39 protein-coding genes (1 of these 39 cut by a window edge) are annotated in these 45,744 nt (G+C 64.0%); 20 read left to right on the forward strand and 19 right to left on the reverse strand.

The window, feature by feature from the left end; all coding sequences use genetic code 11:
- A protein-coding gene (gene glgB / locus IEX64_RS13785) for a 1,4-alpha-glucan branching protein GlgB (protein ID WP_188820264.1) crosses the window boundary here: on the reverse strand, positions 1–1,562 show its 5' portion. Its footprint begins 604 nt before the window's first position; 1,562 of the gene's 2,166 nt are visible here — the first part of the coding sequence; the start codon lies at positions 1,560–1,562; its stop codon lies beyond the left edge, outside the window.
- The gene (locus tag IEX64_RS13790) at positions 1,559–3,988 is read right to left on the reverse strand and encodes a glycogen/starch/alpha-glucan phosphorylase (protein ID WP_188820266.1); all 2,430 of its coding nucleotides are present in this window, start codon (positions 3,986–3,988) and stop codon (positions 1,559–1,561) included. The genes glgB and IEX64_RS13790 overlap by 4 nt, the downstream gene beginning before the upstream one ends.
- Before the next feature lie 298 nt (positions 3,989–4,286).
- On the opposite strand from IEX64_RS13790, the gene IEX64_RS13795 reads away from it, so the two are divergent.
- From IEX64_RS13795 to IEX64_RS13810, 4 genes are all read left to right on the forward strand, one after another.
- Positions 4,287–5,021, forward strand: coding sequence for an enoyl-CoA hydratase/isomerase family protein (locus IEX64_RS13795; protein ID WP_188820268.1), 735 nt, complete (start codon positions 4,287–4,289; stop codon positions 5,019–5,021).
- Between the two features lie 11 nt (positions 5,022–5,032).
- Positions 5,033–5,458, forward strand: a complete 426-nt coding sequence (locus IEX64_RS13800; RefSeq protein ID WP_188820270.1) for a nuclear transport factor 2 family protein — start codon at positions 5,033–5,035, stop codon at positions 5,456–5,458.
- Between the two features lie 103 nt (positions 5,459–5,561).
- Positions 5,562–6,839: a cation:proton antiporter gene (locus tag IEX64_RS13805; protein ID WP_188820272.1), complete on the forward strand. Its 1,278-nt coding sequence runs from the start codon at positions 5,562–5,564 to the stop codon at positions 6,837–6,839.
- Positions 6,836–8,641 (forward strand): DUF389 domain-containing protein, encoded by a 1,806-nt coding sequence (locus tag IEX64_RS13810; RefSeq protein ID WP_229710345.1) that lies wholly within the window; start codon positions 6,836–6,838, stop codon positions 8,639–8,641. Before IEX64_RS13805 ends, IEX64_RS13810 begins: the two co-directional genes overlap by 4 nt.
- 65 nt (positions 8,642–8,706) lie before the next feature.
- Here IEX64_RS13810 and IEX64_RS13815 read toward each other — a convergent pair whose 3' ends face one another.
- Positions 8,707–9,429, reverse strand: a complete 723-nt coding sequence (locus IEX64_RS13815; protein ID WP_188820274.1) for a 4-carboxy-4-hydroxy-2-oxoadipate aldolase/oxaloacetate decarboxylase — start codon at positions 9,427–9,429, stop codon at positions 8,707–8,709.
- Positions 9,426–10,382 (reverse strand): hydroxyacid dehydrogenase, encoded by a 957-nt coding sequence (locus IEX64_RS13820; protein ID WP_188820275.1) that lies wholly within the window; start codon positions 10,380–10,382, stop codon positions 9,426–9,428. Before IEX64_RS13820 ends, IEX64_RS13815 begins: the two co-directional genes overlap by 4 nt.
- A gap of 167 nt (positions 10,383–10,549) precedes the next feature.
- Here IEX64_RS13820 and IEX64_RS13825 point away from each other — a divergent pair, with 167 nt between their 5' ends.
- Positions 10,550–11,473, forward strand: coding sequence for an SMP-30/gluconolactonase/LRE family protein (locus IEX64_RS13825; protein WP_188820277.1), 924 nt, complete (start codon positions 10,550–10,552; stop codon positions 11,471–11,473).
- Here the strand turns inward: IEX64_RS13825 and IEX64_RS13830 are convergent.
- The 3 genes from IEX64_RS13830 to IEX64_RS13840 form a co-directional block, all read right to left on the reverse strand.
- Positions 11,470–11,889, reverse strand: a complete 420-nt coding sequence (locus tag IEX64_RS13830) for a GlcG/HbpS family heme-binding protein (protein ID WP_188820279.1) — start codon at positions 11,887–11,889, stop codon at positions 11,470–11,472. The genes IEX64_RS13825 and IEX64_RS13830 overlap by 4 nt on opposite strands.
- A 103-nt stretch (positions 11,890–11,992) precedes the next feature.
- Positions 11,993–12,712 carry a GntR family transcriptional regulator gene (locus tag IEX64_RS13835; protein WP_188820281.1) on the reverse strand — a complete coding sequence of 240 codons (720 nt, stop codon included), beginning with the start codon at positions 12,710–12,712 and terminating at the stop codon, positions 11,993–11,995.
- 75 nt (positions 12,713–12,787) lie between these two features.
- Positions 12,788–14,143 (reverse strand): GntP family permease, encoded by a 1,356-nt coding sequence (locus IEX64_RS13840; protein ID WP_188820283.1) that lies wholly within the window; start codon positions 14,141–14,143, stop codon positions 12,788–12,790.
- Between the two features lie 177 nt (positions 14,144–14,320).
- On the opposite strand from IEX64_RS13840, the gene IEX64_RS13845 reads away from it, so the two are divergent.
- A complete protein-coding gene (locus IEX64_RS13845; protein WP_188820285.1) occupies positions 14,321–15,622 on the forward strand; it encodes a cyclic di-GMP phosphodiesterase in 1,302 nt (433 codons plus the stop codon).
- Between the two features lie 13 nt (positions 15,623–15,635).
- Here the strand turns inward: IEX64_RS13845 and IEX64_RS13850 are convergent, their stop codons facing one another.
- Together IEX64_RS13850 and IEX64_RS13855 are read right to left on the reverse strand one after the other, a co-directional pair.
- Positions 15,636–17,420, reverse strand: a complete 1,785-nt coding sequence (locus IEX64_RS13850) for an SLC13 family permease (protein ID WP_188820287.1) — start codon at positions 17,418–17,420, stop codon at positions 15,636–15,638.
- Positions 17,421–17,433: 13 nt separating this feature from the next.
- Entirely contained in the window at positions 17,434–18,999 is a 1,566-nt protein-coding gene (locus IEX64_RS13855; RefSeq protein ID WP_188820289.1) for a carbon-nitrogen hydrolase family protein, read from the reverse strand.
- A gap of 191 nt (positions 19,000–19,190) precedes the next feature.
- Here IEX64_RS13855 and IEX64_RS13860 point away from each other — a divergent pair, with 191 nt between their 5' ends.
- The gene (locus tag IEX64_RS13860) at positions 19,191–19,463 is read left to right on the forward strand and encodes a hypothetical protein (RefSeq protein WP_188820291.1); all 273 of its coding nucleotides are present in this window, start codon (positions 19,191–19,193) and stop codon (positions 19,461–19,463) included.
- Here IEX64_RS13860 and queF read toward each other — a convergent pair.
- Complete coding sequence (queF, locus tag IEX64_RS13865) at positions 19,460–19,918, reverse strand: preQ(1) synthase (protein WP_188820293.1); 459 nt, start codon at positions 19,916–19,918, stop codon at positions 19,460–19,462. The two genes, IEX64_RS13860 and queF, sit on opposite strands and share 4 nt — an antisense overlap.
- Before the next feature lie 832 nt (positions 19,919–20,750).
- Here queF and IEX64_RS13870 point away from each other — a divergent pair.
- Genes IEX64_RS13870 through IEX64_RS13880 form a run of 3 tightly spaced genes read left to right on the forward strand, consistent with a single transcriptional unit; the run spans position 20,751 to position 23,612 of the window.
- Positions 20,751–21,293, forward strand: a complete 543-nt coding sequence (locus IEX64_RS13870) for a hypothetical protein (protein ID WP_188820295.1) — start codon at positions 20,751–20,753, stop codon at positions 21,291–21,293.
- Between the two features lie 28 nt (positions 21,294–21,321).
- Positions 21,322–22,536: a cystathionine beta-lyase gene (gene metC / locus IEX64_RS13875; RefSeq protein ID WP_188820297.1), complete on the forward strand. Its 1,215-nt coding sequence runs from the start codon at positions 21,322–21,324 to the stop codon at positions 22,534–22,536.
- Entirely contained in the window at positions 22,533–23,612 is a 1,080-nt protein-coding gene (locus tag IEX64_RS13880; protein WP_188820299.1) for a mechanosensitive ion channel family protein, read from the forward strand. The genes metC and IEX64_RS13880 overlap by 4 nt, the downstream gene beginning before the upstream one ends.
- A gap of 7 nt (positions 23,613–23,619) precedes the next feature.
- On the opposite strand, the gene IEX64_RS13885 is transcribed toward IEX64_RS13880, so the two are convergent.
- Both IEX64_RS13885 and IEX64_RS13890 read right to left on the reverse strand, forming a co-directional pair.
- Positions 23,620–24,504, reverse strand: a complete 885-nt coding sequence (locus tag IEX64_RS13885; protein WP_229710347.1) for a sensor domain-containing diguanylate cyclase — start codon at positions 24,502–24,504, stop codon at positions 23,620–23,622.
- Between the two features lie 310 nt (positions 24,505–24,814).
- Positions 24,815–25,495, reverse strand: a complete 681-nt coding sequence (locus IEX64_RS13890; RefSeq protein WP_188820304.1) for a helix-turn-helix domain-containing protein — start codon at positions 25,493–25,495, stop codon at positions 24,815–24,817.
- Positions 25,496–25,651: 156 nt separating this feature from the next.
- Between IEX64_RS13890 and cobA the strand changes: the two genes are divergently transcribed.
- From cobA to IEX64_RS13915, 5 genes are read left to right on the forward strand one after another with little or no spacing between them, the layout of a single operon-like run.
- Positions 25,652–26,467 (forward strand): uroporphyrinogen-III C-methyltransferase, encoded by an 816-nt coding sequence (cobA, locus tag IEX64_RS13895; RefSeq protein ID WP_373290154.1) that lies wholly within the window; start codon positions 25,652–25,654, stop codon positions 26,465–26,467.
- The gene (locus IEX64_RS13900) at positions 26,464–26,760 is read left to right on the forward strand and encodes a DUF2849 domain-containing protein (RefSeq protein WP_188820306.1); all 297 of its coding nucleotides are present in this window, start codon (positions 26,464–26,466) and stop codon (positions 26,758–26,760) included. Before cobA ends, IEX64_RS13900 begins: the two co-directional genes overlap by 4 nt.
- Positions 26,760–28,394 carry a nitrite/sulfite reductase gene (locus IEX64_RS13905; RefSeq protein WP_188820308.1) on the forward strand — a complete coding sequence of 545 codons (1,635 nt, stop codon included), beginning with the start codon at positions 26,760–26,762 and terminating at the stop codon, positions 28,392–28,394. The genes IEX64_RS13900 and IEX64_RS13905 overlap by 1 nt, the downstream gene beginning before the upstream one ends.
- A complete protein-coding gene (locus tag IEX64_RS13910; RefSeq protein WP_188820310.1) occupies positions 28,387–28,824 on the forward strand; it encodes a DUF934 domain-containing protein in 438 nt (145 codons plus the stop codon). The genes IEX64_RS13905 and IEX64_RS13910 overlap by 8 nt, the downstream gene beginning before the upstream one ends.
- Before the next feature lie 16 nt (positions 28,825–28,840).
- Positions 28,841–29,647: a phosphoadenylyl-sulfate reductase gene (locus tag IEX64_RS13915; RefSeq protein WP_188820312.1), complete on the forward strand. Its 807-nt coding sequence runs from the start codon at positions 28,841–28,843 to the stop codon at positions 29,645–29,647.
- A gap of 48 nt (positions 29,648–29,695) precedes the next feature.
- Here the strand turns inward: IEX64_RS13915 and putA are convergent, their stop codons facing one another.
- Positions 29,696–33,292 (reverse strand): trifunctional transcriptional regulator/proline dehydrogenase/L-glutamate gamma-semialdehyde dehydrogenase, encoded by a 3,597-nt coding sequence (gene putA / locus IEX64_RS13920; RefSeq protein ID WP_188820313.1) that lies wholly within the window; start codon positions 33,290–33,292, stop codon positions 29,696–29,698.
- 99 nt (positions 33,293–33,391) lie between these two features.
- Here putA and IEX64_RS13925 point away from each other — a divergent pair, with 99 nt between their 5' ends.
- Both IEX64_RS13925 and IEX64_RS13930 read left to right on the forward strand, forming a co-directional pair.
- Positions 33,392–33,862, forward strand: a complete 471-nt coding sequence (locus tag IEX64_RS13925) for an Lrp/AsnC family transcriptional regulator (RefSeq protein ID WP_188820315.1) — start codon at positions 33,392–33,394, stop codon at positions 33,860–33,862.
- Positions 33,863–34,022: 160 nt separating this feature from the next.
- The gene (locus tag IEX64_RS13930; protein ID WP_188820317.1) at positions 34,023–34,892 is read left to right on the forward strand and encodes an SDR family NAD(P)-dependent oxidoreductase; all 870 of its coding nucleotides are present in this window, start codon (positions 34,023–34,025) and stop codon (positions 34,890–34,892) included.
- 113 nt (positions 34,893–35,005) lie between these two features.
- On the opposite strand, the gene IEX64_RS13935 is transcribed toward IEX64_RS13930, so the two are convergent.
- From IEX64_RS13935 to IEX64_RS13950, 4 genes are read right to left on the reverse strand one after another with little or no spacing between them, the layout of a single operon-like run.
- A complete protein-coding gene (locus IEX64_RS13935; protein ID WP_188820320.1) occupies positions 35,006–37,750 on the reverse strand; it encodes a xanthine dehydrogenase family protein molybdopterin-binding subunit in 2,745 nt (914 codons plus the stop codon).
- Positions 37,747–38,220 (reverse strand): (2Fe-2S)-binding protein, encoded by a 474-nt coding sequence (locus IEX64_RS13940; RefSeq protein WP_188820322.1) that lies wholly within the window; start codon positions 38,218–38,220, stop codon positions 37,747–37,749. Before IEX64_RS13940 ends, IEX64_RS13935 begins: the two co-directional genes overlap by 4 nt.
- Entirely contained in the window at positions 38,217–39,086 is an 870-nt protein-coding gene (locus IEX64_RS13945) for an FAD binding domain-containing protein (protein ID WP_188820324.1), read from the reverse strand. Before IEX64_RS13945 ends, IEX64_RS13940 begins: the two co-directional genes overlap by 4 nt.
- Positions 39,083–39,799, reverse strand: coding sequence for an SRPBCC family protein (locus IEX64_RS13950; protein ID WP_188820326.1), 717 nt, complete (start codon positions 39,797–39,799; stop codon positions 39,083–39,085). The genes IEX64_RS13945 and IEX64_RS13950 overlap by 4 nt, the downstream gene beginning before the upstream one ends.
- 234 nt (positions 39,800–40,033) lie before the next feature.
- On the opposite strand from IEX64_RS13950, the gene IEX64_RS13955 reads away from it, so the two are divergent.
- The 3 genes from IEX64_RS13955 to IEX64_RS13965 all read left to right on the forward strand — a co-directional run bounded on the left by IEX64_RS13955 (position 40,034) and on the right by IEX64_RS13965 (position 42,433).
- Complete coding sequence (locus IEX64_RS13955) at positions 40,034–40,933, forward strand: SMP-30/gluconolactonase/LRE family protein (RefSeq protein ID WP_188820328.1); 900 nt, start codon at positions 40,034–40,036, stop codon at positions 40,931–40,933.
- Positions 40,934–41,039: 106 nt separating this feature from the next.
- Positions 41,040–41,861, forward strand: coding sequence for an SDR family NAD(P)-dependent oxidoreductase (locus IEX64_RS13960; RefSeq protein ID WP_188820330.1), 822 nt, complete (start codon positions 41,040–41,042; stop codon positions 41,859–41,861).
- A 2-nt stretch (positions 41,862–41,863) separates the two neighbouring features.
- Complete coding sequence (locus tag IEX64_RS13965) at positions 41,864–42,433, forward strand: nuclear transport factor 2 family protein (RefSeq protein ID WP_229710354.1); 570 nt, start codon at positions 41,864–41,866, stop codon at positions 42,431–42,433.
- A 50-nt stretch (positions 42,434–42,483) separates the two neighbouring features.
- Here IEX64_RS13965 and IEX64_RS13970 read toward each other — a convergent pair whose 3' ends face one another.
- Both IEX64_RS13970 and IEX64_RS13975 read right to left on the reverse strand, forming a co-directional pair.
- Complete coding sequence (locus tag IEX64_RS13970; protein ID WP_188820334.1) at positions 42,484–42,855, reverse strand: EthD domain-containing protein; 372 nt, start codon at positions 42,853–42,855, stop codon at positions 42,484–42,486.
- Between the two features lie 328 nt (positions 42,856–43,183).
- Complete coding sequence (locus IEX64_RS13975) at positions 43,184–44,875, reverse strand: flotillin family protein (RefSeq protein WP_188820388.1); 1,692 nt, start codon at positions 44,873–44,875, stop codon at positions 43,184–43,186.
- Positions 44,876–45,744: the final 869 nt, after the last annotated feature.

Here is a 45,744-nt window from a genome sequence, read left to right on the forward strand (position 1 = left end):
TTCTCGGAAAAAGCGTACACCAGCCCGAAGGTGATGTCCTCGTGATGGTGGCGCCGGTGCACCGGATCGCGGCTCATGTAACGCAGCGTGTCGTTCATGAAGCCCATGTTCCACTTGAACCCGAAGCCCAGCGCGGAACGCCCGCCGCGGTCGTCCGCCGGCTGGGTCACGCCGGGCCAGGATGTCGACTCTTCGGCGAATGTCATGAACCCCGGATGCTCGCCGTAAACCGCGCGGTTGGTGGCGCGCAGGAAGTCTACCGCTTCCCAGTTTTCGCGTCCGCCCTGATCGTTGGGCAGCCACTCGCCTTCCTTGCGCGAGTAGTCGCGGTAGAGCATCGAGGCGACCGCATCCACGCGCAGTCCGTCGACATGGTAGCGCTCGGCCCAGAACAAGGCGTTGTTGACGAGGAAGCTCTGTACCTCGCGCCGTCCGAAGTTGTAGATCAGCGTGTTCCAGTCCGGGTGAAATCCCAGCTTCGGGTCCTCATGCTCATAGAGCGCGGTCCCGTCGAAGCGGACGAGGCCGTGCTCGTCAGTGGGGAAGTGCGCCGGCACCCAGTCGAGGATCACGCCGATGCCGGCCTGGTGAGCCCCGTCCACGAAGCGGGCGAACCCCGCCGGTTCGCCAAAGCGCGAGGTCGGCGCGTAAAGACCGGTCGTCTGGTACCCCCACGAGGGATCGTAGGGATGCTCGCTGATCGGCATGAACTCGATATGGGTAAAGCCCATCTCGACGACATAGGGGATCAGGCGTTCAGCCAGTTCGTCCCAGTTGAGGAACCAGTTCCAGCGGTCACGCTGCCAGGATCCGGCATGAACCTCGTAGATCGAGATCGGCACCTTGCGCGCATCGATCGAGGCCCAATGGGCGCGATGATCCTCATCCCCCCAGTCGAGCTTGGCAGGGACGGCCGTCATCGATGCCGTGTTGGGGCGAATCTCCGACATGAAGGCGAAAGGATCGGCCTTGAGCGGCAAAGTCTGCCCGTCCGCGCCGACGATATGGTACTTGTACGCCCGATAGTCGCCGATGTCGGGAATGAAGATCTCCCACACGCCGATATCGGTCCGGTTGCGCATGATGTGCCGCCGGGGATCCCAGTCGTTGAAATCGCCGACCACACTCACGCGCCGCGCATTGGGTGCCCAGACGGCGAAGTGCACGCCCTTGCAGCCCTCATGCTCGATAAGGTGCGCGCCCAGCTTGTCGAACAGCCGCAAGTGCGTGCCCTGCGCGATCAGAAAATCGTCGACCGGGCCGAGCACGGGCCCGAAGGTATAGGGATCGGTGACCAGCCAGTCGTGCCCGCGCGCGCGGCAGCGGTAGCGGATCGGCTGCGGATCGGCGAGAAGCCCCCCCTCGAACAGGCACCGGTCGTCGACCTTGCCCAGCGAGCCGAGCCTGCGCCCATCGAGACTGAAAGCCTCCGCCTCTTCGGCGCCGGGCAGGACCACCCGGGCAAACGTGCCGGCAGGTCCGGCATGCACCCCCAGAAGCGCAAACGGGTCTGCGTGGGTCCCTTCCAGCAGGGACTCGATGGCACTAACCGATGGCTTCACAAGACCTTCCAGATGTCCCTCGCGTATTCGGAAATTGTACGGTCGGACGAAAACCATCCGACATTGGCAATATTGTGAATGGCTGCCTTGCGCCATCCCGCCTTGTCTTCCCAGCGAGCGTCGACCGAACGCTGCGCGGCAGCGTAGCCATCAAAATCGGCAGCGCACATGAACCAGTCATGGTCGTAGATGCCGCCGATCAGCCCGGCGTACCGGTTGCGATCATCCGGAGAGAACACTCCCGACGCGATGGCTGAAAGCGCCTGCGCCAGTTCACGCGACCCTTCGATGATCTCACGCGGGTTATAACCGTTTGCCCGCTTCTGCGCGACCTCCTCGGCAGTCAGTCCGAAGATCACGATATTCTCGTCGCCGACATGATCCTTGATCTCGACGTTGGCGCCGTCGAGCGTGCCGATCGTCAGGGCCCCGTTGAGCGCAAACTTCATGTTGCCTGTACCCGAAGCTTCCATGCCCGCAGTCGAAATCTGCTCCGACAGGTCTGCCGCCGGGATGATCCTCTCGGCGTAGCTGACATTGTAGTTGGGCACGAAAACAACCTTGAGCAGCCCACCAACCGAAGGATCGCTGTTCACCCTTCTGGCAATGTCGTTTGCCAGTTTGATGACGAGTTTGGCGTTGTGATAGCTCGACGCCGCCTTGCCGCCGAAGATCTTTACGCGCGGCACCCAGTCCCGCTCGGGATGGCTGCGGATCTGATCGTAGAGCGCCACCGTCTCGATCAGGTTGAGAAGCTGGCGCTTGTATTCATGAATGCGCTTGATCTGGACGTCGAACAGCGCATCGGGATCGAGCCGGATACCCATGGTCTTCTTGATGTAGTCCGCCAGCGCCAGCTTGTTCGAGCGCTTCACCTCGTGAATGCGCTCGCCCAGAGTGGAATCGTTGGCGAGCGCATTGAGATCGGAGAGCTTCGCGGCGTCGTCGAGAAAGTCGTCGCCGATCGCATCGCGAATGACCTTGGTCAGCCCCGGATTGCACTGCTGCAGCCAGCGGCGCGGCGTGACCCCGTTGGTCTTGTTGTTGATCCGCGTCGGATAGAGGCTGTGCAGGTCGGCAAAGACCGTTTCCTTCATCAGCTCGGTATGAAGAGCGGCTACGCCATTGACCGAATGGGCGCCGACGAAGGCCAGGTTCGCCATGCGAACCCGCCGCTCACCGCCCTCATCGATCAGCGAGATCGCGGCAATCTGCTCGTCGCTGCAGCCGGCCTTGCGCGCTTCGCGCAGGATGCGGCTGTTGATCGCATAAATGATCTGCATGTGGCGCGGCAGCAGGCGCTCGAACAGCGGCAGCGGCCACGTTTCCAGCGCCTCGGGCAGCAGCGTGTGGTTGGTGTAGCTGATCGTCTGCTTGCAGATCTCCCAAGCCTCGTTGAACTCCAGCCCGTGGATGTCCACGAAGATGCGCATGAGCTCTGCAACCGCCACCGAAGGGTGGGTGTCGTTGAGCTGGATGGCGGCCTTTTCGGGCAGCGTGCGAATATCGCCTTCGTACTGGACGTGGCGCCGCACGATGTCCTGGATGGAAGCCGAGGTGAAGAAATACTCCTGCCGCAAACGCAGTTCCTGCCCCGAAGGACTGGAGTCCGCCGGGTAGAGCACACGCACCAGGCTGTCCGCCCGGACCTGCTCTTCCAGGGCGCCGATATGATCGCCGGCGTTGAAGGCGTCGAGACGGATCGGATCGAGCGCGCTCGCGGTCCAGAGCCGCAGCGTGTTGACCCGCTTTCCGCGCCAGCCGACGACCGGCGTATCGACCGCCGTCGCCTCGATCTCTTCCGCGGGGCTCCAGATCACCCCGTCCCCTTCGGCCTCGACCTCGCCGCCGAAACCGATGCGGTACGAGCTTTCGAGGCGTTCGAATTCCCAGGGATTGCCGTGGGCGAGCCAGGTTTCGGGCAGTTCGACCTGCCAGCCATCATCGATGCGCTGGCGGAACATGCCGTTCACGTAACGGATGCCATAGCCGTAAGCCGGGATGTCGAGCGTCGCGAGGCTTTCCATGAAGCAGGCCGCCAGACGCCCGAGACCGCCGTTGCCGAGCGCGGCGTCGGGCTCCAGTTCCTCGAGCGCCGACAATTCCAGACCGTGCGCAGCCAGCGCCTTTTCCATCTGCGACGTCATGCCGATGTTGGAGAGTGCATCGCGCAGCAACCGCCCGATCAGGAACTCCATCGACAGGTAATAGACGCGCTTGCCGCCCTCGTCGTAGGTCCGGCGGGTGGAGGAGATCCAGCGATCGATGATCTCGTCTCGCAGCGCGTAGATCGATGCCGTATACCAGTCGTGCTGCTTGGCCGCGCGTTCATCCTTACCGACACGGTGGCGCAGCACCTTGACGATATGCTTGTCGAATTCCGAAGGTTCGGCACGCTTTGGCACGGAGACGGGATCGCTTGCCACTAGAGCACTCCTAGTATGACCGGCGCGGCACCTGACTGGCCCCGAGCGCGCGGCACCGGTTACGCGTACACGGGGACGCCCCCCACCTTTCCCAATCTTCTGGGTATTATGGCTAGCACAGGCCAAGAAAGCGACAAGAGTCATTGTGCAGTGCCGCATTTTTTTCTTGGGTATTTCTTTAGCAGTCAAAACATGGCCGGCGTGCGCGGATTCTGCGCACGTAGTGGTCCCCTGCGGGGACTTGCGATGCGCGCTCATCCCGGTAAGCCGGGCGCAAGAGGACGGGAGAGGATGCAAGATGACCACACGCATTGTGCGCGAGGACAAGAACGGCCTGTGCACGCTGACGCTGAATCGGCCCGACAAGCTCAATGCCCTCGACACCGAAACTTTCGAGGAACTCGATGCGCATTGCGCCGTGCTGGAAAGCCAGACCGACAGCATCGGCTGCGTCGTCCTGAAGGGGAGCGGCAGGGCATTCTGCGCGGGCGCGGATATCGGAGGAATAGGCAAGGGGTTCACCGACAGCCGCTTCAAACCCGGCGTCATCGCCCGCCTTGCAATGCTGCCGCAGCCGGTGATCGCGGCCATCCACGGTGTCTGCTTCACCGGTGGACTCGAACTGGCTCTGGCAGCGGACGTGATCATCGCCGCGCGCTCTGCGCGGTTTGCCGACACGCATGGCAAGTGGGGCCTCGTCGGTGCCTGGGGCATGACCCAGCGCCTGCCCCGTCGCATCGGCGCCAGCCAGGCCAAGCGCATGATGTTCTCCGCGCAGCCCATCGACGCGGAGGAAGCGCACCGGCTGGGGCTTGTCGACATTCTGGCGGAAGATGATGCGCTCGAGGCAACTGTCGGCGGGTTCGCCGGTCAGGTGGTCGAGAACTCGTGGCACACCAACGTCGAAACCAAGAAGCTGCTCGTCGCCACCGACGGCATGACGCTTGAGGAAGGGCTAGCGTGGGAGTTCGACAACTATCCGGGCTTCGCGCCCGATCATGCCCAGCGGTTGGCCCGGTTTACGAAGAAATAAGGGGGGAAGCCATGACACAGACCAACAAGGACGTCGTTCTCGCCTTCATATCGGCGATGGATCGCGGCGATGCGGAAGCCGGCGCACGGTGTCTCGATCCGCAAGCCGTCACCATCGCCAAGGGCTTCGGCAAACTCTCCGGCGAGCGCCGCTACGACACCATTGTCGGAACACTTGGCGCTTTTCGTGACCTGATGCCCGAAGGCATGAACCCGACGATCCACTCGGTCACGGCGGAAGCCGACCGCGTCGCGGTGGAATTCGAAGGCAATGCCACGCTGGTGAACGGGACGCCCTACTGCAACCAGTATTGCATGGTCTTCACCCTGCGCGACGGGCGCATCGTTCACGTCAACGAATACTATTGCACGATCCTCGCCGATGAAGCCATCGGTCCACTGCTGGAAGCGAGGGCAGAAGCATTGCCCTGGAGCTAGGCAGAGGAACAAATTTGCCCCGTCATCAAAGCGCGGGCTGGGATGACCGACGCGCTCTAACTACAGCTAGGAAACACGCGCAGGTCACGCTAAGCAAATCTGCATGCATGACCTGACAGCGTTCGACGCAGCCGCCATTCTCATCGTGCTCGCTGCCGCACTGGGCTATTTCAACTACCGTGTGCTCGGCCTGCCTTCGACGGTCGGGCTGACGGTGATGGGCACCCTCGCCTCGCTGATGGTCGTAGCCTACGACAAGCTGGTCCCGTCGAGCACGCTGGCCGATCAGCTCGGCACTTTTCTCGCCGATATCGATTTTTCGACCACGCTGATGGAGGGCATGCTCTCGTTCCTGCTCTTTGCCGGGGCCATGCACGTAAACTGGACCCACATGCGCAAGGGGCGCTGGCCGATCCTGATTTTCAGTACGATCGGCGTACTGCTCTCGACCGCCATCGTCGGGTTCGCCTTTCAGTTCCTGACCCTCGCGCTGGGCATTGAAATACCGCTGATCTGGTGCCTCGTGTTCGGTGCGCTGATCAGCCCCACCGATCCGGTTTCGGTGATGGCGGTGATGAAGCGCGCCGCGATGCCCGATACGCTGCAGGCAACCGTTGCCGGCGAAAGCCTGTTCAACGACGGGATCGGCGTTGTCGTCTTCACCATCCTCATCGCCATCGCCACCGGGACCGAGGCGTTCACCTGGGGCTTTGCCATCAGCCACTTCATGCAGGAAGCGCTGGGCGGCGCCGCGCTGGGGCTGACCGTGGGCTGGATCGGCTACCTGGCGATGAAGTCGATCGACGAATACGTGATCGAAGTCATGATCAGTCTTGCCGTGGTCATGGGCGGGTACAGCCTTGCCATGGGACTCCACGTCAGCGGCCCGGTGGCGATGGCCGTGGCGGGGCTGATCATCGGCAACGCGGGCATGGCCAATGCCATGAGCGAAGTGACGCGCGACCACGTCGTGAAGTTCTGGACGCTGATCGACGAAGTCCTCAATGCCGTCCTGTTCCTGCTGATCGGCCTCGAAGTCATCGCGCTCGACTTTCGGCCCGCCTATCTCGCGGCGGGCGCCGGTGCGATCCTGATCGTGCTGGCCGCGCGGATGATTGCCGTGGGCATCCCCCTAGCCGCCATGAAACGCCTGATCGACATGGGCCCGCTCGCCTTTCCCACGCTCGTCTGGGGCGGCCTGCGCGGAGGTATTTCGATCGCCCTGGCGCTGGCTCTGCCGATATCCGCGATCCGCAGCGAACTGCTGGTTGCCACCTACATCGTCGTCATCTTTGCCGTGGTCGTGCAGGGCGGTTCGATCGGCTCGCTGATCCGCCGCATGCAGGAACGCTATTCTCCCGAACTGGATCTCGATTCTTGAACCAAAATCCAACTGACGCCGGTCCGGCCATGCCCGACGCACGCCTGCCCGGTCAGCCCGGCCCCGGTGAAGGCCGCCCCTTCCCCCAACACGAAGAAGACAAGGGCCGTCTCAACGAGATGTGGCGCAACCGCCCGCAGTGGGTGCGCCGCGGCGAGGCCGTGTTCCATCTCATGCGCATCAAGTTTGCGCGCGCCATCCTGCTGCCGCAGCTGACGCCCGACCTCGCTTTCGACTTGCGCCAGACCGTGCGCAAGGAAGGCCAGCTCACGCGCGGCTATATCCTGATGTGCGCGCTTGCCGCGGGCATTGCCACGCTGGGCCTGCTGCAGTCCTCCACCGCCGTGGTCATCGGCGCGATGCTCGTTTCCCCGCTGATGAGCCCGATCGCGGCCATGGGCTTCGGTTTCGCCTCGCTCGACGGCCACCGCATCCGCGACGCCATCAAGGTCGTCGCCATCGGTGCGGGCATCGGCATCCTTACCGGCATGCTGCTGACCTGGCTTTCGCCGATCCGAAACGCCACGCCTGAAATCCTTGCCCGCACCGAACCCAACCTGCTCGACCTTGCCGTCGCGCTGTTCTCGGGAATCGCCGGTGGCTATTCGACGGTCATCGGCAAGGGCGGCACGGCCATCGGCGTCGCCATCGCCACTGCCCTGATGCCGCCGCTGACGGTGATCGGCTATGGCATCGGCGTGTTCCAGCCGATGTTCGCCATGGGCGCGCTGCTGCTGTTCCTGACCAACCTCGCAGCGATCACCTTTGCCTTCGCCGTGATCGCCCGCCTGTCCGGCGCGGCCCGCCCGCTCGGTCGCGTCGAGCTGACGCCGCGCTACATCGCCATCCTGATCGCCGCGTTCCTGGCGCTGGCCACGCCGCTTTCGATGACGCTGATGAAGCTCTCGAACGAGGCCCGCATCCGCACTGCCGCGCGCAGCGCGATTGTCGAAGCCTGCGGCAATCAGGGCGTGACCGTTGCCCAGCTCGACGTGAAGACCAGCGTGTTCGGCGCGCCTACCGTCGATGCCCTCGTCATTGCCCGCAATTATACCACCAACGCTGCCGAGCAGGCCGAGGGTCTGATCAGGCAAACCCTCGGCGAGAACGTGGAAATCAACCTCCAGCAGGTCCTTGCCGCCGACGTTCAGGCACAGACCCGTGCCATGGTCGATGCCGCGATGGAACGTACCGCCGCCGGTATTGCTGCCGATGTGCCGCCATTCCAGACCATCCGGCAGGCCATCGGCCTCCCCACCCGCTCGCTCTGGACCGACCGCGCCCAGCGTATGGTCTATGCCGAGCCTGTCCCCGCACCGGGCTGGACGCTGGCGGACTACCGCGCGGTGGAGCAGCAGGCGACGAAAGCCGTATCCGGCTGGACAGTGCGCCTCGTCCCGCCGCCACAACCGAACCTCACGGTTCTGCTACGCCAGGGCACGGCCGCCGGCGATGGCCAAGACGCACCCAAGCCGCCCGAAAATGCGATCTCGACCGATCTCGCCGTCTGGACCCTGACGCGTTGGGGCATGAGCAAGGTATCGCTCTCTGGCGCGGACGAGCCCGCGCTGACAATCCTTTCCAAGCAACTGTCCGATGCGGGTATCGCAGCGCATATCATCGCGCCGCCGACCGAGACCGAAGCCTCCATGCGCCCCAAGACTCAGACCGCAGGTGCCGAGCCGCCCGTGGTCGCGACCATCGGCATCTATGCGCAAAGCCCCTCGCAGGAGGCCGCTGCCAAAGCCGCCGCCGAGAAGGCAGCTGCGGAAAAAGCCGAGACAGCAGCGCAGGCAGAATAAAAAAAGACCGGAACCGCTCGCAGTGGGCGGCTCCGGTCTCCTGCATGGGCCGCAGGGCCGATGGCCTAGCGGTCCTCCTCCCAGGTGCAGTCCTTGATGGCGATGCCCAGATCCTCGATCACCGTGCGCATGCCGAGGATGTCGAACAGGACTTCGCCTTCCTCGATGCGGCGGCGGAATTCGACTTCCTTGGCGGCACGGGTCTCGGCATTGTTCACGGCCAGTTCGATCAGATCGCGCGGGATCACCAGAATGCCGTCGCTGTCGCCCACGATCAGGTCGCCGGGCTCCACGAGCACGTGGTCGATCACCACCGGCACGTTGACGGCGGCGGGCCCGCGCTTCTTGGGGTGCTCCACCGAAACGGCAGTCGACCAGACCGGATAGCCCAGCTCTCGGATCGCATCGACGTCACGCGTGGCGCCATGGACGACGGTGCCGACCAGCCCCTTCTTCTTGGCAAAAGTGCAGGCGACATCGCCCCACAAGGCGCCCTGATGGCCGCCGCCATTGGTCAGGACCAGCACGTCGCCTGCTTCGGCAGTGTAAAGGGCAGCGTGAATGGCAAGGTTGTCGCCGGGGAAGTTCCAGGCGGTTACGGCAGGCCCGCAGACCTTCTGCCCCGGCGCGATCGGCACCATGCCCGGGCTCATCAGGCACATCCGCCCGGCAATCTCGCCCAACCCTTCGTGCAGATCGGCGATGCCGAACTTTGCCGCGCGGGCGACAAGCGCCGGATCGGGACGCGGAATGCGACTGTAGATGACGGATTTGACGGGGGGTATCATGCAAGCGACTCCGGATTGAGCAGGGTTGCGGGCGTCTTGCCGGCGGCCACGTCCTCGATGACGGCGGCGACGTTGAGCGCCATGTCCTTCATGCCTGCTTCGGTGACGCCCGCGACATGCGGCGACAGCAGGCAATTGGGCAGATCGAACAGCGGATGGTCGGCAGGCGGCGGTTCGGCCTCGAACACATCGATCCCCGCCGCGGCGAGCTGGCCACAGCGCAGAGCCTCGGCCAGTGCGTCCTCGTTGATGATGCCGCCGCGCGAACAGTTCACCAGAATGGCATGCGGCTGCATCAGGCCGAGTTCGACCGTGTCGATGAGATTGCGCGTGCCTTCGGTCAGCGGCGTATGAATCGAGATGACATCGCGCTGCAGCAGATCGGCCAGTCCCATCGGCTCGACGCCTGCCGCGCGGATATCCTCGTCCGCAACCATGGGATCGTAGGCCGCGACCTCGGCTCCAAAACCGGCGCTGCAAATAGTCGCCACCACGCGCGCGATGCGGCCGAAGCCGATCAGGCCCACCCTGGCGCCGGTCAGGTCGCCCAGCCGGATGGCCCAGCGCTCGGCCCAGCGGTTTTCGCGGACGAGCGCATCCATCTCGCGCACGCGGCGCAGCAGCGCCAGCATCATCGAGACCGCGCCTTCGGCCACGGCGGTCGAATTGTTGCCGCCCGGCGTATTAGCGACCATCACCTTGCGACCGGTCGCCGCGGGAATGTCGATGTTGTCGACCCCCGCCCCGTGCTTCACGATCGCCTTGAGACGCGGCATCGGACCGAAAACGTCTTCGCCGAGCGGGCTGGTGCGAATGACGATCACGCTCGCATCCGCCAGCCGCGGATCGTCGCGCCAGCCCTCGCCCGCAATCACGTCATGCCCGGCAGCGATGCGCTCCACCCCGGCAGGATGGATCGGATCGATAATGCATACGAGTTCGCGTGAACTCACCGTAACCTGCTCCCTATCGTCGGTTTATGTATACCATTTCCGAAAAAGCGGCGTCGCTCTCCGTGAAAGGTCTTGGCTGCGAGGTCAACTCATAATAGGGCTCCACGCAACAAACATGTATCCGATCCGGACGTTCGCCGTCCGGGCGATCACGTGAGGAGAGAGTGATGTTCGCCGCCCCGCCCGCCGTCACGGCCGAAGTATTCTGCCGCATTCCCGACAAGTTCCGCCGCTTCGGCGAGACCACCGAATGGGCGCAGGTCCAGCTCCACGGCGCGGCAGCCCCGGTCTTTCTGGAAGGGCCGGTCTTCGACGCAGACGGCAACCTGTGGGTGACCGACATTCCCTGGGGCCGGATGTTCAAGATCGCGCCGGACGGTTCCTGCGAAGTCGGCTTCGAATACGACGGGCAGCCGAACGGGATGAAGTTCCTCACCGACGGACGCCTGCTGGTCGCCGACCACCACAAGGGCATGGTGCTGTGCGATCCCAAGACCGGCAAAAGCGAGCCCTGGTTCGACCGCTACCTGCTCGAACCCTTCCTGGGTTGCAACGACCTTACCATCGCGAAGAACGGCGACATCTGGTTCACCGATCAGGGCCAGTCCGGCTGGCACAATCCCAACGGCCGCCTGTTCCGTGTGCGTGCCGGGAGCGACCGGCTTGAGCTGATGCTCGACGGCATCCCCTCGCCCAATGGTCTCGTGCTCAACAAGGCGGAAACAGCGCTCTACCTTGCCGTCACCCGCGCCAACGCGGTGTGGCGCTGCCCCCTCGTCAATGAGGGCGAGGTGATCAGCAAGGTCGGCACGTATATCCAGATGTCGGGCGGCTCAGGCCCGGACGGGCTGACCATCGACGCAAACGACAATCTCGTCGTCTGCCATGTCGGCTTCGGCGCGGTCTGGCTGTTTTCCGACCGGGGCGAGCCGATGCTGCGCATCGACGTACCCGAAGGCCGCTACACCACGAATGCCGCCTATGGCGGGCCGGACAGCAAGTGGCTGTTCTTCACGGAATCGAGCACCGGCACGGTCTACAAAGTCGAGATGCCGGTGCCCGGGCGCGAGATCTGTCCGGCTAGCATCTAGCCCGCTGTCAGACCTGCCGCTGCAATCCCGGCGAAAGCGGCTTCCTCGTCCTTGTCTGACAGGTCGCCGCTGACGCCGACGGCGCCGAGCAGCGTACCGCCAGCATCCCTGATCAGCACACCGCCCGCAGCCGGAATCAGCTTGCCGTTCCATGCCGCGGACAGCGCCGCCATGAACTGCGGGCGGTCAGCCGCCATATCGCCCAGTTTGCGGCTGGAAGTCCCCATGGCGAGCGCGCCTTCCGCCTTGCCGCCGGCGATATCGGGACGACCGTAACCCGAGCCGTCCTCGCGCTCCATAGCCACGAGGTGGCCACCGGCATCGAGCACCACGACCGTAAGCGGATTGAGGTCCATTTCGCGCCCCTTGGCGCGGGCGGCGGCAATGACGGTGCGGGCCTGTTCAAGGCTGATCATGGCATGGTCCTCTCAAATCGTACGATGGAATATCGGCCACCGGCCTAGCGCCCGCACCTGTCCAGCCGCAAGCTCTTATGTATACAAAGATACGAAAACGAGGTTATTCGACCGTGTCGAGGACGGCAGGCGGAAAGGGCATTGTCTCTCCGGCAGAACCGCTAAGCAAGTGACCGTACCGAACCAGCGCGGTGCGCGTGCGGCGGATGTGCATGACGAGTGCAGCCTGCGCTGTCTCCACTTCCCGCGTGGCAATCGCGTCGAACAGCAACTGGTGCTCGATGTCGTGGGTGCGTCCGGCCCCGGCCGTAGAACCACCCATCGCCAGCTTCATATAGGCGCGGCGATAGCTCTGCGTCGTATCCCAAACCCGCTCGACCATTTGCGCCAGCAGCGGCGTGTTGTGGCGGCGATAAGTGATCCAGTGGAATTCTCGCCCCAAAGCAATGGCTTCGTCGATGTCCTTGGTCTTCTCGTTGCGATCCATCACGCCGCGCAGGTCGGCAATATCCTCATCGGTCAGATGAGGCACGCTATCCGCCAGCAACAGCGGCTCGATCCGCTCGCGGATTTCGTAGGATATTTCCAGATCGCGCCGGGTCAGGCTGGTCACGCGCGCGCCGGCGTTAGCGCGCATGGTAACCAGACCGCGCGACTCCAGCATGCGCAAGGCATCGCGCACCGGAATGCGGCTGGTCTCCAGCTCGTCCGCCAGTTCGTCCTGCTTGATCCGCGCGCCGGGCGCCAAATCGCCCGAAAGGATCCGCTCGGCGAGGATGTCCGCCACCCTCTGGCTGGCAACGATGGCTTGGTCCTTACTCATGCACGCCCCGTATTTAAGTATACGATGACCCATAACGGATTTCCCCGCACAGGCCAACGATCACAAAAGCCAGCGTCAGGTCAGCGAAAAGAGTGCGATTGCCACCGCGAGCCCGAGAATGGGCACGAGGACCGTCAGCACGCCGACGGCGGGATAGGCATCGTGGTGCGTCTCGCCGCAGATCGCGCGGACCGTGGTCACGACATAGCCGTTGTGCGGCAGGCTATCGAGCGCACCGCTGGCGATGGCGACGGTACGGTGGAGTTCGGCCGGGTTCGCGCCCATGGCAAGATAGGCCGGAGCAAGCAGCGGCAACGCAATCGTCTGACCGCCGGAGGCCGATCCCGTCAGCCCTGCGATGACGGTGACGGCAATGGCCGCGCCGATGAGCGGGTCTCCTGGGATGTGCTGAACCGCATCGAGCGCCATCTGGAAGGCGGGCGAGAGCGCAGCGACTGCACCGAAACCGACGACGGCACAGGTATTGGTGATCGCCACGACAGCGCCGGTTGCTCCGCGCGAAAAGGCCGCTGGCATGGTCCCGCGCGAGCGCAGGCCGATCAACACAGCAAGGGCCGTACCCGCACCGAGCGCCACCACCAGCGCCCACTTGCCGAGCGATGCCCCTGGCAGCAGCGCGGAAAGCGGGCCGAGCGCCTGCGGATACTGAAACACCATGAACACGGCCAGGACCGCAGCAAGCGGAAGCAGGCACAGCAGCGGATGCGGCAGATGGCGATTGGCATCGATGGAATCGTCGCTGGGCCGGTGCTCGAACCGCTCGCCGCGCGCCACGGCCCGCTTCACCATGCGATCGAGCAGGAAATAGCCGAGACCCGCCATCAATAGCGCCACGACAAGGCTGACCTGCCAGCCGGCATAGGCGTCGGTTCCCAGATACTGCATCGGGATCAGGTTCTGGATCTCGGGAGACCCGGCGCTGGTCATCGTGAAAGTCACCGAACCGAAGCAGAGCGACGCCGGAATGAACCGGCGCGGCAGGTCCGCTTCGCGGAACAAGTGGACCGAGAGCGGATAGACAGCAAAGCCGACAATGAAGACGGACACGCCGCCATAGGTCAGTACCGCGCAGGCCGCGACGACGGCCAGGACAGCGTGGCGGATGCCGATCTTGCGAACCACCCACTGCGCCACGCTTGCCGCTGCGCCGCTGGCACCCATGACTTCGCCGAAGATCGCGCCCAGCAGGAACATCAGGAACCAGTCGGCGAAGAAACCGGTAAAGCCCTTCATATAGGCGGTCGCAAAGTCGGGCGCGCCGTCACCGGCGAGCGGCGGCAACCAGGCGATTCCGCTGGTCAGGGCAACGAGCGCCGCCGCGATCGGCCCGGCGAGAAGAATGTTCACGCCCCGCACGGTCATCCAGATCAGGAGGATGAGCGCTCCCGCAAGACCGATGGCACTGATCAAGGCTTCATTCTCCCCTGCCCCATTTTGCGAATGATGCCCGCATGTTGCAGACGAGGCCCGCCAATGTCCATTCGGCATTTTGAGAGTTTGTTAATGCGCCGTTTGCCAAAGGCCTAGCGACTCCGTTTATCAACACCGCCTTATGACGAAAGCCTGACAAAAGGTTTTGGCGGTCGCATGGCATTAAAAGAAATATCCACCACCCAGGTCGAAATGGGAATGTACATTCACAGCTTTCAGGGAAGCTGGCTGAGTCATCCGTTCTGGCGCGCAAAATTTCTCATCGAGGACGACGAAAAGCTGCAGGCCGTACGCCAGGCCGCGCTCGACGCCGTGGTGATCGATACCGATCGCGGAAAAGACGTGCCTGCGCCAGCGGAAGCGCCACCCGCACGCGGCCCGGCCCTTCACCCTAGCCTGAAAGCGCGCAATCAGCGGGCCGCGGCCAAAGCAGCGGCTGCCCCCGCCGCGATCCGCCCGGCGATTCGCCCGATGGCCGCGCGTCCGGGCACCTCTTCGGTGGCACGCGAATTCGGCAATGCCCGCCGCACCGCCGGACAGGCGCGCAAGGTCATCTCGAAAGTGTTCATCGAAGCGCGCCTCGGCAAGGCGCCACGTGTCGCCGAAGTCGCCCCCGTCGTGGAAGACATCCACGCCTCGATCGAGCGCAACCCTTACGCCTTTTCCGGGCTGATGCGCTGCAAGTCGGAAATGGAGGCGATCTACAAGCATATGCTGTCGGTCAGCGCGCTGATGGTATCGCTTTCCCGGCATCTGGGCCTTTCGCCGCAGGAAACCCGCACGGCGGGCATGGCGGGACTGCTGCTGGACGTCGGCGTCAGCCGGCTCGACATCGATCTGACCGATCTGGATCGCGGCGTCGAAGGTATCGATCCGGACTTGTGGCACCGGCATTGCTACGTCGGCCGCGACCTGCTGGCCGCCGCCGAGGAGGTTCCCGAAGAGGTCCTTCAGGCCGTGGCGCGCCACCACGAATTGATGGATGGCTCGGGCTTTCCGCAAGGCCTTGAGGACCGCGAGATCGACCTGATCTCGCGCATGGCCGCGATTTGCGACAGGTTCGACCTGCTGGTTTCGGGTGCCGCGACCGGCGAGCCATGGGACCCGGCGGAAGCCATGCGGACCATGATGGGGCGCGAAGGCGCCTACGATCCGGAGATTCTCGCCCGCTTCCAGGAAGCGCTCGGCGTCTATCCGGTTGGTTCTTTTGTACGGCTGCGCTCGGACCGGATTGCCATGGTCATCGATCAGGACACCTCCGAACCGGCGCTGCCGACCGTGCGGGCCTTCTACTCGATCACGACAGGCAAGCACGTGAAAGCGAAAGTCATCGAACTTGCCAACTGCTTTGGCGAAGACGCCATTGCCGGCATCGCCGATCTTGCCGAATACGGCCTGCCCCCGGCGGAGGACTTGCGCGAGCAGCTGTTTACGCTGGGCGCGAAACAAGCCTCGTAAGGCTGGTCGAGACCTAGATCCCGTACCAGAACACCAGCGAGGCCGAGAGCGCCGCGACCATGATCAGTACCAGCGGAATGCCCGGTCGCATGTAATCGGCGAACTTGTAGTCGCCCTCTGCCAGGATCATCATGTTGGTCTGGTAAGCGACCGGGGTCGCGTAGCACAGGTTGCAGCCGAACAGCACAGCGAGCACCAGCGGTTCTGCCGGGAGCCCGAGTTGCGCCGCGATGTTGAAGGCAATCGGCGTGCCGACCGCCGCCGCCGCGGAATTGGACGCGAAGTTCGTAAGCGTCGTCACGAAGACCATGATCGCCGCCAAGACACCGGCCGGTGGAAGGTGTTGCAGTCCCGTCGCCATGATCCCGCCCAGCCAGCCGGCCGCGCCCGACACCAGCATGAACTTGCCGAGCGCAATCGACGCGGCCACCAGCACGATCACCTGACCGGAAAGCGCCCTGCCTACGCGCTCGAACCGCACGCATCCGGTCGCAAACATCATGATAGCGCCGGCCAGAGCGGAAATGGCGATGGGAACAAGCCCCGCAGAAGCGAGGCCGACAGAAACGAGCATGATGACAAACGCCACCGGTGCCTTGCCCGAGCGCGTGATCTCCCGACCGCCTTCGAGCTGCAGCAAGCCATCGACTTCGGCGAAGAGATGCAGGTCGTCGGGCAGGCCCATGACCAGAAGCACATCGCCTTCCTGCATCGGCGCATCGGGCGTGTAGGGGCGGGTATCGCGCAAGGGCTGGCGCACATGGTGGATGCCCAGCATCGCCACACCTTCGAAACCTGCCGTCTTCGGAGTCAGTCCGATCAGGCGGCTGTCGGGGGCGACGATCATTTCGACGACCATCATGTCCTTGCCCGCACGGCCCGAGTCTGCCCGGATGCGTTCAACCAGCCAGGTCGGTGCCAGCGTCGCGGAGAGCTTGCGCGCAGCCTCCTGCAACCCTTCGAACGTGCCGGTGGCAAGAACCCTGTGCCCGATATGTCCGCCGGTGCCCGGCGGCAGCCAGATATCCACACCATCGGGAAGCGATCCGCGCGCTTCCTCGATCGTCTTGCCCCGCAGCGCAGCTTCTTTCGATACGCGCAGCTTGGACAGGAAACGACGGCTTTCGACTGCAACCGCCTTGGTATTGTCGGGCAGCAGGCGCGGCATGATCAGCCACATGTAGAGAATGGCCGGCAGCATCGCGACGAGAACGATCGGCGTAAACTCGAAGACGTTGAGCGGCCGCATGCCGAGATCGTTGGCGATCGAGACAACCAGCAGGTTGGTCGACGTACCGATCGTCGTCGACATGCCGCCGATCAGGATCGCCGCGTTCACCGGCATCAGTGTCTTGGAAGCGGGCATTCCGCCTTTCATGGCCATCTGCACCAGGATCGGGATCATCAGAACCAGAACCGGGGTGTCGTTGATGACCATGCTGAGCAGCATGCACACGACCAGCGTGAAGAGCAGCGCGAAGGACTTGTTGGTCCGCCAGATCTGGCCGAGCGCGCGGGCAGCAGGATCGAGCGCGCCTGTCACCACCATGCCGCGACCGAGGATCATCAGCGAACAGATCGTGACGAGCGCGTAGTGCCCGAAGCCTTCGAACGCGAGAGCGAGACCGGCATACTTGTCCTGCCCCGGCATGGGAAAGACGTAGAGCAGCAGCGCGATCGCGGCGATCGTCAGCAGCGAAACCAGCTCGACCCGCAGTCGGCCGTTGATGAACCCATAGAACATGCCCAGCGCAATGAGGATCGCGCCGGCCGCGTGAAGGTCTGGCAGGAAGTCCATAAAGGCCGAGCGCTCAGCCCTGCGCCTGCGTCCATTCGACCCTGTAGAGGTCGAAACGCCGGTCCTTGAGGTTCTGGACCGCGCCCGACTGGCGGGCAGTCAGCAGCGAATCGAGGCTGAGATCGGCAATCGCGATCGTCTCGGTATTGGGCGCCGTGTCAGCGGCCACGCCATCGCGCGAGAACGGGAAGTCCGAAGGGGTCAGAATGGCACTTTCGGCGTAGTGCACGTCCATGTTCTCCACATTGGGGAGATTGCCTACTACACCCGACGTCACGACGTAGCACTGATTTTCGACAGCCCGCGCCTGGCAGCAGTAGCGCACGCGCAGATATCCGCGCCGCTCGTCGGTGCAGAAGGGCACGAACAGCAGCAGCGCTCCCTGGTTGACGAGGTGGCGGGCAAGTTCGGGGAATTCGCTGTCATAGCAGATCATCACACCGATCGGCCCGCAATCGGTCTGGATCACGTTGGCCCCGTAGCCGCCCTTGATGCCCCACCAGCGCCGTTCCGACGGCGTCGGATGCAGCTTCTCGCTCTCGTGCACGGAGCCATCGCGCAGGAAAGTATAGGCGATGTTGCGAATTTCGGTCTTGCCGTCCTCCACTTTGGCGTGCGTCGGGTGCGAGCCGCCGATGATGTTGATGTTATAGCTGACCGCCATGCGCTGCATGAACTCCACGAACCGGTCGGTGTAATCGGCAATCTTGTCGATCGCCTTGGCCGGTTCGAGCTTGCGCTCCTCAATGGACAGCAGCGCCAGCGTGAACAGTTCGGGAAAGACCACGAAGTCGCTCTCGTAATCGGCGGCGACATCGACCCAGTATTCGACCTGCTCCTCGAAGTGATCGATGGTCTCGATCTTGCGCATCATGAACTGGACCGTCGCCACACGGACGCTCGACGGCACCCGCTCCTTCAGCCCGGGTATCAGCTTGCCGGTGTCTCGCGGGGCGAGCGGGTTGGTCCAGTACATCAGGACCGCGCAGCCGCCGCTTTCCTTGTCGTTGGGAATATAGTCGCGCAGGATACCGTGCGGCTCGTACCCCTGGTTCATCTGGAAATTGATGACCTGGTCGCGGATCTTCTTTTCCTTGACCGCCTGCAGGTAGTCGGCGGGGTTGGGATAAGTCCGCTTGCGGCGATAGTAGCCGGGCATCCGGCCGGCGAAGGCGATGCCTTTAAGCTCGAAATTCTGGCACAGTTCCTTGCGCTTGCGGTAGAGCCGCTGGCCGATGCGCAGGCGCCGGTAGTCGGGATCGACGCAGACTTCGAACCCGTAAAGGACATCGCCATCCTCGGCAGGCGGACGGCCATAGCCGCCGTTGCTGATTTCTTCCCAGGTATGCGGCTTGAAGGCGAGATCGGCCGGCACGATCATCGTGGCGCAGTGGCCAACCACCTTGCCTTCGTATTCGGCGACGAATTGGCCTTCGGGAAAATTGATCACTTGTCCGCGGAGTTCGGCCCGCGTGAAGGAATCGGCCTTGCCGTACACCTTGACGGACAGGCGCGCGATAGCCGGAGCGTCGGCAACAACGGCCTCGCGGATGATGAGTTTCGCTTTGGTCTGATCCATGTGGGGTACTCTTACGCGCAAGGTTTCGCGCGGTTCCAGTGGGGATTTGCGAGAAAGTGCAGATTTGGTCTCAGCCACGCCTGCAAAGGTCGAATTTCGGCGAGGAAAGTCGGCCCGGATCGGAATTTTTCAAGCTGCCGGGATAAAAACAGCCGCTGGCACGTTCTTCTTGATAAGAAAGGAGATATCGAATGAGCGCAACACTCTTCGCCTTGGCCCTGTTTGGGTGTTCGGACGACGGCACCGCTTGCCAGCGCCTCTCGACTCCGGTTCAGACGTATGAAACGCAGGCCCAGTGCTCCGCACAGCTGGATGAGGCGCTGGGTACCGACGCCGCCATGCGCGCAGATGCGCCGACGGTATTCGCGCAGTGCCTGACCAGCCGGCAGATTGCCCTTCTGGGTAAAGGCACCGTGGACCTTACCCGGGTCAACGGCATGGAATTTGCGTCAGCCGGTTTCTAACCCCGCCCGCGATAGCCCTGCACCCCCTGATCCGGCACCCAAAGTCCTTCAGGCGGCGCGCCGGACTGCCAGAATACGTCGATCGGAATACCGCCGCGCGGATACCAGTATCCGCCGATCCGAAGCCAGTGCGGCTGCATCTCGTCGAAAAGGCGCTGACCGATACCGACGGTAACGTCTTCGTGGAAGCCGCAGTGATTACGGAAGGATCCGAGGAAGAGTTTGAGACTCTTGGATTCGACGATGCTCGCCTGCGGCGCGTAGTCGATCACCAGATGGGCGAAGTCGGGCTGTCCGGTCACCGGGCACAGCGACGTGAATTCCGGCGCAGCGAACCGCACGAGGTACAGCGAACCCGCGCGCGGATTGGGCACATAGTCGAGCACCGCTTCTTCGGGCGACGCCGGAAGCGCGCTGTTCTGGCCGAGGTGCAAAGGTTGGGGGCTATCGCTCATACCACGGCCATGCCGCTAAGCTCGCGCCGTGACAAGCGCCAAGTCGGCCGTTCGGCGGCATGACGCAACAACTGGTCGCGGGCTCGCCCGGCATTAACATGCGGTTCAGCGCCACCCGACTTGATGCTTGGCAATCATGAGGGGCAAAGGGAAATCCATACCGTTCGGCATTGTACTGGCTGCGATTGTCGTGGCAGCACCGGCGGGTGTCCATGCGCAATCGCTGCAGGACTGGACCCTCCCCGCGCCCGATCCCACCCCTACCGGCCGCAGTATGCAAGGCCCGGTCGACCCGCAAAACCCGATCGTGCAGCCCACCGAAGCGCCGCCTTCGCCGGTTCCTGCGATCAGGCCCCCCGCCCCGCGCGTCACACCGAGCGCAGCACCAGCCGCCCGGCCTACCGCGTCGCCAACACCGCAAAGCCCGTCTGCTGCGCCGACAGCTCCCGCAACGCCGCGGCCAGCACCGGCCGAACCTGCTCCGACACCGCAGCCCACTTCTGCAGCATCGCCTTCGACTGCAGCTGCGCCTGCGCCGACGACCGCGCCCCGCGAGCCGGCTGACCCGCTCCCCAAACCGGTGGAGACGGTCCAGGCCGCCGCGAATGAAGGCAACGCGCCTGCCTGGTGGTGGGTCATTCCCTTGGCCCTGCTCGCGCTGATCGCAGGCTTCCTTATGCTAAGACGCCGGAAGGCGGCTGCGCCTTCGCCTTCGGAAGACACGCCGCTTGCCGAGACCGCCGAACCGGACACGCCAGCCCCGGAGGTCCCGACCGCTCCTGTCCCTGCACCGAAAGCGGCCCCGCAACCCGTACCCCCGCCTGTACCGGCCATGGCCACCAGTCGCGCCAGCGGCCAGATCGATTTTCAGCCTGCCGTCCTGCGCCTTTCGCTGTTCTACGCGACGTTGCAGTTTCACCTGCGGCTTACCGCGAACACCGAATTTCCATCCGGCAAGCTGCTGGCCGACATGATCTCTGCCCACGGATCGCTGTCGCAGGAGATTCAGCTATCACCGCATCCCGATGCGATGCAGGTCGTCGGACAGTTTCCCCAACTCGCCCCCGGGCAGATGTTCGACATCAAGGGCGAACTGCAACTGCCGCTCAATGCGATCCGCGCGGTGCATCAGGGAAATGCCCAGCTCATGGTCCCCTTGGTTCGCCTCGCCCTACTGGGCGACAACGAACCCCACCTGCCGCACCTGGAGTTGGGATGCGTATTCACCATCGGCCTGCCGGGCAGCGGGCCGGCTCTGTCCCCCCTGCGGGTCGACACCGGCCCGCGCGACTTCACCGGGCTGATCGCGCGCGAGATCGAAAGCGCCCGCCGCACGACACTCTTGGGCCTCGACCACGCCCGCGCAGCGAGCTAGGCTTCTCCGCAGGAAAGCGGAGAGCACTTTGAGCGATACCAGCAAGTTGGCAAATGTACGCACGGGAACCCGCATCGTCGGCGCGGGCCGTCGCAAGAAATGGACAGGGCCAGTCGTCAATCCGCCGGTATGGCGCGCCAGCACGCATCTCTACGAAAGCACCGCCGCCCTTGCCGAAGGTCCTCGCCGCAATGAGGACGGGCGCTTCTTCTACGGCCGTCGCGGCGCCCCGACGCAATGGGCGCTCAGCGATGCCCTGACGCAACTGGAACCCGGCGCCGCCGGCACAGTACTCTATCCCTCGGGCGTCGCGGCGATCTCCGGCGTTCTGCTCACCGTGCTCAAGCCCGGCGACGTCCTGCTGATCAGCGACAACGCCTATGACCCCAGCCGCGCCATGGGCAAAGGCCTGCTCAGCGACTTCGGCATAGAGCCTCGCTTCTTCGATCCGCTCGACCTTGCCGCCTACGAAGAGGCCTTCTGCGACCGCACCGCCGCGGTACTGCTGGAAGCGCCGGGCAGTCTTTCCATGGAAATGTGCGACGTGCCGGCCATGGCCAGCATCGCCCGCGAAAAGGGCGCAATCTCGGTTCTCGACAATACCTGGGCCGGTCCGCTCGGCTTCCCGGCGCTCGAAAAAGGCATCGACATTACGCTGATGGCGCTCACCAAGCACGTCGGCGGTCATTCCGACGTGATGATGGGCAGCGCCAGCGCCGGCCCTGAACTCTACGCGCGGATGCGCCAGCGTGCGCAGCAACTCGGCACCGTGGTCTCGCCCGACGACGCTGCTCTTGCCCTGCGCGGTCTCCGGACGCTCAATCTGCGCCTGAAACAGGAAACCGACAGCGCCCTCAGCATTGCCGAATGGTTGTCGCAGCGCGAGGAAGTGGCGCAGGTCCTTTGCCCCATGCTGCCCGGCGCGCCCGGCCACGAGCTGTGGAAGCGCGACTTCTCCGGCGGCTGCGGCCTGTTCAGCTTCGTCTTCAAGGGCGGCACCCCGGCAGACCGCAACCGGTTCGTCGACGCGCTAGAACTGTTCGGCATCGGCTTCTCGTGGGGCGGCTTCGAAAGCCTCGCCTTGCCTATAGAGCCCTCTGCCTATCGGTCCTGCATGACCTGGCCGCCAAAACCGGGCGAGACAGAGGATCGCTTCGGCGTTCGCCTCTCCATAGGGCTTGAAGACCCCGCAGACCTGATCGCCGACATAGAGCAGGCCATGGCGGCCTGGCACGTCGCATGATGTCCCTTCTCGCAGCTGCTGCCGATGCAGTACCGACTGGCGACGCCAGCGGCAGCGCCGATCCCGGCGTGGTCGTTCCCCTGCCGACGGCAACGCCCATTCTCGATGAGCCGGTCGCAGGCGCGGAGGGCCTGAAAAACGCGGTCGCAGCCAAGAGCGGAACGATCGGCCAGCTGATCGACACGCTGGATGGCCTCGCGGTCCAGATTGGCAGCATGCGCGTATCCGCCTGGGACATGGTGGTCGTGATGCTGGTGCTGGCCCTCGTGTTCACGGCTGCCTGGGGTATCAGCAAGGTCGCCCACCGGCTGCTCACGCGCGCGACCCGGCTCGACATGACGCAGCGACTGCTGATCGACAAGATGCTCAGCCTGCTGATCTGGGGCATTGCCATCCTTGTCGGCATAGACATGCTGGGCATCGACCTGACGGCGCTGACGGTCTTCTCGGGTGCTTTCGGTCTCGCTATCGGCTTCGGTCTGCAAAAGACCTTCGGCAACCTCTTCGCCGGTATCATCCTGCTGATGGACCGTTCGATCAAACCGGGCGACGTCATCGCCATTACCGATCAGGGCGGCAATTCCACCTTCGGCCAGATCCGCCGCATCGGCATCCGCGCCGTCTCGCTGACCACGCGCGATCAGAAGGAATACCTGATCCCGAACGAGAACCTGATGATCAATCAGGTGGAGAACTGGTCCTATTCCAGCAAGAACGTGCGCGTGCAGGTTCCCGTGGGTATCTCGTACAATTCCGATATCGTGAAGGCCGAGGAACTCATGCTCAAGGCTGCGCGGTCGGTAAAACGCGTCCTGGACGCGCCGCCGCCCACGGCATGGCTCGACGCCTATGGCGACAGTTCAGTCAACTTCATCATCCACTGCTGGATCACCGATCCGGAAGAAGGCATCGGCAACGTGCGTTCGCAGGTCCTGAAGTCGCTTTGGCACATGTTCCACGAGGAGGGCATCGAGATCCCCTTCCCGCAACGCGACATCAACCTGCGCGACAACGAGGCGTTCCGCGAACTGCTGGAAGCGATGCGCGGCAAGCCGGACGACAAGGGCTCTGCCTGAATTCGGCCTAGTGCCGCACCTTCTGCAGCGCCTTTTCCATCTCCAGTCGGTTGCGGCCCTTGGTCTTGGCCACGAACAGCGCCATTTCCGCGCGCTCGATAGTCGAATCCAGACTGACACCGATCCGTGCGACGCTGGCGCTGGCGGTAATCGCGAAGCGGCTTTCGCCGACGCTCTGGCGTAGGTCCGCCAGGGTATTGATCACCCGGCTGCAGATCGCCTCGGCCTCGTCCGGCTTGGTGCGCGGCAGCAGCACTGCAAAGCGTTCGGACCCGATCCGCGAAATGAGATCGTCCGACCGCAGCATCTCGCGCAGGAGGTCCGCGAAAACGACCAGCACTTCATCGCCGGTGCTCTGCCCGTACTGCATGTTGATAGTGCGGAAGAAGTCGATGCTGAACAGGGCCAGACAGCCGTCCATGTCCTTGTCGACCATGTGTTCGAGCATGGAGACGAAAGCCGCACGGTTGGTCAGCTTGGTGAGCGGATCGGTATAGGTCGCGGCAAAGAGCTGCTGCTCCAGGTTCCGGCGTTCGTCGATACTGCGCATGATGCTGATGGCGCCGTAAGGCTGGCCATCGTCGTGCTTCAGGGCGCGCATCTGGATTTCGAACCAGCGTTGGCGATCATCGTTAGTGATCGCGGGAAACTCTATCCAGCCCCCCGAATCGGCACCGGCCAGCGCACCGTCATAAGCATGCGCGACATCCTCGCGCGCCTCCGGAGCGACTATGTCAAACAAACGCATCCCCACGCGTATGTCCGGCTGACGAAACCCCATCCTTTCAAGGCCAGGCGAGGCGGACACGATGGTTCCCGCCAGATCGGACTTGATGATGATGTCGGAAGTGCTTTCCGCCAGGAGCCCGCAGATCGCGGAACTTTCCTGCACTGTAAAATTCATGCCCATTTCGGTAGCGCCCCGAGTTCCAGAAATCGACATGAGTCAACGCATTGAAAATCACGATTGGAAAAAATTACGAAGGATGTCTTCACAGATTTGTTCTTTATCGCGGCATCTATTGCATGGACCCTGATTACAACACGGAAAACAATAGAGTCTGTTGCCCTGTTATATAACAAACTTTATATTATTTCCTTGTTATCCATATATTTACCATCGACCTCAGGATTCGGAAAGTCCAAAACTTCAACTCTTCAACAACAACGGCGTATTCCGCGCACCCTCTGGGGTGGCCGCACTAAAGCTCAATCATGATCCTGATCTTGTCCGGCGTCGTTTCCACCGCCGCTGCAATCTGGTCCCGACAGCGCGAAATGAGTTCGGGCAAACCCGGCACAGTGCGGCTCGGCTTCAGCTCGCCCACGGCTACACCAAGGGCCTCCGCGATGGGCTCCAGACGATCCTCGATCGGCCGTGCACGCCCCTGCTCCCAAGCCCATACTGTGGGCTTGCTCACCCCCAGCCTGGCCGCGAGCTCGCCCTGCGTCAGGCCCCGCAGCTTGCGGAGCCGGTGAATCCTCTCGCCCAGGCTTTCGCCCCCGATAGCCGCAGGCACAGCCGGCTTCGGCGCAGGGCCGACGCCAGCCTCATTCTGAACGGCACTGCGCAATTGTGCAGCACTCAGCGTGGCAGGGGACAACGGCACTTCGAAAGCGCAACCGTAAAGCCGGTCGCTGGCCCAGGCGACGCGTGCGCGCATCGTGCCTGCTTCGGGAAGCGCAACTTCGATCACGTCGCCGATTTCGAGGGAGCTGCCGGTTTCAACCAGCAGCCCGGTCTCGGACACGTTATGCACCAGAACCCGCGCTGCTGCCCCGGATTCAAGCGCCCCCTGCGTTTCCAGCAGCAATCGGCGCCGGTTCGCACGAGGCTGCCCCTCGCCCGAGTAGGTTTCATCGAAATGTGCCGGAATCGGCATGAGCAAGTCTCCCGCGGAGGCTTGAATCGTCAACCTCTCAGGTTAAGATTCGGTTAGCAGAAGGGTTAAGTCTGCTCCTAACCGGATATACCCTGCTAAAGCTGCCCTAATGCCCGGCAAAGCCATTATGGCTGGCACAACACCGCGATCGCAGCCATGTCCCCCAAGATGGTATCGAATCCCACCCTTCCCGGTCGCCAGGCCGCCGTCGGCACGGTGCATCTTGTCGGTGCCGGCCCCGGCGATCCCGACCTGTTGACGCTGCGCGCGGCGCGGCTGCTAATGAGCGCCGGACTGATCGTTCACGACGGCCTCGTCGATCCTTCCATTCTCGCGATGGCACGGCCGGGCGCCCGCATGATCTCTGTCGCCAAGAGCCGCTCGCGCCACACGATGAAGCAGGAGGCGATCTGCGATCTGCTCGTCCGCGAAGCTCTGGAAGGCAACGATGTGGTTCGTCTGAAAGGCGGCGACCCCTTCATCTTCGGACGCGGCGGCGAAGAGGCCGAAGCCTGTCACGCGGCCGGCGTTCCCGTCGAAGTCGTGCCCGGGATCACCTCGGCGCTGGGCGCGGCAGCGGCGGCACAGATCCCGCTGACTCACCGCGACCACGCCTCGATTGTCTCGTTCGTGGCCGGCCAGTGCAAAGGCCTTACCGATCAGGACTGGTCCGGCCTTGCCGGCAAGGGCCGCACGCTGGTGATCTTCATGGGCGTGGCCACCGCGCCGCTGATCAGCGAAAAGCTGATCGCCGATGGCCTTACCCCCGACATGCCGGTTGCCGTCATCGAAAAGGCGACCCGCTCCGACATGCGCGTGCTGCGCTCCCCGCTCGCCGGCCTGGCAGACCTGGTCGAAGCCGAGCGGGTGAAGAGCCCGGCGCTGATAGTCATCGGCGAGGTCACCGCCGAACCCGATCACACACTTTGCGCACTCGCATCGAAAGCCGGGGCGCTGGAGACGACACAATGAAAATCCTGACGGGCAACGACCTCAAGAGCGGCGCGGTCACATGGTGGACCGGCGTCGGCTGGTCGCTCGATGTGAACGACGCCGCCGATGTCGGCGAAGACGGCGCCAAGATCATCGCCCGCGAGGAAGGCGCGCAAAACGTCTTCGCCGCCTACGTGATCGATGGCGTGAAGACAGCCGAAGGCGTGCGCCCCGCGCATATCAAGGACCGCATCCGCGCTCTGGGCCCCACCGTGCGCCCCGACCTGACGCTGAAGCCGTCCGACCCCGAAGCCGTGAACTGGGTGATCTGATGTACAAGTATGACGAATACGACCAGCAGATGGTCGACACGCGCGTTGCGGAATTCCGCGACCAGGTCCGCCGCCGCCTTTCCGGTGAACTGACCGAGGACCAGTTCCGCCCGCTGCGCCTGCAGAACGGCCTCTATCTGCAGCTCCACGCTTACATGCTGCGCGTCGCGGTGCCTTATGGCACGCTGAACTCGGCACAGATGAAGGTGCTGGGCGATATCGCGGACAAGTACGATCGCGGCTACGGCCATTTCACCACGCGCCAGAACATCCAGTACAACTGGATCAAGCTGGAAGACACGCCCGACATCCTCGCCGATCTGGCGAAGGTGGAAATGCATGCCATCCAGACCAGCGGCAACTGCATCCGCAACATCAGCTCGGACCAGTACGCCGGCGCCGCGGCCGACGAACTCGTCGACCCGCGCCCTTACGCCGAGCTGCTGCGCCAGTGGTCGAGCTTCCACCCGGAATTCCTGACCCTGCCGCGCAAGTTCAAGATCGCGGTGATCGCCAGCGAGACTGACCGCGCGGCCATGCGTCTGCACGATATCGGCATCAAGATGGTCAAGAACGACGCAGGCGAGATCGGCTGCCAGTTCTACGTCGGCGGCGGCATGGGCCGTACCCCGATGATCGGCCCGATGATCAAGGAATTCGTCCCGCTCGATCAGCTGATCACGTACTCGGAAGCCTGCCTGCGCGTCTACAACCGCTACGGCCGCCGCGACAACAAGTACAAGGCGCGTATCAAGATCCTCGTCCACGAGCTGGGCAAGGACGAATATGCTCGCCAGGTCGAGGAAGAGTTCGCGCATCTGCTCAGTCAGGGCATCGAACCGCCGCTGGCCGAGCTGGAACGCATCAAGCCTTATTTCGACGATCCGGCTTTCGAGACCGACGCGTCCGACGATCTTGATCTGTCCGATCCCGATTTCCGCCTCTGGGTGGAGCGCAACTGCCATGCCCACAAGCAGGCCGGCTACACCATTGCCACCGTCAGTCTGAAACCGATCGGCGGCATTCCGGGTGACGCCAGCGCGGACCAGATCCGCCTGATGGCGCAGCTCGCCAAGGACTACAGCTTCGATGAGCTGCGTGTCACCCATGCGCAGAACATCGTCTTCCCGCACGTGAAGAAGGCTGACCTCTACACCCTGTGGCAGAAGCTGGACGAGGCGGGCCTCGGCACCGCGAACCTCGATTCCGTAGGCGACATCATCGCCTGCCCCGGCCTCGACTATTGCAGCCTTGCCAATGCCCGTTCGATCCCGGTCGCGCAGAAGATCTCCGAGCGCTTCGGCTCTGCCGAAAAGCAGGCCGAGATCGGCGAGCTCAAGCTGAAGATCTCCGGCTGCATCAACGCCTGCGGCCACCACCATGCCGGCCACATCGGCATTCTGGGCGTCGATAAGAAGGGCGTGGAGAACTACCAGCTGCTGCTCGGTGGTAGCGAAGGCGCCGACACTTCGCTGGGCAAGATCACCGGCCCCGGTTTCGACGAGGACGGCATTGTCGATGCCGTCGAGAAGGCTACCGGCGTCTATCTCGCCAACAGGCAGGAAGGGGAACGCTTCCTCGACACCTACCGCCGCATCGGCATGGATCCGTTCAAGGAGGCTATCTATGGTTGAAGTCCAGTTCCGGTTCCGTGACGACGAGGCGGTCAACGATCCCGCTGTCACCGTGGATGCCTTTACCGATCAGTCCAACGCGACGGCCGTGCGTATCGAGCCGGGCGATGATGCCCGGGCCTTGCTGCCGTACCTCGATCAACTCGCGCTGGTGGAAGTGAACTTCCCCGCCTGGACCGACGGGCGCGGCTATTCTTCCGCCCGCGTGCTGCGCGAGGCCGGCTACACCGGCGAAATCCGCGCCGTGGGCGACATCGTGATCGACATGCTCGGCCACCTCAAGCGCTGCGGTTTCGACGCCTTTGCGCCGGAGCACCCGCTCAACCCCACCGACGCGCAGAACGCGTTCGATCGCTGGGACAACGTCTACCAAGCCACCGCCGACGGCCGCCAGCCCATCTGGGCAAAGCGCCACCCTGCAGGAGTCTGACCGGAGGGACACACCGATGCCCAACACCGAAGCTTCCCGTATTCGCGACCGTATCGACACCGGCCCTCGCTTCAGCGAGACTGATGCAGTGCGCCTCAACCGCCTGTTCCGGGGCACCGACACGACAGAAATGCTCGAAACGATGCTCAAGGAACGCATGGCCGGCGATGTCGCGATCGTGTCGAGCTTCGGTGCGGAAAGCGCGGTGCTGTTGCACCTCGTCAGCCAGGTCGACCCCTCGGTGCCGGTGCTCTTTCTTGAAACGGGCAAGCACTTCCCGGAAACGCTCGCCTATCGCGACCAGCTCGTCGAACGGCTGGGCCTGACGGACCTGCGCAACCTGATGCCCGCTCCTGAGGATCTGGCCAAGAAGGACGAGAACGGCCTGCGCTGGTCTTTCGATCCGGACGGCTGCTGCGATATCCGCAAGGTGAAGCCGCTGGCCAAGGCCCTGCTCGGCTTCGATGCCACGATCACCGGGCGCAAGGCGTTCCAGTCCTCGACCCGGTCGAGCCTGCCGCGTTTCGAGATCGACACGACGGACGAACAGGGCCGGCTCAAGATCAATCCGCTGATCGACTGGTCACCCGAACGCATCGCCGCCTATATCGAAGAGTACGACCTGCCCCCGCACCCGCTGGTGGCCGAAGGCTATCCCTCGATCGGCTGCATGCCCTGCACCAGCAAGGTCGCTCCCGGCGAGGACCCGCGCTCGGGCCGCTGGCGCGGCTGGGACAAGACCGAGTGCGGCATCCACAAGCCCGGTGACGAAAGCAGCGGCCCGTCGAGCGACCTGCCGCCAGGCTTCGATCCGGTATTCTGATCTTGCTTCGCCAGCGTTCCGCCCGGAACGCTGGCGAGCCCAGGCTCGTCAGCCGATCATCATCAGGCTGGCATTGCCGCCGGCAGCGGTGGTGTTGATCGAGGTCGAGACTTCCTCAAGCAGCCAGGCGCAGTTCGGCCCCGGCCCCGTATGCACCGGCACGATCGGGCCTTCCATGCCCGCAACAGCCTCGCAGACCGCTGCAACCGCATCGCCTTCTCCTTCGACCAGACAGGCGGCGAAGGCTTCGCCGCCATCGGGCGCGAAGCATGCAGCCACAGTTTCCGGCAGGCCTTCGGGAAGGGCCATACCCTGCACCGTCGCCCGATTGCCGCTGGCCAGTACGGCCGCCATCTGGCCGAACAGCCCCTGTTCGGTGGCAGGGCGCAGCAAGATGCGGCCTCGCGGATGGAGCGCGTAGAGGTTGCGCTCGCCAACCGGCCCGGGCAGTTCGCGTACCGTACCGAGCGCAGAAGCCGCACCCAGTGCACGCGCGCGGGAAGCCGCCACACTATGGCCGCGCTCCTCCAGCCAAGCGGCAAAGGCCTCGACGAGAGGATTCGCTACGCCTGAAGGTTCCAGCACCTCTGCTACCTGCTTCACCAGACGACCGAGATAGAGAGGTCCGCCCGCCTTGGGGCCAGTGCCCGAGAGCCCGCGCCCGCCGAATGGCTGCGAACCGACGATGGCACCGATGACGTTGCGGTTCACATAGACGTTGCCGACACGCACGCGCGACGTGACTTGCGCCACAGTCTCATCGAGCCGGGTGTGAAGGCCAAAGGTCAGCCCGTAGCCGGTCGCGTTGATCTGATCGATCAGCGCGTTCATATCCTTGCGGCGGAACCGCACGACATGCAGCACCGGTCCGAAAACTTCCCGCCCGAGATCGCTGATGGAGCCGATCTCGATGATCGTCGGGGCCACAAACGTGCCTCGAACCGCGACGTCTTCGGGCACGTCGAACCGGGTCACGCGGTGCCCTTTCGCGCGCATGGATTCGACATGCCACTCTATGTTCGCCTGTGCTTCGGCGGTGATGACCGGACCGATGTCCGTTGCGAGAACGTCGGGATTGCCGATGCGCAGTTCAGCCAGCGCGCCCTTGAGCATGTCCAGCGTCCGGTCGGCCACGTCCTCCTGCAGGCACAGAACGCGCAGCGCGGAGCAGCGCTGACCCGCGCTGTCGAAGGCTGAAGCGATCACGTCGCCCACAACCTGCTCGGCCAGAGCGGAAGAATCGATGATCATCGCATTTTGCCCGCCCGTCTCGGCGATCAGCGGAATCGGCTTGCCATCGGATGAGAGGCGCCCGGCCAACTGACGCTGGATCAGGCGCGCTACCTCGGTCGAACCGGTGAACATGACCGCAGCCACTTCCGGCGCGTCGACCAGAGCCGCGCCGACGCTGCCATCGCCCGTCACCAGTTGCAGCGCGTCTTCCGGTACGCCCGCTTCGTGCAGGATACGCACCGCCTCGGCGGCGATCAGCGGGGTTTCCTCGGCAGGTTTGGCGAGCACCGGGTTGCCCGCGACCAGCGCCGCAACGACTTGCCCGGTGAAGATGGCGAGCGGGAAGTTCCAGGGGCTGATGCAGACCACTGGCCCCAACGGGGCCTGATCAGCACCGAAGGTTTCGCGCGCCTGCTTGGCATAGAAGCGCAGGAAATCGATGGCCTCGCGCACTTCCGCCACTGCATTGGCGGCAGACTTGCCCGCTTCGCGCATGGCAAGGCCCATGAAGAGTTCAAGCCGCTCCTGATAGATGTCGGCGGCGCGGTCCAGCATGGCGGCACGCTCCGCCACGGGGGCATTGCCCCAACCGCTTGCGGCGGCCCGGGCCACGGCCTGTGCCGCATGGACGGTCGGCACATCGAAGACGGTCCCAACCTGATCGCGATGATCGGCCGGGTTCAGAACCGGTCGCGGCCGGGCATCCGCGCTTTCCACCCCTGCCGTCCAGTTCTGCGATGCCGATTGGCGCAAGGTATGAGCAAGCGACTGCAACGCCAGTTCGTCGGTGAGATCGATCCCGGCAGAGTTGCGGCGTCCGGGGAAGATATCGCCGGGCAAAGCAATCAACTCATGGTGCGCGCCCGGCTTTGGCATGGCGCGAACGACCTCTACCGGATCGGCGACAAGCTCCGATACCGGCACGGCCGGATCGCCAATGCGGTTCACGAATGAGGAATTGGCGCCGTTCTCCAGCAGCCGGCGGACGAGATAAGCCAGCAGCGTCTCATGCGTACCCACCGGGGCGTAGATGCGGCAGGGCCGGTCCAGCTTGTTCGCGCCGACGACCTGCGAATAGAGCGCCTCGCCCATGCCGTGCAGGCACTGGAACTCATACTGGCCCACGGAGAAGTCCGGCCCGGCGAGGTGATAGATCGTCGCCACCGTCTGGGCATTGTGCGTGGCGAACTGCGGAAAGACCTCTTCCGGCGCGGCGAGCAGCTTCCTGGCGCAGGCGATATAGGCGACGTCGGTGTGGACCTTGCGGGTATAGACCGGAAAGTCGCTCAGCCCTTCGACTTGCGCACGCTTGATCTCGGCATCCCAGTAGGCGCCTTTCACCAGCCGCACCATGATGCGGCGCTGCGAACGGCGGGCCAGATCGATGATCCAGTCGATCACCATGGGGCAGCGCTTGCCATAGGCCTGCACCACGAAGCCGAGCCCGTTCCAGTCCTTCAGATCGGGATCGAGCGCGAGGCTTTCCAGCAGGTCGAGCGAGAGTTCGAGACGGTCGGCTTCTTCGGCATCGATGTTTAAACCGATGCCGTGCTCGCGGGCCATGGCCGCCAATGCCTTCACGCGAGGCAGCAGCTCGCCCATCACCCGGTCCGCCTGCGCGCGCGCATAGCGCGGATGAAGCGCGGACAGCTTGATCGAGATGCCCGGTCCCAGATAGACGCCTTTGCCCGCGCCGGCATCGCCGATGGCCTCGATGGCGCGGACGTAGTCGTCGTAATAGCGCTCGGCATCGGCGGCAGTCATCGCCGCTTCGCCCAGCATGTCGTAGCTGTAGCGGAAGCCCTTGGCCTCCCATTCGCGCGCACGCCTTAGAGCTTCAGCGATGGTCTCGCCGACGACGAACTGCTCGCCCAACATCCGCATCGCCAGATCGACACCGCGGCGGATGACCGGTTCGCCTGCCCGCGCGATCAGCCGGGTCAGCGCATTGGACAGCCCCTTGTCATCCACGCTGCCCACCAGCTTGCCCGTCACGACCAGACCCCAGGTAGCAGCGTTGACGAAGAGCGATTTGTCACCGCTCAGATGACCACTCCAATTGCCGTGAGCGATCTTGTCGCGGATCAGCGCGTCGCGCGTAGCCGCATCGGGAATGCGCAGCAGCGCTTCAGCCAGACACATCAGCGCAACGCCCTCCTCGCTGGAGAGCGCATATTCCTGAACCAGCCCCTCGACTCCGCCGCTCTTGCGTTCGGCCCGCAGTGCGGTGACGAGTTTCTCGGCGGTATGGCGGATGGCCCTGCGCGTTTCGGCCGGCACGCGTGCCGATTCGAGTAGCGGCGCCAGGCATGCGGCCTCGTCACGACGCCGGGCCTCGGCGATGGCTCGCCGAAGCGGCGACAGGTCACGGACGGTCGGTGCGAAGGCGGCAAAGGGGGGCGTTGCGTTCATGCGGCAGATCATACAATGGGTACGTCTGGCAATGTGCCTTTTCGATGGAACTTATAGAGTCCATTTGACCTATGTTGTGGGATATTGAAGGTAATATGGATGACCGAAGACCATACGAAAGCCGATCTGGATTCTCTCGATCGTAAAATCCTCGCCGTTCTGAGCCGCGATGGTAGAATCACCGTTACCGATCTCGCGAAAGAGGTCGGGATGTCGAAAACGCCGTGCCAGGTTCGCATGCGCAAGCTGGTCGACAGCGGTGTGATCCAGGGCTTTCGCGCGATTGTCGATCCGGCCAGCCTCGGCCTCGATCATGTCGCCTTTACCGAGGTCAAGCTGTCCGACACGCGCGAACAGGCGCTCAGCGAGTTCAACCGGGCCGTGCAGCGCATTCCCGAAATCGAGGAATGCCACATGCTCGCCAGCAGCTTCGACTACCTGCTCAAGGTGCGCACGGCCGACATCCGCCGCTACCGCGTGGTGCTGGGCGAGAAGATTTCCAGCCTCCCGCATGTTTCCAGTACCTCCACTTTCGTGGCGATGGAAACGGTGAAGGACACCAGCCGATAGCGCGGCTAAGAGCAGCCCCTCCCAATCGCGGGGATGACGGGGAATGAACTTCCAGATTCGTGCCTAGTGCGGATCGCTGGCACGCTGCCGTACGGCTGCATCTTGTACACTTGCCCAGTGGCGATAGCATGCACGCAAACAATCACCGGGAGAGAAGCCAATGCCTGACGCCGCACCCGTCGCCATCGTCACCGGGGCCAGCCGCGGCGCCGGCCGGGGCATAGCCGTAGCGCTGGGTTCGCACGGCTGCACCGTCTACGTCACCGGGCGATCGCAGAAGGAGGGCGATGCCTCGATGCCGGGCACGATCCACGCCACCGCGCGCGAAGTGACCGAGGCGGGCGGCAAGGGCATTGCCGTCGCCTGCGACAGCAGCGACGATGCGCAGATCGCCGTGCTCATCGATCAGGTCATGGCCGAACAGGGCCGCCTCGATATCCTGATCAATAACGCCTGCGCCGTGCACGACCGGCTCAACGATCCCGGCCAGTTCTGGGAAAAGCCCCTCGCGATCGGCAACATGATCGACGTGGGCGTGCGCAGCGGCTTCGTCACCTCATGGTATGCGGCGCCGCACATGGTGAAGCAGGACAAGGGCCTGATCCTGTTCACCTCCTCCCCCGGTTCGATGCACTACTGCTTCGGCCCGGCCTATGGTGCGCACAAGGCCGGCGTCGACAAGATGGCCTTCGACATGGGCGTCGACTTTGCCGATGCGGGCGCGAACGTAGCCGCGGTCTCGGTATGGATGGGTGCCCTCACCACCGAGCGGCTGACGCAGATGATGGAAGCCGAACCGGAACGCTTCGCGCACCTCGACGGCTTCCTGGAATCGGCAGGCTACACCGGCCACCTCGCCTGGGCGCTGTGGAACGATCCGGAATTGATGAGCTACAACGGCAAGACGGTGATCGGTGCGGAACTGGGCCAGCACTACGAGATCACCGATATCGGCGGAAAATACCCGCCCTCCGCGCGGCTCGGCACCGGGGCCGAACCGCCGCAGTACGCACCTTACAAGGTGAAGTGAGGTTCGTTTACACCATCGTCATCCCAGCGCAGGCTGGGATCGCGGTGAGTATAGCGCTGCACGCAAAGCGATCCCAGCCTGCGCTGGGATGACGCTAGTTCAATAGCCTCCAGCTAAGCCCGGACCGCGTTCACTTTCGCCGTGCCGAACATGCCCATCTTGCATTTGCCGGTGATCGAATCCGCCGTGGCCTGAAGGTCGTACTTGAGCGTGACCTTCATCGGCTTGTCGACTTTCACTTCGAACTTCATCCGGCCATCCTCGAAAGTGCCGCCCGAGAATTCCTGGCGGCCTTCAGGCGCGGAGAGGTAGCCGGAAAGCGACGTGCCCTCGGTGTCGAAGTGGGCGAGGAATGTCTGCCCTCCCATCGGGGCCTTGAGCGTCATATCCCAGTCGCCATCGATGCTGGCGGTGGCTGGCGCCGGTTCAGTCTCGGGTGACACCGCGACAGTTTCGGCAGGCACTTCTTCCGCAACTGGCGCGGCCACCGCCTTTTCCGCAGGCGCCTGATGGCCGGAGACATTACGCTGCTCGATCACATCGAGAATGCGCGAGGGCGTCAGCGGCAGGGTCACTTCGCCCGCTTCACCGCCAAGCTCACCGAAGGGCGCGAGGGCATCGGCAATGGCATTGACCAGCGTCGGCGGGCCGATGATGGCGCCGCCCTCGCCCACACCGCGCATGCCACCGATGGTCTGCGACGGGGTGTTGGCGTGCAGGTATTCGAAGTCCGGTACGTCCGAAATCGTCGGCATCAGGTAGTCCTTGAACGTCGCCGCCAGCGGATTGCCGCGCGCGTCGTAGGGCATGTCTTCCAGCAGCACCTGCCCGATGGCCTGTGCGAGACCACCCGCGATCTGGCCCTCGACGACGCCGGGGTTGATCACGGTGCCGCAGTCCTCGGCGCTGACCCAGCGCAGGATCTTCACGAAGCCGGTCTCGGCATCGACTTCGACCACGCAGCAGTGCGCGGCGCTGGTCATCGTCATCGGTGGCGGCTGATAGCGGAACTGGGCCTCCAGCCCGCTCGCCATGCCCTCGGGCAGGCGGGCGGGTTCGCCATAAGCGATCTCGGCCAGTTCCTTGAGCGAGCGCGACATTTCGGGCGCCCCTTCGACATGGACCATACCACCGTCGATGGTGACGGCGTCCACACTGGCGTTGGACAAGTGCGCGGCGACGGCCTTGACCTTCTCCGCCAGCATCTCGGTCGCTTTCCAGGTCGCACCACCGGCGATCACGCCCTGACGGCTGCCCGCCGCACCCGGGCTGAAGGCACCAATGGCGCTGTCGCCTTCGAAGATGGAAATGTCCTCGTAGGCAACGCCCAGCCGGTCGGCGATGACCTGAGCCATCGTGGTCGCCGTGCCGTGTCCTTGCGAGTGGGTGGAGAGCATGGCGACGATCTTGCCGGTCGGCTCGATGCGCAATTGCACCGTCTCACCCGTCATCGGCTGCATGGCGCCTGCCGAGCCGGTCGGCTCGATGTAGGTCGCGATACCCATGCCGAGATAGCGCCCCTCCTTGCGGGCCTCCGCCTGCTCCCGCCGGAACGCGGCTATATCGACGTTGGCGACGAGCTTTTCGAGGCATTCGCCCGGTGTGATGTCGGTTACCTCGATGCCCATGTTCGACGTAACCGGCTGATCGGGCAGGTAGATCAGGTTCTTGCGGCGCAGTTCGACCGGGTCGACGCCCATCTTGCGCGCGGCCTTGTCGAGCGTGGTTTCGCGGATCAGCGATTCCATTGCCCAGGGGCCGCGATAGCCGCCGAGCCCCATCGTGTTGGTGTACCAGCCGCGCGTCACGAAGCCGTAGGCGGGCAGCTTGTAGGCCGGCCACATGAACATGTGCACAGCGATGTTGGCATCCTCGCCCATGGGCCAGGCGCCGTTATTGCAAGCGTAGTCCGACCAGCCGGCAAGCAGCTTGCCCTCATCGTCGAGGCCGATGGTCAGCGTCACTTCCTGCTCGCGCGCGTGGCTGGACGCGGTGAGCGCCTCGAAGCGGTCCTCGATCCACTTGAGCGGACGGCCGAACAGCCGTGCGGCAACGACCACCGCCACTTCCTCGCGCCAGGGGATGTTCTTGAGGCCGAAGCCGCCGCCGACATCCTTGGCGATGACGCGGATCGATTCCTGCGGCATGCCCAGCGCGTGCGCCACATAGCGCGCGGCGAGATGCGGGCTCTGGCAGCCCATCCACACCGTCATTTCGCCCGAACCCTCGGGCGAGGCCACGCAGGCGCGGCATTCCATGGGCGACTGGGCGATGCGCTGGTGGCGGATCGTATGGGTTACGACGTGCGGCGCCTTGTCGAGGAGCGGCTGGATCGCTTCTTCCAGCATGTCCTCGTCGCCCATTTCAGCCGCAATATTGTCGTCCTTGTCGGGATGGACGAGCGCGCCCGTCTTGGCATCGGCAATGGTGACGAGCGGCGTTTCCTCGTCGATCTCGAGTTCGATGAGCGCCGCGGCGTCTTCTGCCTGCGCGCGGCTCTCGGCAATGACCATGCAGACCGGGTCGCCCACGCAAGCCACGCGCCCGTCGGCCAGCAGCGTGACCGGGCTCTCGATCGGCGTGAAAAAGAAGCTCAGCATCTGCACCGGGATCGCGGCGAGATCGGCCTGCGTGTAGATCGCCTGAACGCCGGGCATCTCGCGCGCCACGCCCATGTCGATGGAGACGATCCTGCCGCGCGCAACCGGGCTGCGCACGAAGGCGATGTGCAGCATGCCGGGCAGCTGGATATCGTCGGTAAACTGGCCGCGCCCGGTCAGCAGGCGGCCGTCTTCCTTGCGGGGCGTACGTTCGCCGACATAGCGCGTCGCGCCCACACTGCTTGCGTGATAGTTCATGCCGCTTCTCCCGCGAGCTGGCGTATGGCGCGGCGGATGCCCTGGTAGCCGGTGCAGCGGCAGATGTGGCCGGACATGGCCGTTTCCATCTCCTCGGTGGTGGCCGAAGGATTGTCTTCCAGCACGGTCGCCAGCGTGATCGCGACGCCCGGCGTACAGAAACCGCACTGCAGCCCGAAATTGTCCTTGAGCGCCTGCTGGACGCGGTGAAGCGTGCCGTCCGGTTTGGCGAGGCCTTCCACCGTGGTGATCTCGCTGCCGTTCGCCTGTACCGCGAGCATCAGGCACGAGCGCATGGCCACGCCGTCCACCCGCACCGTGCAGGCGCCGCAGACGCCGTGCTCGCAGGCGAGATGCGTGCCGGTATAACCCAGCCCTTCGCGCAGGAATTCGCCCAGGCTCGTGCGCGCTTCCACCGTGGCGCTGTGACGGTGGCCGTTGACGGTCAGATCGATCTTGTGCTCGCTCATGCGGCGCTCCTGAGATCCAGTGCCTCGCGCAGGGTACGGGCGAAGATGCGCTTGCCGACCGTGCGGCGATATTCGGCGCTGGCGTGATGGTCATCGAAGGGGGCGGTATCGGCGACGGCAAGCGCGGCGACGGCATCGGGATCGATCTCCGCCAGCGCCTTTCCGATCAGCGCCGCTTCGGCCTGACGCGCCTTGATCGGCGTCGGCCCCATGCCGAACCAGGCGATGCCCGCGCGGGCGACCTTGCCGCCTTCCAGCACCAGAGCCCCGACCATGCCGACGAGCGCGAAGTCGCCGGTCCGCTGCGCAACTTCGCGGAACAGCACGACATGCCCGTCCGGCCAGTCCGGATAGACGATGCCGGTCACCAGATCCTCGGGCTCCAGCACGGTCATGTAGGGGCCGATGTAGAAGTCTTCGGCCTTGACCATGCGCGTGCCCTGCGCCGAGGTAATCTCGATCGACGCGCCCAGCGCGACGGCAGCCGCTGGCATTTCCGCCGCAGGCTCACCCAGCGAGACAGAACCGCCCACAGTGCCGCGATTGCGGGTCTGGTAGTGGCCGACGTGCCCGAGTGCCGTGACCAGCGCGGGCAGGTGCTGCGCCAGCGTCGAATCGCGGAGCGCTTCGGCCTGACGCGTGGCAGGCCCGACACGGGTTCCGCCATCGATACGGCTGACGCCCTTGAGATCGGCGATGCCGTTGATGTCGACGAGGATGAAGGGCTGGCTCATGCGCAGGTTGAGCAGCGGCATCAGCGTCTGCCCGCCCGCGATCACGGTTGCGCCGCCGCCTGCCTCGGCTAGAATCTGACAGGCTTCGGCCACATTCGTCGGCCGCGCGTAGTCGAACGGTGCAGGTTTCATCGCCGGCCTCCCCGGCGCCCGGCCTCGTAGGCGGCAGCCGCGGTCACCACTATCAGAACCACCATAAGAAGCGTTTGCGAAGGCAAGTGCCAGGCCCCCAGCGCATAACCTGCCAGCAAGGCCATGACGAGGGCGGCGACCCAGCCCCACAGCGGCGCGGGTTGCGATCCTGCCGGTGCCGGCGCGGGAGCAGCCGCGGGCGCCGCCGTGACCGGCGCCTGCGCCGCTCCGGATGCCTGCGGCGCAGCCTCTGCAGCTGCCGTAGCGCCCTGCCCGCTTACAACTTCGCCAAACTTGGTGAAGAACTTGCCGGCCAGGTTCTTGGCGGTCGCATCGATGATCGGTCCGCCAAGCTGAGCCATACGCCCGCCGACTTCCGCCTCGACCTCGTAGGACACCAGCGTACCGCCACCCGGGGCATCGGAAAGGCGCACTTTCGCGCCGCCCTTGGCCGAGCCGGCAATGCCGCCATTGCCCGATCCGGTGATCGTATAGCCGTTGGGCGCATCGATATCCGAAAGCTGCACATTGCCTTTGAAGCGCGCACCGATCGGGCCGATCTTCACTTCGGCGACCGCCACGAAGCGATCGCCGCCTTCCCTTTCCAGGCTCTGGCAACCGGGAATGCATTGAGCGAGAACGGCGGGGTCGTTCAGGGCCTCCCACACCTTCTGGCGCGGCGCGGCAATCTGCTGCTCGCCGGTCATCTGCATTCTGGTCTCTCCCCAATCCTTGACGTTGAACCGGCATCGCTGACCGGCTGCGCTATGGGCGCGATACAACGACGAGATGGCGCGCGATGCAACCCCTATGAGCGACTATAGATCATATTTTGTTGGAACATGCAGGTATCGCTGCTGCGCTGGTCATGCCACCTCTCCCTTGACCGAAGCCCTCGCAGCCAACACGATCATGGCGGCACCGAAAATCGGGCCAGGGGAGAGACTATGACCGACCTGTCCGCCATGCAGTTCACCGAACTGGCATCCGGGATCTATCTGGAGGGCCTCTCGGTCGATCACGAACGCGACGTGATCTGGTACAGCGACGTCGTGGGCGGCGGCATCCATGGCGTGAAGCCCGATGGCAGCCCGGTCGCCGTCCTCGATCCCGAACGCATGTGGACCGGCGGCATCATGATGAACGCAGACGGCGCGGTCCTCTCCAGCGGACAGGGCGGCGTGCGCTGGAACAATCCCGACACCGGCGCCTCCGGCTGGCTGATCGAGGAAATCGACGGCAAGCCCGTCAATGGCGTGAATGAGATGTGGCCCGACGGTAAAGGCGGAATGTTCTTCGGCACGATCGACATGGAATACATCATCGCCGCACGCGAAACCCGCCCCGTCGCGCTCTACCGGCTGACGCGCGATCGCGAGGTCATCCAGCTTGCCGGGAACATGCGCTTCACCAACGGCATCGGCTACAACCCGGCGCGCCGCGAGTTCTACTGCTCCGAAACCTTCGGCAAGGGCCTGATCTGGGACGTCACGCCCGATCTCATGCTGGAGAACAAACGCGTGCTGCTCGACCGCGACGACTGCGACGGCCTCGCGCTCGATTGCGAGGACACCATCTGGATTCCGGGCGTCTACTCCCCGGGCATCATCCGCCGCGTGACACCGCAGGGAGAGGAGCTGAAACCGATCCCGACCCCGCCCGGCGCCACCACGCAAGTCCGCTTCGGCGGCCGCGACGGGCGCGACATGTACATCGTTCTGGTCCCCGAAGATGCGGGCGATTGCCTCAAGAACGGGCGACCGCTTTCGGGCACCTCATCGCTATGGCGCGGGCGCTCACCGGTCGCGGGCGTGAAGGTTCCGCCCACCGGATTCGTACTGTCCTGAAGGGAGGTCCCGCCGTGGCGATCTCGCCGCACCGGCGCTGGCCTGCAGGCAAACCCGGAGCTACCTAGGCAGCTCATCCGATAGCCGAGAAAGAAGGGAAGAGGTCATGAGTGCGAGTGCAGTCCCCGGCACAATCGTCATCACCGGTGCTGCTGGCGGCATGGGCAATCCTGCAGCCATCCGCTTTGCCGCCAAGGGCCGCCCCCTGCTCCTGTGCGACCTTCATGCGGAACCCGTCGAAGCGCTTGCCGCCGTGCTGCGCGGCACCGGCACCGATATCCGCACGCTGGCCGGCGACATTGCCGCGCCCGACTTCTCCGACCAGATCGTGGCCAAGCTCGATGGCGGCCCCATTGCCGGGCTGGTCCACACCGCCGGCCTCTCGCCGACAATGGCGGACGGCGAGCGTATCTTCGCGGTCAACTACGACGCGACCCTGAACCTCATCGCCGGACTGCTGCCGCACTTCTCGGAAGGCGCCTGCGCCGTGCTGATCTCCTCGGTCTCCGCCTACATGCTGGGCGACCCGACCATGCTCGGCGCCATCCGCGAGTTCGTGCTGAGCGGCGACAAGAGCGGCATCGCGCAGTTCATGTCCAATCCCGGCATGGCCTACGCGGTCTCCAAGCGCGCGGTGATCGGCCTCGTCGAGCGTGAGGCGACCGTCTTCGGCGAACGCGGCGTGCGCATCGCCTCGATCGCGCCGGGTTTCATCGACACCTCGATGGGCAAGGCCGAAGCGGAATCGAGCGAGCAGATGCGCGCGATGATCGGCATGGTGCCGCAAAAGCGCATGGGCCATGGCGACGAGATCGCCGCGGTCGCGGAGTTCCTCTGCTCCCCCAACGCCTCCTACATCAGCGGCTGCGACATCCGCGTCGACGGCGGCATCGTCGGCCATCTCGGCATGCGGGAGGCCGGCAAGTGAGCATGGAAGCCGACCTGAACGATCTCGCGAAGACGGTCGGCTACCTCAAGGACCGGCAGGACATCCTCGACTGCATCGTGCGCGAGTGCCGTGCACGCGATCGGCAGGACGTGGAACAGATCGCCTTGTGCTGGTGGGAGGACGGCGTCGACGAACACGGCCCCGTCGTCAGCTTCGCCCCGGACTATCCGGCGCGCGCCAACGCCGGACACAAGGCGGCGTTCCACATGACCAGCCACAACATCACCAACCACTTGTGCGAACTCGATGGCGATGTCGCCTATTGCGAAAGCTACGTGATCGGCGGACTGCGCTGGCTCGACGGCGAGAAGACCTCGATCGCCTTCGGGCGCTACATCGATCAGCTGGAAAAGCGCCCCAACGCCAAGGGCGATCCCGAGTGGCGCATCAAGACGCGCCGCTGCACGATCGAGATGACCGCCGACGCCGATCCCGACTGGCTGCACTCCGATGCGATCAAGGGCTTCCTGAAGCCGCTGTGGAGCAAGGAAGATCCTTCCTACGAACGGCCGATCACGTGGAAGCCCAAGGACGAAGGGGTGCGCTGGTAGCAGGCAACTTTACCTGCCATCCCCGTTCGGATGGGTAAGGCCCTTTTCTTTCAGGCGTTCGAGAAATCCGATTCCCGCTCCACCACCGTCGCAATACGGAAAGCCGTGCGGTCGAAAAGGTTCTTCTCGTCCTCGATGATCTCGTCGGGCATCAGGCTGGTGGTGATATAGGCCAGCGTCCCGCGATAGGTCTCTTCATTGTCGAACCACAGCTCGGTGATTACGTCCGGCGCATCGGTGAATTCGCCGGTTTCGGGATGCGGCTGGGGATCGATGTAACGCCGGATGTAGCGCGAAACGCCGCTGGAATACTTCTCCGCAAGTGGCGCATGCTTGCTCTCGTAATAGTCGCGGAACGCCTCGACCGAGATGTCCGGTCGCCGCTTCATGAACAGCAGGATCTTGTAGGTCTGGTCCGCCATTAGCCTCTCCAACGTTGCCTTCTTTTGGCGAGGTCTAACACAAGCGCGTGGCCTGCGCCTGCCGCCACGGCGATCAGACGAGACGCCCCTGCCGGACCATCACTCGAATTCCTTGGCAACCCGCTTGTGCGCCTTGCGTTCGCGGTGCGCGCGCCATCCTCCGCGTATCAATGCCGCGACCAGAAGAAACGGGACCAGGGAGGCTCCCAAAAGAATTATCGCCCACATACCTGCGGCTCCGAAACTGGCTTTCCAACGTGGCGTTCGCGGATTTCCGAAAAGCAAATTCAAAGCCCGGGAGAGCGTGTCCCCCGGGCTTCGCTTTGCCTCAGTTCACCGTCTTGGGACGATAGACATCATCCCCCGGCTCGTCGTTGTCGGCCGCTGCGGGCGCTTCCGGAACCGCCGGCTCGATTGCGCCCTGCACCATGCTGGCGAGGGTGCTGCCGTCGAGGCCGAGTTCCTTCATCAACCCGTCGATCATCGGCGCCTGGGCGCGATAGGCCAGCGCGGCGCTGACCGCGTCGTTGGCGAGGTTGCCCGAGCCACCGACCGGCGCCCCGGCACCCGATGCACCGCCCCCCTTCTGGGTGAGGCCATCGACCTGCACGATCTTGATCGAATCGATCGCTTCCATCGGACGCACGCTTTCGCGCACGACTTCCGGCAGGACCTTGAGCAGCGCCATCTTCATCTGCAGCGAGACCTGATCCGAAGACAGGATATTCGCGGCTTCGTTGATAGCCCGCTGACCGGCTGCCTCGACCTCGAAGCGAACGCGCGCGGCTTCCGCACGCAGCTTCTCGGCTTCGGCCTCACCTTCCGCTTCGAGCCTTGCGGCTTCGGCGCGGTTGGATGCGGCTTCCTTTTCGGCCTCGGCTTCCACCTTGACCGAGATCGCCTGACGTTCGGCCTCCTTGGCCGCTTCGATCAGTTCGATCCTCTTCAAGCGCTCGGCCACCTCGGTTTCGCGGCTGGTCGTAACCTGCTCCTCGGCGGCAACCGCCTTGGCGCGGGCTTCGTCGGCCTGAGACTTGGCCTGGCTTTCCTCGCGGCTCTTGTTCTGGATCGCGATCTGCTGTTCCTGACGGGCAATTTCCAGCGCCTGTTGCTGGGCAATCGTCGCTTCCTGCACCGCGCGATCCGCCTCGATCTGCTGGCTGTCGATCTTGCGCTTGGCCTCGATGCGCGCGCCTTCGGCTTCCTGACTGCGCAGCGCCTGTTCGCGCGCGACTTCGGACGCCTGCTCGGCGCGGCGCATCTCAACCTCGCGCTCCTGCTCCAGCCGCGCGAACTCGTTATCGCGCTGGATCGAGAAGCTCTGGCGTGCCGCCTCCAGATTCTTGGTCTCGATCTGCACCCGGGTGTCCTGCTCGATGTCGTTGCGCGTCTTCTTGCGCAGCTCGATCTGCTCGGTCAGCTTGGTCAGACCTTCGGCGTCGAACGCGTTGTTCGCATTGAAGTGCTCGATGGAAGTCTGGTCGAGGCCGGTCAGCGAGACCGACTCCAGCTCAAGACCGTTCATCGCAAGGTCCGCTGCGGACACCTGCTGCACTTTCTGCACGAAATCCGCGCGTTGTTCGTGAAGCTGGTTCATCGACATGCCCGCCGCGACGGAACGCAGCGCGTCGACGAACTTGCCCTCGACGAGATCCTTCAACGCCTCGGGATGCATCGTGCGCGCGCCGAGGGTCTGCGCGGCCATGGCAATGGCCCCGGCATCGGGACGCACGCGAACGTAGAATTCCGCCTTCACGTCGATCCGCAAGCGGTCGAGCGTGATCAGGGCATCCCCGTTCTTGCGCTCCACGGCGAGACGCACCGTGTTCATGTTGACCGGCATCGTCTCGTGGAAGATCGGCAGCACCAGAGCGCCGCCGTTCATCACGACCTTTTCGCCGCCGATGCCCGTTCGCACGAACGCGATTTCCTTGCTCGCACGGCGATAGAGCCGCGCCAGCATCACGCCGAACACGATGAGCAGGATCACGATGCCACCGGCGATCACGCCGATGCCCATCAGGCCTCCCGTAAGACCATCCATTTTTCTTCTCCTTCAAGGGAATGCTGCGGACGGCACCATGCCCCGCTCTCGATTTCATCCCAACTCAAATGCGCGCACGCAGTTGAGCTCAAATGACATCGACCGGCATTTCGCGGCGCGTCAGGCAGACGCGCGGCGGCGAAAAGGTTTCAAGAAAAACCCGGCATCGCCGACTTGAACAGACAGTTCGTGCTGACAGATTGACGTCACACCATGACTAGTGATGTCGACGCACCGTAAATCAAGATCGCAGCCCGCACGAACTTCGTCCGATACTGGCGCTCATCTTCCGCTTCTCCGAACCAAGATGCTGCGGACGGCATCGCGCCCCGCTCTCGATTTCATCTTGTCTTGTAGTTGTATAGCGGAAGGCCGGATCGCCGCCTAGGAAAACCGGATCTTTGCGAGTCGATTGCAGGTAGAGATTGCAGAGATTTAATCGCAAATCCACTCCCATGCTGAAGATGTCGTGCACGGCAGCATAAAGAATGATCCCGCCGCTCCAGAAGCCGCGCCGTCTGATCGCACACTACAACGTTACAGTCATGCTCGGAAAGGACGTAGAAATTGGAGTATCTACAACATGATCGGCCTCAAGAGCTCGCCTCACTTGATTGGCAATTTCGGCTCTATATGAGTCAATCCTTGGCACTAAAGAGTATATGTCAGTAGTGTCAATTTGCACTGTCCGCATTTGATTGACATCGAAAGGCACTCTATCGGGAACGGATAACCTGAACAATAGGAAGTTTCACAGCATGCCGTAAGGCAAGCTGGAGACCCGCAAAAACCGGGTTGGACAAGGCTTGGGAGCCTGACGACGGAGATGCCGATGCTGCCGGACG

The sequence above is a fragment of the Novosphingobium indicum genome, from assembly GCF_014645195.1.
GTDB lineage: Bacteria > Pseudomonadota > Alphaproteobacteria > Sphingomonadales > Sphingomonadaceae > Novosphingobium > Novosphingobium indicum.

Excerpts from the sequence above, each read along its gene's own strand:
- IEX64_RS13815 (WP_188820274.1), bottom strand. The coding sequence starts at position 9,429 with ATGATACCCCCCGTCAAATCCGTCATCTACAGTCGCATTCCGCGTCCC.
- IEX64_RS13825 (WP_188820277.1), top strand. The coding sequence starts at position 10,550 with ATGTTCGCCGCCCCGCCCGCCGTCACGGCCGAAGTATTCTGCCGCATT.
- putA (WP_188820313.1), bottom strand. The coding sequence starts at position 33,292 with ATGAACGCAACGCCCCCCTTTGCCGCCTTCGCACCGACCGTCCGTGAC.
- IEX64_RS13855 (WP_188820289.1), bottom strand. The coding sequence starts at position 18,999 with ATGGATCAGACCAAAGCGAAACTCATCATCCGCGAGGCCGTTGTTGCC.
- IEX64_RS13950 (WP_188820326.1), bottom strand. The coding sequence starts at position 39,799 with ATGCAGATGACCGGCGAGCAGCAGATTGCCGCGCCGCGCCAGAAGGTG.
- IEX64_RS13900 (WP_188820306.1), top strand. The coding sequence starts at position 26,464 with ATGAAAATCCTGACGGGCAACGACCTCAAGAGCGGCGCGGTCACATGG.
- IEX64_RS13970 (WP_188820334.1), bottom strand. The coding sequence starts at position 42,855 with ATGGCGGACCAGACCTACAAGATCCTGCTGTTCATGAAGCGGCGACCG.
- IEX64_RS13795 (WP_188820268.1), top strand. The coding sequence starts at position 4,287 with ATGACCACACGCATTGTGCGCGAGGACAAGAACGGCCTGTGCACGCTG.
- IEX64_RS13940 (WP_188820322.1), bottom strand. The coding sequence starts at position 38,220 with ATGAGCGAGCACAAGATCGATCTGACCGTCAACGGCCACCGTCACAGC.
- IEX64_RS13890 (WP_188820304.1), bottom strand. The coding sequence starts at position 25,495 with ATGCCGATTCCGGCACATTTCGATGAAACCTACTCGGGCGAGGGGCAG.
- IEX64_RS13910 (WP_188820310.1), top strand. The coding sequence starts at position 28,387 with ATGGTTGAAGTCCAGTTCCGGTTCCGTGACGACGAGGCGGTCAACGAT.
- queF (WP_188820293.1), bottom strand. The coding sequence starts at position 19,918 with ATGAGCGATAGCCCCCAACCTTTGCACCTCGGCCAGAACAGCGCGCTT.
- IEX64_RS13880 (WP_188820299.1), top strand. The coding sequence starts at position 22,533 with ATGATGTCCCTTCTCGCAGCTGCTGCCGATGCAGTACCGACTGGCGAC.
- IEX64_RS13905 (WP_188820308.1), top strand. The coding sequence starts at position 26,760 with ATGTACAAGTATGACGAATACGACCAGCAGATGGTCGACACGCGCGTT.
- IEX64_RS13930 (WP_188820317.1), top strand. The coding sequence starts at position 34,023 with ATGCCTGACGCCGCACCCGTCGCCATCGTCACCGGGGCCAGCCGCGGC.
- IEX64_RS13955 (WP_188820328.1), top strand. The coding sequence starts at position 40,034 with ATGACCGACCTGTCCGCCATGCAGTTCACCGAACTGGCATCCGGGATC.
- IEX64_RS13860 (WP_188820291.1), top strand. The coding sequence starts at position 19,191 with ATGAGCGCAACACTCTTCGCCTTGGCCCTGTTTGGGTGTTCGGACGAC.
- IEX64_RS13830 (WP_188820279.1), bottom strand. The coding sequence starts at position 11,889 with ATGATCAGCCTTGAACAGGCCCGCACCGTCATTGCCGCCGCCCGCGCC.
- IEX64_RS13935 (WP_188820320.1), bottom strand. The coding sequence starts at position 37,750 with ATGAACTATCACGCAAGCAGTGTGGGCGCGACGCGCTATGTCGGCGAA.
- IEX64_RS13850 (WP_188820287.1), bottom strand. The coding sequence starts at position 17,420 with ATGGACTTCCTGCCAGACCTTCACGCGGCCGGCGCGATCCTCATTGCG.
- IEX64_RS13845 (WP_188820285.1), top strand. The coding sequence starts at position 14,321 with ATGGCATTAAAAGAAATATCCACCACCCAGGTCGAAATGGGAATGTAC.
- IEX64_RS13835 (WP_188820281.1), bottom strand. The coding sequence starts at position 12,712 with ATGAGTAAGGACCAAGCCATCGTTGCCAGCCAGAGGGTGGCGGACATC.
- IEX64_RS13925 (WP_188820315.1), top strand. The coding sequence starts at position 33,392 with ATGACCGAAGACCATACGAAAGCCGATCTGGATTCTCTCGATCGTAAA.
- IEX64_RS13805 (WP_188820272.1), top strand. The coding sequence starts at position 5,562 with ATGCATGACCTGACAGCGTTCGACGCAGCCGCCATTCTCATCGTGCTC.
- IEX64_RS13960 (WP_188820330.1), top strand. The coding sequence starts at position 41,040 with ATGAGTGCGAGTGCAGTCCCCGGCACAATCGTCATCACCGGTGCTGCT.
- IEX64_RS13915 (WP_188820312.1), top strand. The coding sequence starts at position 28,841 with ATGCCCAACACCGAAGCTTCCCGTATTCGCGACCGTATCGACACCGGC.
- cobA (WP_373290154.1), top strand. The coding sequence starts at position 25,652 with ATGTCCCCCAAGATGGTATCGAATCCCACCCTTCCCGGTCGCCAGGCC.
- IEX64_RS13975 (WP_188820388.1), bottom strand. The coding sequence starts at position 44,875 with ATGGGCATCGGCGTGATCGCCGGTGGCATCGTGATCCTGCTCATCGTG.
- IEX64_RS13965 (WP_229710354.1), top strand. The coding sequence starts at position 41,864 with ATGGAAGCCGACCTGAACGATCTCGCGAAGACGGTCGGCTACCTCAAG.
- IEX64_RS13945 (WP_188820324.1), bottom strand. The coding sequence starts at position 39,086 with ATGAAACCTGCACCGTTCGACTACGCGCGGCCGACGAATGTGGCCGAA.
- IEX64_RS13870 (WP_188820295.1), top strand. The coding sequence starts at position 20,751 with ATGGCCACCAGTCGCGCCAGCGGCCAGATCGATTTTCAGCCTGCCGTC.
- IEX64_RS13800 (WP_188820270.1), top strand. The coding sequence starts at position 5,033 with ATGACACAGACCAACAAGGACGTCGTTCTCGCCTTCATATCGGCGATG.